This is a genomic window from Streptomyces sp. F63 (assembly GCF_018070345.1).
In the GTDB taxonomy this organism is placed as follows: domain Bacteria; phylum Actinomycetota; class Actinomycetes; order Streptomycetales; family Streptomycetaceae; genus Streptomyces.
Genome location: NZ_JAGPXX010000014.1, coordinates 1 through 57,671 on the forward strand (window position 1 = coordinate 1; position 57,671 = coordinate 57,671).

45 protein-coding genes, 1 pseudogene and 1 riboswitch (1 of these 47 running past the window's edge) are annotated in these 57,671 nt (G+C 73.8%); of the genes and pseudogenes, 25 read left to right on the top strand and 21 right to left on the bottom strand.

The window, feature by feature from the left end:
• Positions 1–1,026: 1,026 nt before the first annotated feature.
• The 5 genes from KBZ10_RS16185 (at position 1,027) to KBZ10_RS16205 (ending at position 10,297) form a co-directional block, all read left to right on the top strand.
• Complete coding sequence (locus KBZ10_RS16185; RefSeq protein ID WP_210988359.1) at positions 1,027–2,460, top strand: serine/threonine protein kinase; 1,434 nt, start codon at positions 1,027–1,029, stop codon at positions 2,458–2,460.
• A gap of 146 nt (positions 2,461–2,606) precedes the next feature.
• A complete protein-coding gene (locus KBZ10_RS16190; RefSeq protein WP_210988360.1) occupies positions 2,607–4,214 on the top strand; it encodes a serine/threonine-protein kinase in 1,608 nt (535 codons plus the stop codon).
• A 219-nt stretch (positions 4,215–4,433) separates the two neighbouring features.
• Positions 4,434–6,248: a serine/threonine-protein kinase gene (locus KBZ10_RS16195; RefSeq protein ID WP_210988361.1), complete on the top strand. Its 1,815-nt coding sequence runs from the start codon at positions 4,434–4,436 to the stop codon at positions 6,246–6,248.
• A 244-nt stretch (positions 6,249–6,492) separates the two neighbouring features.
• Entirely contained in the window at positions 6,493–8,172 is a 1,680-nt protein-coding gene (locus KBZ10_RS16200) for a succinic semialdehyde dehydrogenase (protein WP_210988362.1), read from the top strand.
• 217 nt (positions 8,173–8,389) lie between these two features.
• A complete protein-coding gene (locus KBZ10_RS16205) occupies positions 8,390–10,297 on the top strand; it encodes a GMC oxidoreductase (protein ID WP_210988363.1) in 1,908 nt (635 codons plus the stop codon).
• 156 nt (positions 10,298–10,453) lie between these two features.
• On the opposite strand, the gene KBZ10_RS16210 is transcribed toward KBZ10_RS16205, so the two are convergent.
• Positions 10,454–11,617, bottom strand: a complete 1,164-nt coding sequence (locus KBZ10_RS16210; RefSeq protein WP_210988364.1) for an LAETG motif-containing sortase-dependent surface protein — start codon at positions 11,615–11,617, stop codon at positions 10,454–10,456.
• Positions 11,618–12,479: 862 nt separating this feature from the next.
• On the opposite strand from KBZ10_RS16210, the gene KBZ10_RS16215 reads away from it, so the two are divergent.
• On the top strand, positions 12,480–13,517 hold the full coding sequence (locus tag KBZ10_RS16215; protein ID WP_210988365.1) for an ATP-binding cassette domain-containing protein: 1,038 nt from the start codon (positions 12,480–12,482) through the stop codon (positions 13,515–13,517).
• Positions 13,514–14,377, top strand: coding sequence for an ABC transporter permease (locus KBZ10_RS16220; protein ID WP_210988366.1), 864 nt, complete (start codon positions 13,514–13,516; stop codon positions 14,375–14,377). The genes KBZ10_RS16215 and KBZ10_RS16220 overlap by 4 nt, the downstream gene beginning before the upstream one ends.
• Positions 14,378–14,495: 118 nt before the next feature.
• Here KBZ10_RS16220 and KBZ10_RS16225 read toward each other — a convergent pair whose 3' ends face one another.
• Positions 14,496–14,909: a chorismate mutase gene (locus tag KBZ10_RS16225; protein WP_210988367.1), complete on the bottom strand. Its 414-nt coding sequence runs from the start codon at positions 14,907–14,909 to the stop codon at positions 14,496–14,498.
• A gap of 316 nt (positions 14,910–15,225) precedes the next feature.
• Here KBZ10_RS16225 and guaA point away from each other — a divergent pair, with 316 nt between their 5' ends.
• From guaA to KBZ10_RS16240, 3 genes are all read left to right on the top strand, one after another.
• Positions 15,226–16,830, top strand: a complete 1,605-nt coding sequence (gene guaA / locus KBZ10_RS16230; RefSeq protein ID WP_210988368.1) for a glutamine-hydrolyzing GMP synthase — start codon at positions 15,226–15,228, stop codon at positions 16,828–16,830.
• Between the two features lie 134 nt (positions 16,831–16,964).
• Positions 16,965–17,549 (top strand): Uma2 family endonuclease, encoded by a 585-nt coding sequence (locus KBZ10_RS16235; protein WP_210988369.1) that lies wholly within the window; start codon positions 16,965–16,967, stop codon positions 17,547–17,549.
• 201 nt (positions 17,550–17,750) lie between these two features.
• On the top strand, positions 17,751–18,272 hold the full coding sequence (locus tag KBZ10_RS16240) for a DoxX family protein (RefSeq protein ID WP_210988370.1): 522 nt from the start codon (positions 17,751–17,753) through the stop codon (positions 18,270–18,272).
• 127 nt (positions 18,273–18,399) lie between these two features.
• Here the strand turns inward: KBZ10_RS16240 and KBZ10_RS16245 are convergent, their stop codons facing one another.
• Both KBZ10_RS16245 and KBZ10_RS16250 read right to left on the bottom strand, forming a co-directional pair.
• Positions 18,400–18,681, bottom strand: a complete 282-nt coding sequence (locus tag KBZ10_RS16245) for a hypothetical protein (RefSeq protein ID WP_210988371.1) — start codon at positions 18,679–18,681, stop codon at positions 18,400–18,402.
• The gene (locus KBZ10_RS16250) at positions 18,668–20,155 is read right to left on the bottom strand and encodes a PspC domain-containing protein (protein ID WP_210988372.1); all 1,488 of its coding nucleotides are present in this window, start codon (positions 20,153–20,155) and stop codon (positions 18,668–18,670) included. Before KBZ10_RS16250 ends, KBZ10_RS16245 begins: the two co-directional genes overlap by 14 nt.
• Before the next feature lie 369 nt (positions 20,156–20,524).
• Between KBZ10_RS16250 and KBZ10_RS16255 the strand changes: the two genes are divergently transcribed.
• The 4 genes from KBZ10_RS16255 (at position 20,525) to KBZ10_RS16270 (ending at position 24,734) form a co-directional block, all read left to right on the top strand.
• A complete protein-coding gene (locus KBZ10_RS16255; protein ID WP_210988373.1) occupies positions 20,525–21,898 on the top strand; it encodes an ATP-binding protein in 1,374 nt (457 codons plus the stop codon).
• Between the two features lie 358 nt (positions 21,899–22,256).
• Positions 22,257–23,099, top strand: a complete 843-nt coding sequence (locus KBZ10_RS16260) for a response regulator transcription factor (RefSeq protein ID WP_210988374.1) — start codon at positions 22,257–22,259, stop codon at positions 23,097–23,099.
• 122 nt (positions 23,100–23,221) lie between these two features.
• A complete protein-coding gene (locus tag KBZ10_RS16265; protein ID WP_210988375.1) occupies positions 23,222–24,496 on the top strand; it encodes an ATP/GTP-binding protein in 1,275 nt (424 codons plus the stop codon).
• 85 nt (positions 24,497–24,581) lie between these two features.
• The gene (locus KBZ10_RS16270; RefSeq protein WP_210988376.1) at positions 24,582–24,734 is read left to right on the top strand and encodes a hypothetical protein; all 153 of its coding nucleotides are present in this window, start codon (positions 24,582–24,584) and stop codon (positions 24,732–24,734) included.
• A gap of 48 nt (positions 24,735–24,782) precedes the next feature.
• Here KBZ10_RS16270 and KBZ10_RS16275 read toward each other — a convergent pair whose 3' ends face one another.
• The 3 genes from KBZ10_RS16275 to KBZ10_RS29505 are packed head-to-tail and all read right to left on the bottom strand — an operon-like array spanning position 24,783 to position 25,854.
• Positions 24,783–24,989 (bottom strand): DUF397 domain-containing protein, encoded by a 207-nt coding sequence (locus KBZ10_RS16275; RefSeq protein WP_210988377.1) that lies wholly within the window; start codon positions 24,987–24,989, stop codon positions 24,783–24,785.
• A 52-nt stretch (positions 24,990–25,041) separates the two neighbouring features.
• Positions 25,042–25,500: a DUF5753 domain-containing protein gene (locus KBZ10_RS29500; RefSeq protein WP_307847484.1), complete on the bottom strand. Its 459-nt coding sequence runs from the start codon at positions 25,498–25,500 to the stop codon at positions 25,042–25,044.
• Between the two features lie 6 nt (positions 25,501–25,506).
• Entirely contained in the window at positions 25,507–25,854 is a 348-nt protein-coding gene (locus tag KBZ10_RS29505; protein ID WP_247702479.1) for a helix-turn-helix transcriptional regulator, read from the bottom strand.
• Positions 25,855–26,041: 187 nt separating this feature from the next.
• Here KBZ10_RS29505 and KBZ10_RS16285 point away from each other — a divergent pair, with 187 nt between their 5' ends.
• Together KBZ10_RS16285 and KBZ10_RS16290 are read left to right on the top strand one after the other, a co-directional pair.
• Entirely contained in the window at positions 26,042–26,464 is a 423-nt protein-coding gene (locus tag KBZ10_RS16285) for an ATP-binding protein (RefSeq protein ID WP_210988378.1), read from the top strand.
• A complete protein-coding gene (locus KBZ10_RS16290; protein ID WP_210988379.1) occupies positions 26,458–26,934 on the top strand; it encodes a hypothetical protein in 477 nt (158 codons plus the stop codon). Before KBZ10_RS16285 ends, KBZ10_RS16290 begins: the two co-directional genes overlap by 7 nt.
• Positions 26,935–27,044: 110 nt before the next feature.
• Here the strand turns inward: KBZ10_RS16290 and KBZ10_RS16295 are convergent, their stop codons facing one another.
• Positions 27,045–29,564, bottom strand: coding sequence for a hypothetical protein (locus KBZ10_RS16295; RefSeq protein WP_210988380.1), 2,520 nt, complete (start codon positions 29,562–29,564; stop codon positions 27,045–27,047).
• Positions 29,565–30,041: 477 nt separating this feature from the next.
• Here KBZ10_RS16295 and KBZ10_RS30595 point away from each other — a divergent pair.
• Positions 30,042–30,374 (top strand): annotated as a pseudogene (locus KBZ10_RS30595) (YgjP-like metallopeptidase domain-containing protein); the annotation flags it as partial.
• 293 nt (positions 30,375–30,667) lie between these two features.
• Here KBZ10_RS30595 and KBZ10_RS16305 read toward each other — a convergent pair.
• The 4 genes from KBZ10_RS16305 to KBZ10_RS16320 form a co-directional block, all read right to left on the bottom strand.
• Positions 30,668–31,129: a tetratricopeptide repeat protein gene (locus KBZ10_RS16305; RefSeq protein WP_247702480.1), complete on the bottom strand. Its 462-nt coding sequence runs from the start codon at positions 31,127–31,129 to the stop codon at positions 30,668–30,670.
• Between the two features lie 101 nt (positions 31,130–31,230).
• The gene (locus tag KBZ10_RS16310) at positions 31,231–33,357 is read right to left on the bottom strand and encodes a permease (RefSeq protein ID WP_210988383.1); all 2,127 of its coding nucleotides are present in this window, start codon (positions 33,355–33,357) and stop codon (positions 31,231–31,233) included.
• 77 nt (positions 33,358–33,434) lie between these two features.
• A complete protein-coding gene (locus tag KBZ10_RS16315; RefSeq protein WP_210988384.1) occupies positions 33,435–34,133 on the bottom strand; it encodes an ABC transporter ATP-binding protein in 699 nt (232 codons plus the stop codon).
• Between the two features lie 120 nt (positions 34,134–34,253).
• On the bottom strand, positions 34,254–34,598 hold the full coding sequence (locus KBZ10_RS16320) for a hypothetical protein (RefSeq protein ID WP_247702481.1): 345 nt from the start codon (positions 34,596–34,598) through the stop codon (positions 34,254–34,256).
• Positions 34,599–35,284: 686 nt separating this feature from the next.
• On the opposite strand from KBZ10_RS16320, the gene KBZ10_RS16325 reads away from it, so the two are divergent.
• A complete protein-coding gene (locus KBZ10_RS16325; RefSeq protein ID WP_210988385.1) occupies positions 35,285–35,638 on the top strand; it encodes a hypothetical protein in 354 nt (117 codons plus the stop codon).
• An 80-nt stretch (positions 35,639–35,718) separates the two neighbouring features.
• Here the strand turns inward: KBZ10_RS16325 and KBZ10_RS16330 are convergent, their stop codons facing one another.
• The 4 genes from KBZ10_RS16330 to KBZ10_RS16345 form a co-directional block, all read right to left on the bottom strand.
• Positions 35,719–36,075 (bottom strand): DsrE/DsrF/TusD sulfur relay family protein, encoded by a 357-nt coding sequence (locus KBZ10_RS16330; RefSeq protein WP_210988386.1) that lies wholly within the window; start codon positions 36,073–36,075, stop codon positions 35,719–35,721.
• 82 nt (positions 36,076–36,157) lie between these two features.
• Complete coding sequence (locus tag KBZ10_RS16335; RefSeq protein WP_210988387.1) at positions 36,158–37,312, bottom strand: cysteine desulfurase family protein; 1,155 nt, start codon at positions 37,310–37,312, stop codon at positions 36,158–36,160.
• Positions 37,309–37,662, bottom strand: coding sequence for a sulfurtransferase TusA family protein (locus KBZ10_RS16340; protein ID WP_210988388.1), 354 nt, complete (start codon positions 37,660–37,662; stop codon positions 37,309–37,311). Before KBZ10_RS16340 ends, KBZ10_RS16335 begins: the two co-directional genes overlap by 4 nt.
• The gene (locus KBZ10_RS16345) at positions 37,659–38,324 is read right to left on the bottom strand and encodes a metalloregulator ArsR/SmtB family transcription factor (RefSeq protein WP_210988389.1); all 666 of its coding nucleotides are present in this window, start codon (positions 38,322–38,324) and stop codon (positions 37,659–37,661) included. The genes KBZ10_RS16340 and KBZ10_RS16345 overlap by 4 nt, the downstream gene beginning before the upstream one ends.
• A 214-nt stretch (positions 38,325–38,538) precedes the next feature.
• Here KBZ10_RS16345 and KBZ10_RS16350 point away from each other — a divergent pair, with 214 nt between their 5' ends.
• Complete coding sequence (locus KBZ10_RS16350) at positions 38,539–39,831, top strand: MFS transporter (RefSeq protein ID WP_210988390.1); 1,293 nt, start codon at positions 38,539–38,541, stop codon at positions 39,829–39,831.
• A 223-nt stretch (positions 39,832–40,054) separates the two neighbouring features.
• Here the strand turns inward: KBZ10_RS16350 and KBZ10_RS16355 are convergent, their stop codons facing one another.
• Complete coding sequence (locus KBZ10_RS16355) at positions 40,055–41,233, bottom strand: C40 family peptidase (RefSeq protein ID WP_210988391.1); 1,179 nt, start codon at positions 41,231–41,233, stop codon at positions 40,055–40,057.
• A 6-nt stretch (positions 41,234–41,239) separates the two neighbouring features.
• A riboswitch (cyclic di-AMP (ydaO/yuaA leader) is annotated at positions 41,240–41,421 on the bottom strand.
• Positions 41,422–41,880: 459 nt separating this feature from the next.
• Here KBZ10_RS16355 and pcrA point away from each other — a divergent pair.
• Positions 41,881–44,409 carry a DNA helicase PcrA gene (gene pcrA, locus KBZ10_RS16360; RefSeq protein ID WP_210988392.1) on the top strand — a complete coding sequence of 843 codons (2,529 nt, stop codon included), beginning with the start codon at positions 41,881–41,883 and terminating at the stop codon, positions 44,407–44,409.
• A 242-nt stretch (positions 44,410–44,651) separates the two neighbouring features.
• Here the strand turns inward: pcrA and KBZ10_RS16365 are convergent, their stop codons facing one another.
• Together KBZ10_RS16365 and KBZ10_RS16370 are read right to left on the bottom strand one after the other, a co-directional pair.
• Positions 44,652–46,427 carry a peptidoglycan DD-metalloendopeptidase family protein gene (locus tag KBZ10_RS16365; RefSeq protein WP_210988393.1) on the bottom strand — a complete coding sequence of 592 codons (1,776 nt, stop codon included), beginning with the start codon at positions 46,425–46,427 and terminating at the stop codon, positions 44,652–44,654.
• A 195-nt stretch (positions 46,428–46,622) separates the two neighbouring features.
• On the bottom strand, positions 46,623–47,579 hold the full coding sequence (locus KBZ10_RS16370) for a triacylglycerol lipase (RefSeq protein WP_210988394.1): 957 nt from the start codon (positions 47,577–47,579) through the stop codon (positions 46,623–46,625).
• Positions 47,580–47,943: 364 nt separating this feature from the next.
• Here KBZ10_RS16370 and KBZ10_RS16375 point away from each other — a divergent pair, with 364 nt between their 5' ends.
• Entirely contained in the window at positions 47,944–48,354 is a 411-nt protein-coding gene (locus KBZ10_RS16375; protein ID WP_210988395.1) for a cobalamin B12-binding domain-containing protein, read from the top strand.
• A 200-nt stretch (positions 48,355–48,554) separates the two neighbouring features.
• On the opposite strand, the gene KBZ10_RS16380 is transcribed toward KBZ10_RS16375, so the two are convergent.
• Together KBZ10_RS16380 and KBZ10_RS16385 are read right to left on the bottom strand one after the other, a co-directional pair.
• Positions 48,555–50,450, bottom strand: coding sequence for a DUF5691 domain-containing protein (locus tag KBZ10_RS16380; RefSeq protein ID WP_247702483.1), 1,896 nt, complete (start codon positions 50,448–50,450; stop codon positions 48,555–48,557).
• A 279-nt stretch (positions 50,451–50,729) separates the two neighbouring features.
• Positions 50,730–52,163, bottom strand: coding sequence for an SWIM zinc finger family protein (locus KBZ10_RS16385; RefSeq protein WP_210988396.1), 1,434 nt, complete (start codon positions 52,161–52,163; stop codon positions 50,730–50,732).
• A gap of 157 nt (positions 52,164–52,320) precedes the next feature.
• Between KBZ10_RS16385 and KBZ10_RS16390 the strand changes: the two genes are divergently transcribed.
• The 4 genes from KBZ10_RS16390 to KBZ10_RS16405 all read left to right on the top strand — a co-directional run.
• Complete coding sequence (locus KBZ10_RS16390; protein ID WP_210988397.1) at positions 52,321–52,767, top strand: hypothetical protein; 447 nt, start codon at positions 52,321–52,323, stop codon at positions 52,765–52,767.
• A 116-nt stretch (positions 52,768–52,883) separates the two neighbouring features.
• Positions 52,884–54,011: an AAA family ATPase gene (locus tag KBZ10_RS16395; protein WP_210988398.1), complete on the top strand. Its 1,128-nt coding sequence runs from the start codon at positions 52,884–52,886 to the stop codon at positions 54,009–54,011.
• 63 nt (positions 54,012–54,074) lie between these two features.
• On the top strand, positions 54,075–56,570 hold the full coding sequence (locus KBZ10_RS16400; RefSeq protein ID WP_210988399.1) for a DUF5682 family protein: 2,496 nt from the start codon (positions 54,075–54,077) through the stop codon (positions 56,568–56,570).
• 5 nt (positions 56,571–56,575) lie between these two features.
• Positions 56,576–57,671, top strand: the 5' portion of a protein-coding gene (locus KBZ10_RS16405; RefSeq protein ID WP_374223364.1) for a VWA domain-containing protein. It continues 110 nt past the right edge of the window; 1,096 of the gene's 1,206 nt are visible here — the first part of the coding sequence; its start codon is at positions 56,576–56,578; its stop codon lies off the right edge, out of view.

Sequence of the window (57,671 nt, forward strand, 5' to 3'; positions counted from 1 at the left end):
ACCGCGGACGGCAGGCAGCCCCGCTCCCGCGCGATCGCGGCCTACTCGGCGGGAGCCCGCGCCGCCGCCCGCGCCCAGATCCAGCCCCGGCCCGGAAGCCGGCCCCAGCCCCGGGCCCAGCCCCAGCCCCAGGCCCAGCCCGGGAGCCGGCCCCGGCCCGAGACCCGGGTCCGTCCGCTGTCCGCCCTGCCGGACCCGAACGGAAGCGCGACCGATGGCTCCGGACGGCGGGGCCCGTCCGGGGACCCGGCCCGTCCCGGTGCGCCCGGTACCGCCGTGCCGGGTGGTACGAGCGGTACGTCCCCGGGCCTGCCCGGGCCCGCGCTTCCGGGCGGTGCCCTGGGCCCCGCCGTGCCCGGCCGGGTCCTCCCGGAAGGCGATGTGCCCGGCGCGGCCGTGCCGGGCGGTGTCCTGCCGGGCCCCCGGCCGGGGCCTGCCGATCAGAGCGGCACCGCGCCCGGCCCGGCCGTTCCGGGCGGTGCCGTACCCGGTGGCGGAGGGGCCGGCTCCGGTGAGCCCCGGTGGCCGGGTGCGGGACCCGTCCCGGGGCCCGGCGGGCCGGCCGCGCCGCACCGGGGCGGGCTGCCCGAGGCTCCCGTCCCGGCGGAGTCCCGCTGGCACGGCAGTACGGGACGGCCCGGACGCCCGGGTATGCCCCCCGGCTCTCCGGGCGGTGCGCCGCACGGCGGCGGGCCGCACGGCGGCGGGCCGCACGGCGGCGGGCCGGCCCCGTCCGCCGGACGCGGACCGGGAGCCGGCGGTGATCCGGAGCAGCTGCCGGAGGGCACGGACCGTCCGGACCGGGTGTCCGGCCGCGCGGACGGTCCGGACCGGAACCCGGCCTCCCTGCCGCCCGCCGAACGGCACGTCGGCAGCCGTGCGCTGCCCCCCGGAGCGCCCCCCGGAGCGCCCCCCGGAGCGCGCCCCGGCCCGCAGGACCGTCCCGAAGCCGCCGGCCGGCCGCCGTACCACTCCGGTGCCGTCGAGCAGGCCCGGCCACCGGGTCCCGTGGAGCCGGCCCGCCGGGTGAGCGGGGAGCGGCCCGGCTCCGCGGGCCCGGACGGCACCGCGGCCGCCCCGGCGAGCCCGTACGCCGCCCCGTCCGCCGGCGGCTGGGGCGGGACGCCCGGGACCGGCCCGGGCACCGGGCGTCACCAGCGCGGACCCACCACCCCGCTGGCCGCCGAGCGGGCCCGCCAGGCCCGCATCCTGGTCGTCGGCGCCGTCACCGAGCGCTGGGCGCCCGAGCAGGCCGGCCCCGTGCACGCCAACTGGCAGCTCGCACCGCCCATCGGTCCCGCCACCGACCTGTGGGCCGTCGGCGCGCTCCTCTTCCGTGCGGTGCAGGGCCATGCGCCGTACCCGGAGGAGAACGCGGCCGAGCTGGTGCAGCTCGTCTGCACCGAGGCGCCCGCGTTCGCCGAGGAGTGCGGCGCGCTGCGGCCCGTGGTCGAGTCGCTGCTGCGCCAGGACCCCACCGAGCGCCCGGAGTTCGAGGAGCTGCGCGGCTGGCTGCGCTCGATCGTCCGGACGGCCCCGGAGCCGGACGTCGGCGTGCGCACGGTCACCGTCCCCTCCCTCGGCTCGGGTGCGGACACCGACCCGCGGCGGCTTCCGGTGGTACGCCGCCGTGGCGAACTGGTGCGCCGGCGCCGGGGTGGCGGGGCGGTGGTGCACGGCCGGCACAAGCGGGTGAAGGAGCACCGGCACAGCCCGCGCCGCCTGGGACGGCTGCTGCTTCTGCTGATCCTGCTGGCGCTGGCCGGGGCCGTCGCCTACGCGATGCTCTTCATGCCCCGTGCCGGTGACACGGCCGGTGGCGGTACCGGCCGCGCCGGCACGGCCGGAGCGGTGAGCCCGGCTCCGTCCGCCGGCGCCTCCTCCGGTGCGGAGCCGGGCGACCGGGGGACGGCGGGCGGCGGGGAGCGCGGGAACGAAGAGGGGGAACAGAAGGGCGAGCAGGGGGAGAAGGAGGAGAAGGACGAACCCGGTGACAGCGCCGGCCTCGCCGAGGGCTTCGAACTCCGCACCGACCCGGAGGGTTTCCGGATCGCCGTGCACGAGGGCTGGGAGCGGCGCGGCGCGAACTCCCTCGGCCAGGTCCGCTACGGACGGGGCGCCTTCGAACTGACCGTTGTCCCGGGGCGGGACACCGTCGAGGAGTTCGGCAGCGACCCGATGGCCTATCAGCAGGACGCCGAGCGGGAACTCGCCCCGTTCCGGGAGTCGCAGTGGTCCTCGGCCTCCGGGCTGCGGCGGATCGAGGTCGGGCAGACCTCGATGGCCGAGGGGGTGTTCACCTGGCGGGACGACGCCGACCGGCAGATTCACACCCGCAATCTGGCGATGATCATTGACGGCCGCTACCACCTGGTGCTGGTCTCCGGACCGGTCGCGGACAAACAGGAAGTGGCCCGCTTCTTCGAGCAGGCGACCGCCACCTACCGGCTCACGGGCTGAGCGGTGGGCCGCGGCCGGAAGGCCGCAGGGGTGCCGGACGCCGGGGCCGGGGTCTGGCCGAAAGACGTTCCCGGCCGGGAAGTTTAAACGGAACCGGCAGGCGCAGGCCCTCGGATCGCCCGAAAACCTGGGGCACCATGGGCACCATGGGGAGCTTCGGGGCGGAGAGCCCACTCATCGCCGGCCGCTACCGCCTGGACTTCCGGCTCGGCCGGGGCGGCATGGGCACCGTGTGGCGCGCCACCGACGAACTGCTCCGGCGGCACGTCGCCGTCAAGGAGGTCCATGTCGGCGAGGGTCTCCCGGGGAGCGACGTGCGGTCGCAGCGCGAGCGCACGCTGCGCGAGGCCCGTACGGTCGCGCAGCTGCGGCATCCCAGTGTGGTCGTCGTCCACGACGTGGTCGAGGAGGACGAACGCCCCTGGATCGTCATGGAGCTGATCGTCGGTCAGACGCTGGCCGACCGCATCGCCGCCGAGGGCTCCGTACCGCCGCGGGAGGCCGCCCGGATCGGGCTCGCTCTGCTGGGCGCGCTCCGCGAGGCGCACCGGCACGGGGTGCTGCACCGGGACCTCAAACCCGCCAATGTCCTGCTGGAGGCCCCGGCGGGGCGCGTGGTGCTGACGGATTTCGGTGTCGCCCGGATGGACGGCGGCTCGACGATCACCGAGAGCGGCACTTTCGTCGGCTCCCCCGAATACACCGCCCCGGAGCGGATGGCGGGCACCGGAGCCGGACCGGAGTCCGACCTGTGGTCGCTGGGGGTGCTGCTGTGCGCGGCGCTCAGCGGTCGCACCCCGTTCCACCAGGACTCGCTGGGCGGGGTGCTGCACGCCGTCATGGCGGGCGACATCAGGCCGCCGGAGGCCGCACGCCCGCTGCTCCCCGCCATCCTGGGGCTGCTGGAGCGCGATCCGGCGCGCCGGATGGGAGGGGCCGAGGCGGAGGAGCTGCTGACGGAGTACCTGCGCACCGGCCGGATGCCGGAGGTGCCGCGGTTCGCGCGGGCCGAGGGCGGACGGGCCGGCACGGGCGGGGGCGCCGGTGCGGACGCCGCCGGGCGGGCCGGGTACGCGGGGCCGCCGCCGGACGCCGTCCGCCCGGGGGACGGCCACCCGGTCGGGCCGCCGCCCGGTCCGCTGCTGCCGCCGCGCGGGAGCCGGCACCGGGGGCGCACGGCGCTGGCCGCGGCGCTGATGGTCGCCGCGGCGGGCGGTACGGGGGTGGCCGCCGTGGCGATGCTGGTGAACGGCGACACCCCACTGGACGAGCGGCCGACCTCGACCTCCCGCCCGGACGGGACGACGGACGATGACGGCGACGGAGGAGGCGGCGGCGGAGGCGGCAGCCGGGGGCCCACGCGCCCGACGGCGACGCCCAGTGCGTCCCGCTCCTCCGCGCGCCCGGGTCCCTCCGGCAGCGGACCGTCGACCTCCGGATCGCTGCCGCCGGGCCCGTCCGGAACGGGGAGGGCCGGGCGCAGCGCCCCGCCCTCCGCGGTGTCCCGCGCGCCGGACCGCCTCTCCGGACCGCCCGGGGCGCCTGAGCCGGCCCCGGCCGCGGGTGCGCCCGCGGCGGAGGCCCCGCTCCCGTCCGTCCCGGAGGTGACCGTGCCACCGCTCACCGGCCGCCTTCCGGCCGCCTCCGGGGCCGGCGAGGCGGGCACGGGCGGCGACGGGGCGCCGGAGCGCCTGCGGGCGGACGAGGAGGCGGCGGCGGGCTGTGAACGCGAACACCCGCGCGCGCCCTGGTAGCCGGCCGGTGCCGCGGGCGGCGCTGCGCCGGCGGCGGCCGTGCGCCGCTCCGTCCGCCGTGCCGGCGGATGGAGCGGGTGCTCGTCCCGGGGCCGTACCGCGCCCTGTTCCCGGGGCCGTACCGGCCCCGCCCCGCCCCGGGGCCCGCTGTGTCACGGTGCTGCACCGCCGCGGCTGACCGACTGGAACCGGGCGCGGGCGGACGGCCATGATGGGGACATGAAGAACGACGGGGGACGGGCCGACGAGCCCACCAGCTATCTGATCCCGCCACCGGGCACACCCGCCGCGACACCGGCCCCGGCCGCGGGTCCGGCGGCGGGTCCGGCCGCGGACCCCGCCGGGGCTTCCGCTCCGGGACACGCCCAGGCGCCCGCGGCCCCGGTGCCCGGCGCCACGCCCCACCCGCCGCCCGCGCAGCCGCCCGCCCGGGCGTCCGCGCCCCATCCGGCACCCGGACCTGCGGCCCCGGCGCCCGGGCCCGCAGAGGCGGCCGCCACCCCGCCGCCCCCGTCCTCGCCCGGGGCCGGCGCGGGTACCGCCGGCCCCGCGCCCGGCCGGACGATCGGCGGCCGTTACCGCCTCCTGTCCCGGCTCGGGCACGGCGGCATGGGCACCGTGTGGCGGGCGCGGGACGAGGTCGTCGACCGGGACGTGGCGGTCAAGGAGCCCCGGGTGCCCGACCAGTTGAGCGAGCAGGAGCGGCAGACCGTCCACCAGCGGATGCGGCGCGAGGCCCGCTCCGCGGCGGCCATCGACCATCCGTCCGTCGTCACCGTGCACGACGTGGTGGTGGAGGACGGGCGCCCGTGGATCGTCATGGAACTCGTCCGCGGGCAGTCGCTGGGGGACCGGCTCGGCGAGGGCACCCTCGACCCGCGGGAGGCCGCCCGGGTCGGCCTGGCCGTGCTGGGCGCGCTGACCGCCGCGCACGAGGCGGGGGTGCTGCACCGGGACGTCAAGCCGGACAACGTCCTGCTGGGCCGGCACGACCGGGTGGTGCTCACGGACTTCGGCATCGCGCAGGTCGAGGGGGAGCAGCGGCTCACCGAGACCGGCGCGTTCGTCGGCTCCCCGGAGTTCATCGCGCCCGAACGGGTGCTCGGCCGGCTCCCCGGGCCGGAGTCCGACCTCTGGTCGCTGGGTGTGCTGCTGTACGCGGCGGTCGAGGGCATGTCACCGTACCGGCGTTCCAACACCCCGGCGACGCTGCAGGCCGTGCTCTCCGCCGAACCGCCCACGCCGGCGCGGGGCGCGGGGGCGCTCGGCCATCTCGTCATGCAGCTGCTGCGGAAGGACCCGGCGGCGCGCCCCGCACCGGCCGAGATCCGGCAGGTCCTGGAGAGCGTCGCCCGCCCGCCGCAGCCGCTCCCCGTCGTGCCGCGGACCCGCGCCATGACGGGGGGCGGCCCGGGCGGTCCGCGCGGCCTGCTCCGCACCACGCGCGGCCGGTTCGGGCTGGGGGGCGGGCTGCTGGCCGCGGTGCTCGCCCTGGTGCTGGTCATCGCCGATCCGTTCGGCGAGGACGGGCCTCCGGAGAACTGGCGGGTCCGGGAGGAGGGCGAGATCGTCAAGGCCTCCCTGTTCCTGCCGCCCGATTACGAGCGCACCGACTCCGAGGAGGGGTACGTCACCTTCGCCGACCCCAGCGGTGTCTACGGCGTCGAGCTCTGGCGGGATCAGGACACCGGGGAGCCGGACGACTCCCCGAACCCGGACACGGCGGAGAAGGCGGCCGAGGAACTGGTGACGTACTACGGGTCCGGAGCCGAGAACTCCATGGAGGAGGCCCGCAGCACCACGCGCCGGGCGACCCAGCAGGAACGCGAGGCGGTCCAGGTCTTCACCACCTACCGGGACTACGGCGCGCGCGAGGACGACATCACCCGGCACTTCCGGGAGCACGTCTACGTCAACGGGGAGAGCGTCGTCTGGCGGCTCCGGGTGCGGATGCCGGCCGAGGGCCACGCGCGCCCGGAGGGCGAGAAGCTGTTCGACGAGATCGTGCGCCATCTGGAGATCCGGGAACTCTGAACGCGGCGGCGCCGGCCGCCGGCGTCCCGGCGTCCCGGCCGCCGGTGGCGGCCCTCCGGGGCGCCGGGCCACCGCCAAGATCTTTCCCGGGCACACAACCCTCACTGGTCGGCCATGAAAACTCCCTGACCAGGGCCCTTTTGCCAGTAATCACTGGCGTGGTCCCGCCTTTTCGTTCCACCGCGGTGAAATCGGTGTTACTGCCGGGTACACAAACGAGGCGCCCCGGCATACCCTCACCCGCATGACGGAGACGCAGGCGCAGAACTTCCCGCAGGACACCGCAGCACCCGCCTCGGCCGGCGGCGCCCCGGTCCCGCCCGCCCGGGCGGACGTGACCGGCGGCAACCCGGTCTTCACCGCCCCGGCGGGCACCCGCACCGCCGCCGAGGTGGTGACCCCGGAACTCGTCGCCCAGCTCACCGCCGGCCTCACCGGCACCGGCCGGACCGCCAACCACACGCCGTTCACCGGCGAGCGGCTGGCCGAGCTGCCCGAGTCCACCCCCGAGGACGTGGCCGCCGCGTTCGAACGGGCCCGTGAGGCCCAGCGGGCCTGGGCCGCCGTCCCCGCGCGCAAGCGGGCCGCGGTGCTGCTCCGCTTCCACGACCTGGTGCTGGCCCGGCAGGACGAGGTCCTGGACCTCATCCAGCTGGAGACCGGCAAGGCCCGGATGCACGCCCACGAGGAGGTGCAGGCCGTCGCCATGGCCGCCCGCCACTACGGCCGCCGCGGCCCGGCGTATCTGCGGCCCAAGCGGCACACCGGCGCCGTCCCCGTCCTCACCAAGGTCACCGAACTGCGCCAGCCACGCGGCGTCGTCGGCCAGATCGCCCCCTGGAACTACCCGCTGGAGCTCTCCGTCGGCGACGCGCTGCCCGCCTTCGCCGCCGGAAACGCCGTCGTGATGAAGCCCGACACGGAGACCGCGCTCACCGCGCTCTGGGCCCGGCGGCGGCTGATCGAGGCCGGGCTGCCCGAGCAGCTGTGGCAGGTCGTCATCGGCGAGGGCCCGGTGGTCGGCCCGGCCGTCGTGGAGCACGCCGACTACGTGTCCTTCACCGGCTCCACCCGCACCGGCCGCACCGTCGCCCAGAGCGCGGCCGCCCGGCTCATCGGCTGCTCGCTCGAACTGGGCGGCAAGAACGCCATGCTGGTGCTCGACGACGCCGACCTGGACAAGGCCGCCGAGGGAGCCGTCCGCGCCTGCTTCTCCTCCAGTGGCCAGCTCTGCATCTCCATCGAACGTCTCTTCGTCCACGAGTCCGTCGCCGACGCGTTCCTGGAGCGCTTCGCCGCCCGGACGAAAGCCATGAAGCTCGGCACCGCCCTGGCCTACGGCGCCGACATGGGGTCCCTCGTCTCCGAGCGCCAGCTGGAGACGGTCAGCCGCCATGTCGACGACGCCGTGGCGCGCGGCGCCAAGGTCGTCGCCGGCGGCCGCGCCCGCCCCGACGTCGGCCCGCTGTTCTACGAGCCGACCATCCTCGACGGCGTCGCGGACCCGATGGCCGTCTGCGGCGAGGAGACCTTCGGCCCCGTCGTCTCCCTCTACCGTTTCACCGACGAGGACGAGGCGATCGAACGCGCCAACGCCACCGCGTACGGGCTCAACTCCAGCGTCTGGACCAGGAACGGCCGCCGCGGCCACGCCGTCGCCGCCCGGCTGCGCACGGGCACCGTCAACGTCAACGAGGGCTACGCCGCCGGCTACGGCAGCGTCCAGGCGCCGATGGGTGGCATGGGCGACTCCGGGCTCGGCCGCCGGCACGGCTCCGAGGGCATCCTCAAGTACACCGAGGCGCAGACCGTGGCCCACCAGCGGCTGATGCCCCTCGCGCCGTCCTTCGGGCTGACGGACGAGAAGTACGCGGCGCTGATGTCGGTGAGCCTGCGCGCCATGAAGGCGTTCCGGCTCCGCTGAACGCCGGCCGGGCCGCCGGGCGTTCCGGCCCGGACCCCGGCCCCCGGACCCCACCCCCGATCCCCCGGATCTCCCGATCCCCGACCCCCTGGCGCCGCCGGCACCGCGAGCACCCCGCGGACCGGCGCCGCCGGGCGCACGACCCCACACCGCACCCGCCCGACGGCACCACGGGCGCGGCCGGAACAGAACCACACAGCATGGGAGGGCCGACACCGTGGCCGAAGGCAAGTACGACTACGACGTGATCGTCGTGGGCTCCGGCTTCGGCGGATCCGTATCCGCCCTGCGGCTGACCGAGAAGGGCTACCGCGTCGGCGTCCTCGAAGCCGGCCGCCGCTTCACCCGCGACAGCCTCCCCAAGACCTCCTGGGACCTCAGGAACTTCCTGTGGGCCCCCGCGCTCGGCCTCTACGGTCTGCAGCGCATCCATCTCCTCAACAACGTGATGATCCTGGCCGGTGCCGGGGTCGGCGGCGGCTCGCTCAACTACGCCAACACCCTGTACGTACCGCCGCGCCCGTTCTTCGAGGACCGCCAGTGGGGCCACATCACCGACTGGCAGGAGGAGCTGAAGCCCTACTACGAGCAGGCCCAGCGCATGCTCGGGGTCCGGCTCAACCCGACCACCACCCCCTCCGACGTCCATCTCAAGGCCGCCGCCGAGAAGATGGGCGTGGGGGACACCTTCCACCTTGCGCCGGTCGGCGTCTTCTTCGGCGACGGCAAGGACGCGGACGGGAAGACCCTGGCCGAGCCGGGCGCCGAGGTCCCCGACCCGTACTTCGGCGGCGCCGGGCCCGCGCGCAAGGCGTGCACCGAGTGCGGCGAGTGCATGACGGGCTGCCGCCACGGTGCCAAGAACACCCTCAACGAGAACTACCTCTACCTCGCCGAGCAGGCCGGCGCCGTCGTCCACCCGATGACCTCGGTCACCGCCGTCACCGAGGACGGGGAGGGCGGTTATGCCGTCTCCACCGTCCCGACGAACAAGCGCCGCCGCCTCCGCAGGAAGCCGAAGGTGCTGCGCGCCCGGCAGGTCGTCATCGCCGCCGGCACCTACGGCACCCAGACCCTGCTGCACACCATGCGCGACCAGGGCCTGCTGCCGCGCGTCTCGGACCGGCTCGGCGCGCTCACCCGCACCAACTCCGAGGCCCTGGTCGGCTCCATGACCTCACCGGCCCGCTACCACAAGAAGTACGGCGAGGAGCCGGACTTCACCAAGGGCGTCGCGATCACCTCCTCGATCCACCCGGACGAGAACACCCACATCGAGCCCGTCCGCTACGGCAAGGGCTCCAACGCGATGGGCCTGATGACCACCCTCCAGGTGCCCCACGGCTCCCGGATGCCGACCGCGCTCGCCCACGCCCTGCACTGCCTGCGCCACCCCGTGCTGCTGCTCCGCTCGCTCTCCAACTACCGCTGGTCGGAGCGGACCATCATCGGCCTCGTCATGCAGTCGCTGGACAACTCCCTGACGACGTACCGCAAGCCCAAGGGCCTGGGCAAGGGCCTGCTCACCGCGCGCCAGGGCCACGGCGCGCCCAACCCGGTCTTCCTGCCGGAGGGTGCCGAGGCCGCCCGGCACATCGCCGACGACATCAACGGCTTCGCCGGCACCAACATCGGCGAGGTGATGGGGACGCCCCTCACCGCCCACTTCCTCGGCGGCTGCCCGATCGGGGAGGACGCGGACCACGGCGTCATCGACCCGTACCACCGGCTCTACGGCCACCCGGGCATCCATGTCGTGGACGGCGCCGCGGTCTCGGCGAACCTGGGCGTCAACCCGTCGCTGACGATCACGGCGCAGGCCGAACGCGCCATGTCCCTCTGGCCGAACAAGGGCGACGCCGACTCCCGCCCGGCCCAGGGCGAGGAGTACGTGCGGCTGCCCGCGGTGGAGCCGCGCTCCCCGGCCGTCCCGGACGGGGCCTTCGCGGAACTGCGGCTGCCGGTGATGCTGCCCGTGCCGCCCGTGCCGCCGAAGGCGAAGGCGAAGGTGCCGGAGCCCAGGGCGGAGGAGGCGGCGCCCGCCGCACCCGTGGCCCCGGCGGCGGCCGACGGGGCCGCGGCGGCACCGGAGCCGTCACCGAACGGCCCCTCCGCCGGCGCGTGACCGCCGGGGCGTGACCGCCGGGGGACGCGGCCCGGCCGCGCCCCACGGCAGCCCGGCCTCACGGCCCCCGCGGAACGCGGGAAGGAGCCGCACTCCCCTCCTGGGTGCGGCCCCTTCCTGCCGTGGTGCCGGGGCGACCGCCCCGGCGTGTGCGCCCTACGCGGTGGCGCCCATGTCCCCGGTCCGGCGGCGCCGGACGACGAACACCGCGCCCGCGCCGGCCGCCATGGCGACTCCGCCGATCAGGGCGATCGTGGGCAGCGCGGAGGACGAACCGGTCTCGGCGAGGTTGCCGGTCACCGGCTGCTTCTCGATGCCGCCCTGCGGCTTCGGGCCGGTACCGGTGCCCGGCTTGCTCTCGTCGCCGGGCTTCGGCTTGGCCTCGCCCGGGTCCGGGACCTTCGTGCCCGGCTTGACGACGGTGAACTCGTAGTCGTCCCAGCCCTCGGCGATGCATTCCTGGCCCTCGACGTTGTCGAGGAAGGCGCCGGAGCCGAAGGTGTAGCCGTGACCGGCCGGAGCGTTCTTGTTGATGTTGACGCGGAGGTCGATGGCGACGTAGTCCTTCGCCTTCATCTCCTCGACACCCCAGAAGTAGGCCCCGGCCCACTCCTTGTCGCCGATGGCCATCCACTCGTTCGTGCCCGGCACCCGGAACTGGAGCTGGACGAAGCGGCTGAGGTACTTGTCCTCGTCCATCTGGTAGTTCTCGATCTCGGCGTAGAAGGCGACCTCCTTGAGGCTCTTCTCCGAGGTGTTCGTGACGGTCAGCTTGAAGCCGTGCCAGCCGCTGCCGGCCACGACCTTGCCCGGCAGCCCGCTCAGCTCGGCCGTGACCGCCTGGGTGTAGTTCTCGTCGACCTCTTCGCAGAACAGCGGGAACTCGGGCTCTTCCTCACCCTCGCCCGGCTCGGTGGCGGGGTCCTCGCCCGACTCGGGGGTCTCGCCCTCTTCCTCCCCGGGCTTCTCGCCGTCTTCCTCCCCGGGCTTCTCGCCGTCGCCCGCGGTCTCGCCCTCCGCTGCGTTCCCGCCCTCGGCGGGGGCCGTGCCGGAGTCGGCGTTCTCCCCCTCGGTGCTCTCGTCCTCCGCGGGCTTCTCGTCCTCCGCGGGAGCCTGGTCGTCCCCGGCCTCCTGCACCGGGTCCCCGGGCTCGTCTCCGGCCGCGGGCTCCGTCGTCTCCGTGTTCCCGGGGGACGGGCTGTCCGCGGTGGTGACCGTGGTGTCGTGTTCGTTCGCGTACGCGGCCGGGGCCGCCATCAGCGCTGCCGGGGCGATGACAGCCGTCGCGGCGGCGGTCGCCAGAACGCGGCGAATTCTCATGCAGACCTCTTCGGTCAGCGGTGCCGTCGCATCGCGGCACCGGAAAGAAAGTGTGGAGCCCTGCCGTCGCGGTGGGGGACGCGTCATGGCGGAGCGATCGCCATAAGTGACCGGTAAAGATCGCTGATGGTTGTATGCGACCGCAGAGGTGAATGGTGTGACTCACGCCACAGAAATATGCCGAAGGGCCTCACGGGGCGGTGGCGCGGGGCGGCCATGAGGCCCTTCGGCGGCCGGCGCCGGCGTCGGAAACGCGGGGCCGGAGAGGGCGGGCGCCGGGGGAACGCCTGCCCGGGGAGGGAAGAAGAGCGGGACCCGGCACGGCGGCCGGCTCCGGGCGTCCCCGGAGCCGGCCGCTTCGCAGTGACCGGGCTGCTGTCCCCTGCTGTCCGGTCACGCACTGAAGCGCGGTCCCACGACGTGCGCCGCTTGTCCCCAAGCCACTCGGCACGCCACACGCTTCAGTGAGATCGGCCCCCGTGCCGCGCCGGGCTCCCGGAGGACCGGGCCGAAGCCACATGTCCTCGTCTTCGGGCCGCCTGGCCGGCACGGACAACCGGCTCAACGACGGACGGGGGCAACGGTCACGGCCTGCCCGGTGGCCGGCCGTCCGGCGGAGCCGCCACATCCCTCCCGGAAAAGGAGATGAGTTCTGCCCGCCGGAGGAGTCTCATCGGACAGGGCGGTGTGACCGGCGGCCGGGCCGCGGCGGCCACGGGCCCGCCCGGGGGCTGCGGACACCGCACCGCAGCGCACGGCGGAAGACCGCGGCAGAAGACGCAAGACGCAAGACGCAAGACGCAAGACGCAAGACGCAAGACGCAAGACGGAAGGCGGAAGACGGAGATGGGGACGACCGATCATGAGTGACAGCGGTACCGGCCTGGCGATCGAGACGTCGGGGCTGGTCAAGGTATTCGGGGAGACCCGCGCCGTGGACGGCGTCGACCTCGCCGTCCCCGCGGGCACGGTCTACGGGGTCCTCGGCCCCAACGGCGCCGGGAAGACCACCACGGTCAAGGTTCTCGCCACGCTGCTGCGCCCCGACGGCGGCGAAGCCCGCGTCTTCGGCCGCGACGTGCTGCGGGAAGCGGACGCCGTCCGCGCCCGGGTGAGCCTGACCGGGCAGTACGCCTCCGTGGACGAGGACCTCACCGGCATGGAGAATCTCGTCCTCCTCGGCAGGCTGCTGGGCCACGGCAAGCGCCCGGCCCGGGAGCGGGCCGGGCAGCTCCTGGAGGCGTTCGGGCTGACGGAGGCGGCCGGCAGGCAGGTCAAGAACTACTCGGGCGGCATGCGGCGCCGTATCGACATCGCGGCGAGCATCCTCAACACCCCCGACCTCCTCTTCCTCGACGAGCCGACGACCGGCCTGGACCCGCGCAGCCGGAATCAGGTCTGGGACATCGTGCGGGCCGTCGTCGCCCAGGGCACCACGGTGCTGCTGACCACCCAGTACCTGGACGAGGCCGACCAGCTCGCCTCCCGGATCGCCGTCATCGACCACGGGAAGGTCATCGCGGAGGGCACCAAAGGGGAGCTGAAGGCGTCCGTGGGCGCCGGCACGGTGCACGTACGGCTGCGGGAGGCGGCTCAGCGGCCCGGGGCCGAGCGGCTGCTCACCGAGGCGATGGGCGCTCGGATCCAGCTCGACCACGATCCGGTGGCCCTGACCGCCCGCGTCGGCACCGGCGGCGACGGCAAGGGCGCGGCGGAACAGGCCGCCCACGCCCTCGCGGAGCTCGCCCGCGCCGGCATTGTCGTCGACAACTTCTCACTGGGCCAGCCCAGTCTGGACGAGGTCTTCCTCGCCCTCACCGACCGCAACACCACCGGCGGAACGTCCGCCCCGGGGAACCCGGTCGACCCGGGCAGCAAGAAGGAAGGGATAGCGGCATGAGCACCGCGACCAGCACCGCGAACACCGGAGCGCGGGCCGGGGAACCGGCCCCCGTCGCCACCGAGAGCCTGGCCGAACTGCTCGTCTCCGGGCAGCGGCCGCCGCGGCCCAGCGCCTGGTCCGCGTCCCTCACCTTCGGCTGGCGGGCCGTGCTGAAGATCAAGCATGTGCCGGAGCAGCTCTTCGACGTCACGGCGTTCCCCGTGATGATGGTGCTGATGTACACGTACCTCTTCGGAGGCGCGCTCGCCGGATCGACCACCGAGTACCTGCAGTTCCTGCTGCCGGGCATCCTGGTCATGAACGTCGTGATGATCACGATGTACACCGGGGTGTCGGTCAACACCGATATCGAGAAGGGTGTCTTCGACCGGTTCCGCACCCTGCCGATCTGGCGCCCCGCGGCGATGGTCGGCTATCTCCTCGGCGACATGCTGCGCTACGCCATCGCCTCGGTGGTCATGCTCACCCTCGGCCTGGTCATGGGCTTCCGGCCGGACGGCGGCGTGGCCGGTGTGCTCGCCGGGGTGGCGCTGCTGGTGGTCTTCTCGTTCGCCTTCTCCTGGACGTGGACGATGTTCGGCCTGATGCTGCGCAGCGAGAAGTCGGTGATGGGCGTCAGCATGATGGTGATCTTCCCCCTGACCTTCCTCAGCAACATCTTCGTCGACCCGCGGACGATGCCGGGCTGGCTGCAGGCTTTCGTGAACAACAGCCCGATCACCCATCTGTCCTCCGCGGTACGGGGGCTGATGGCGGGGGAGTGGCCCGCCGACGAGATCGCCTGGTCCCTGGGGTGGGCCGGGCTGTTCGTGCTGGTCTTCGGGACGGTCACGATGCGGCTGTACAACCGCAAGTGACGCCGGCGGCGGAGTGCCGCGCCCCGGGGCGGCGGGTGGTGCCCGGGGCGCGGCGCGCGTGGTGGGCCGTGCGGGGACGGGCCGTGCTGGGATGGCCGTGCGGGGACGGGCGTGCGGGTCAGACCTGTCCGCGGCAGAGCTCCAGGATCGTCATCGCCAGGGCCGTGCCCGGCTTGCCGAGCCGATCGCGGTAGTGGGTGAGGATCTCCATCTCGCGGGAGAGGTTCACCCGGCGGCCGCCGGAGGTGATCCGGGCCTCCTGGATGGCGGCCGAGACGGCCATCCGCTCCCGCACCAGCCCGATGATCCGGGCGTCCAGATCGTCGATCCGCTCGCGGGCCCCGGCGATGAGTGCCGCGGCCTCGTCGGTGCGGGCGCCCGTGTCGGGGGCGGCGGTGCGGGCGGGCACCCGGGGGCCTGCAGCGGTGCCGGTGCCGACGCCGGTGCCGGGCGTCGTGGGATCCTCGCCCGTGCCCGTGCCCGTGCCCGTGCCCGTGCCGGTGGCCGTGTTCGTGCCCAGGGGGGTGTTCATGTCGGTGTCTCCTCGGTGCCGTGGACCCCGGTACCGCCGCCGCCCGGACCGAACGCGGAGCGCCCCGGGCCTTGACCGGCCCGGGGCGCCTGGAATGTCGCGTGTCAGTGGTTCACGCAGCACGACCATGGCAGCCGGACGGGCCGGTGCCATAGGTAAAGCGGAAGGCGAGCTGCGCAAACATGCCGGCAGTATGGCCCGGCCGGCGCGGGCGGTGCCAGGGCGGGCCGGATGCTGAGACGGACGGGGGCGCCGCCCCGCGCCGTTAGAATCGGGATCCAGCCACCTCCACCGTCCACGCCGGAAGGCCGCCGCAGTGCCCTCAGCGACCCCCGCTTCCGCTCCCGACGCCGACCACTCCCCGGACACGGTCCTCGTCGTCGATTTCGGCGCGCAGTACGCCCAGCTCATCGCCCGTCGCGTCCGCGAGGCCCGGGTCTACAGCGAGATCGTCCCGCACACCACACCGGTGTCCGAGATCCTCGCCCGCAACCCCAAGGCGATCATCCTCTCCGGCGGTCCCTCCTCGGTCTACGCCGAGGACGCCCCGCACGTCGGCCCCGAACTGTTCGAGGCCGGTGTCCCCGTCTTCGGCATCTGCTACGGCTTCCAGGCGATGGCCAAGGCCCTCGGCGGCACGGTGGCCCGCACCGGCACCCGGGAGTACGGCGGCACGGAGCTGACCGTCTCCCGCCCCGCCTCCACCCTCTTCGAGGGCACCCCCGCCGAGCAGTCGGTGTGGATGTCGCACGGCGACTCGGTCGCCGAGGCCCCCGAGGGCTTCACCGTCACCGCCTCCACGCCGGGCACTCCCGTCGCCGCCTTCGAGAGCGACGAGAAGAAGCTCTACGGTGTGCAGCACCACCCCGAGGTGATGCACTCCACCCACGGCCAGCTCGTCCTGGAGCACTTCCTCTACCGGGGCGCCGGCCTCAGCCCGGACTGGACGATGGCCAACGTCGTCGAGGAGTCCGTGGCCGCCATCCGCGAGCGCATCGGCGACAAGCGCGCCATCTGCGGCCTCTCCGGCGGCGTCGACTCCGCGGTCGCCGCGGCCCTGGTGCAGAAGGCCATCGGTGACAGGCTCACCTGCGTCTACGTCGACCACGGCCTGATGCGCAAGGGGGAGTCGGAGCAGGTCGAGAAGGACTTCGTGGCGGCGACCGGCGTCAAGCTGAAGGTCGTGGACGCCGAGGAGCGCTTCCTCTCGGCACTGGCCGGCGTCTCCGACCCCGAGCAGAAGCGGAAGATCATCGGCCGGGAGTTCATCCGGGTCTTCGAGCAGGCCGCGTCCGAGATCGTCGCCGAGGCGGGCGAGCACGGGGAGTCCGTGGAGTTCCTGGTGCAGGGCACGCTCTACCCGGACGTCGTCGAGTCCGGCGGCGGCACCGGCACCGCCAACATCAAGTCCCACCACAACGTGGGCGGCCTCCCCGAGGACCTCCAGTTCCAGCTCGTGGAGCCGCTGCGCCGGCTCTTCAAGGACGAGGTCCGGATGGTCGGCCAGGAGCTGGGCCTCCCCGAGGAGATCGTCCAGCGCCAGCCCTTCCCCGGTCCGGGCCTGGCGATCCGCATCGTCGGCGACATCACCCGGGAGCGGCTGGACCTGCTCCGTGAGGCCGACGCCATCGCCCGGCAGGAGCTGACCGCCGCCGGCCTGGACCGCGAGATCTGGCAGTGCCCGGTCGTGCTGCTGGCGGACGTGCGCTCGGTCGGAGTCCAGGGCGACGGCCGGACGTACGGCCACCCGGTCGTACTCCGCCCGGTCTCGTCCGAGGACGCCATGACGGCGGACTGGACCCGGCTGCCCTACGACGTGCTCGCGCGGATCTCCACCCGGATCACCAACGAGGTCGACGAGGTCAACCGCGTGGTCCTCGACGTGACCAGCAAGCCCCCGGGCACCATCGAGTGGGAGTGACCCCTCCGGGTCCCGCTCCTGCCTCCGCCGCACGTCAACCCCGGCGCCGCCACTCACACGGATGAGTGGCGGCGCCGGGGTTCGCGGTGGGTAGGCTGATCGGATCGGCGACGATGCGTCTCATGGGAGCACTGATGAGTGTCGAACCACAGCGCCAGCACCACTGGCCGCAGCCGCCGCCGGGTGGCTACACCGCCGACGACCTGGACCGGCTCCCCGACCTGCCTCCGCACACGGAGCTGATCGACGGGAGCCTCGTCTTCATGAGTCCGCAGACGGTTTTTCACACGCGCACCATGCGTCTGCTGGAGAACGGAATCCTGCGCACGGCGCCGGAGGATCTGGAGACGATGCGGGAGGTGACCGTCGTCCTGGGAGAGCGGCAGCGGCCCGAGCCGGACCTGATCGTCATCCCGGCGCGTGCGGTCGCGAAGCCCGACCAGACGGCTTTCCGTCCCGAGGACGTGATCCTCGCCGTCGAGGTCGTCTCCGACGACTCCAAGGCGCGGGACCGGGAGACCAAGCCGCTGAAGTACGCCAAGGCGGGCATCCCGCACTTCTGGCGGGTGGAGAGCGACAACGGGCGTCCCGTGGTCTACGTCTACGAGCGCGACCCGGCCACCGGCGCCTATGTGGCGACCGGCATCCACCACAACCGGCTGAAGCTGTCCGTTCCGTTCACCATCGACATCGACCTGACCGGGGCCACCCGCCCCTGAGCGGCCCGTCCCCCTTCGGTCCCCCTTCGGTCCCCCTTCGGTCCGCCGCAGGAGCCCGCCGCCCGGGGCCCGTGCCGGGAGGGCCTGCTCGAAGATGATCGGATCTGCTCAGTTCATTTGATTGTTGATGTACTTCGTCTCCCCTAATCGGTCCGGATCGTGGAGAATTCTGCCCCCGGCAGCGATCGAGAGGCGGACCTCATGGCGCACGGGCTCCACCGGGCACAGACGCCGGAGCCGGCGGGAGCACGGGCCACCGCTGCCCGGTACGCCCTGCTCCCGCTGCGCATCTTCCTCGGCGTCACCTTCGTCTACGCGGGCATCGACAAGCTCACCGATCCGGCCTTCATCGCCGACTCCGGAGCCGGATCGATCGGCCGGCTGATGGACTCCGTGCGGGACAACTCCGCGGTCCCGGCCCTGGTGGACCTCGGGCTCCGCGATCCCTCGCTGATGGGCTACGCCATCGCGGGCGGCGAGATCGCGGTCGGCCTCGGCACGCTGTTCGGACTCCTCGCCCGGCTCGCGGCGTTCGGCGGCGCCCTGATCTCGCTGAGCCTCTGGCTGACGGTGAGCTGGCCGTCGGACCCCTACTACTACGGCAACGACCTGGCCTATCTGATGGCCTGGCTGCCGCTGGTGCTGGCGGGCGCCCCGTATCTCTCCCTGGACGCGGTCCTGGCCAGGCGCCGCGCCCGCCACGGGCAGCCACTGTACGGCTGAGGCGGGGCCCCCGACCGTCAGCACGGGGTGCGGGCCGGTCCGGAAGCGCGCCGGGCACACCACCGGTCCCGCGCGTCCGGCGCACCAGCGGCACCCCGCGTCACCGCGAACCGCCGCGCCGGCCGCGTCACCCCCGGGCGTCCCGCGGCCTCCCGTCATCCGCGAGCCCCCGGCGTGCCCCGTGCCGCGCGCGCCGCCGGCGTACGCCGTGGGAGACCGCCCCCACGACCCCCGCCGCGCCCAGGCCGAGGAGGACGGCGGGCAGCAGCCGCGGGCCCGGCCCGGGCTCCACGGCACCGGCCGCGTCCAGCAGGGCCACGACGCCCGCGGCGAGCAGGACCAGCCCGGCGACGAGCTTCGCCGGTTCGAACGCGTGACGGCCGCGGCCGCCGTGCTCACGGGGCGGCACGTTCCACCTCCACCCGGCCCAGGCCGGCTTCGAGTTCGAGGACGAGCGTGCCGGCCGGGGTGCGCCCGCCCTCCGGCCGCAGGGTCACGGACCGTGTGGTGCCGGGCTCGACGTCGATGTCGTCCGGCGGGTCGCCGGGCAGCCGGCTGTCGCCGAGGCCGATGTCCACGGTCAGCTCCAGGACGGCGTCCGGCGGGACGAGGACCAGGAGTTCGCCCGCGCCGACGCTCGCGCGGGTGGCGACCGTCTCGTCCTTCCCCAGGTCGAGTGCGCTGAGGTCCAGCTCGGCCCGTCCCGTGCCGTGCCCGTACACGGGGCGTACGTCGGCCACCGAGGCCGGGCGCCAGGCGGTCTGCCGCCAGTGCGTGGTCACGCTCTCCGGGAGGCTGCCCGCGCCCACCAGCAGCCCGCAGGTCAGCACCGCGGCGACGACCGTGCCGCCGCCGGCCCGGCCGTACCAGGCGGCCACCGCCAGCCCGAGCCCGAACACCGCGAGGGCGGCGGCGAGCCCGGTCTGCAGGCTGCTGGTGAGCGGCTCCGACTCCCAGGTCAGCAGGGTGCCGGTGACGGCGGCGAGCACCGCGGCCAGGAACGTCCAGCCACCGGTCCAGGGGCCGCCGAGGCCGCGCCGTCCACCGCACGACGCCCCGGCGGCCGCCGCCCGCGGGCCGTACGGACCGGCGTCCGGCCCGTCGTCCGGGCCCCAGAGATAACCGGTGCAGCCGGTGCCCGGCAGGCCCGTGGTGCCGTCCTTGACGATCGGGTCGCGCCACCAGGACGGGCCGCCGGGGGAGGGCGGGGCCGTTGTCTCGGGGGGCGCGTCCGCAACGGCCTGCGCCGCCGCCGCGTCCACCACGGCGCCCGCCCGCTCCACGCGCCGCTTCCGCAGCGACCACGAGCAGACGCCGGCCAGCGCGGACGACAGCAGGACGGCGAAGAAGAGCACCGGCCCGTTGTTGAGCATGGACAGCAGCAGACCGGAACCGACCAGCGCGAAGAGCAGAGCGGTCAGCGCCGTCCCCTCGACGCGGCCGGAGAGCAGCCGCCGCAGCTCGTTCTCGTCCTCGCCGTCGAGCGGGATCAGCAGCCAGGCGAAGCCGTACGCGATGAGGCCGATGCCCCCGGCCAGGGCGAGCACGGTGAGGACGATCCGGAAGATCACCGGGTCCAGGTCGAACTGCCGGCCGAGGCCGCCGCAGACCCCGGCGATGGTCTTCGTCCGGCGGCTGCGCCGCAGCCGGGGCAGCACGGGCGGGACACCGGAGGCGGGGTCGGCGGTGCTGCCCGCGGCGGCGCCGGACGGGGCACCGGCACCGGGCCCGGCGGGGGCCGGGCCACCGGGGCCCGCGGGGCCGTCCGGCTCCGCCGGGCCCGGACGCGCGGACTCGCCCCGGTCGTTGGCGCCGCCGGAGTCCACCGGGGCGCCTCCGGGTGCGCCGGCCGCCGGGCCCCGGGTCGGCTGCTGATCGGTCATGTGTCCATGGTGACGGCCCGGCGGCCCCGGCAGCACCCGTGACGACCCTGGCGGAACCCTGACCTTTCCCCGAGGCGGCCCGGCGCGGCCCCGCGCACCCGCCCCGGGGGCGGCCCGGGCCGGTGACGCCCGGCGCGATGCCCCGGCCCCACGGCCCCGGGCTTCAAGCCCCCGGGGCCCCGAACCTCCCGGAACGGCAGGGGCCCGCGCTCGCTCCGGGGCTCCGGCGCGCCCGGGGAACCCGCGTACGGAGCCCACGCCGCCCGGGCCCCGTCCCCCCGCGGCGCATCCCGGACTCCCGGAACCCCCGGGACGGTTCAGGGGCCGACCCTGATGCCCGGCCGGCCGCTCCCGTGTGACCATCGGTTCATGACCGCCGCCGCCCCCCGCGCCGGGACTCCCCGCGCGGGCAGTCCCCCCGCCCCCGGTCCCGAGGTCCCCGAGGAGCCACCGGTCCGCAAGCTCTACCGGAGCGCCGAGGGCCGCATGCTGGGCGGCGTGGCCCGTGGCCTCGCCGGGCATCTGGGGCTGCCGGTGTCCTGGGTGCGGATCTTCTTCGTGGCGCTCTTCATGGTGGAAGGGCTCGGCGCGCTGCTGTACGCGGCCTTCTGGTTCGTGGTGCCGCTCGGCGTCGGCGGCGTGGAGGCACCGCGCGGCGCGGGCGGGGGCCCGGCGGTGGCCAGGGGCGGGGCCACCGCTGCGACCGGGACGGGCACCGAGGCCGGCACCGGTCCGGACGGCCGGCGCAGGCTCCTCGTCCGCAAGCCGGACCGGGGGCAGATCATCGCGCTGCTCGCCATGGTCGTCGGCGTGGCCGTGTTCGTGGACAACCTCCAGCTCGGCCGCCGGGCCAACGCCTACCTCTGGCCGACGCTGCTGATCGGCGCGGGCGTCGTCCTGGTCTGGCGGCAGGCCGACAACGCGCGCCGCGCCCACTGGGCCGCCGTGACCCGCCGCAAGCGGGTGCTGCCGCTGGTGCGCGGGGCGGCCGGGGTGCTGCTCGTGGGCGTGGGCGTGAGCGCCATCGTCGTGATGCAGGGCTCGGCGCGGCATCTGGGCGCGGTGTTGCAGGCGTCCCTCGCGGTGCTGGTCGGCATCGCCCTGCTCGCGGGCCCGTATCTGATCCGCATGGCGCAGGACCTGTCGGAGGAGCGGCTGATGCGCATCCGCGCCCAGGAGCGCGCGGAAGTCGCGGCCCACGTGCACGACTCGGTGCTGCACACCCTGACGCTGATCCAGCGCAACGCCGAGAACTCCCGCGAGGTCGCCCGTCTCGCGCGCGCCCAGGAACGGGAGTTGCGGGCCTGGCTCTACAAGCCGGAGGGCCGCGGCAAGGACGAGGAGGAGGAACCGGACACCCTGGCCGAGGCCGTGAAGGCCACGGCGGCGGAGGTGGAGGACGACCACGGGGTGCCGGTCGAGGTCGTCTGCGTCGGCGACTGCCCGGTGGACGAAGGGCTGGGCGCCCAGCTCCAGGCCGCACGGGAGGCGATGGTCAACGCGGCCAAGTACGGTGGCGAGGGCGGGGCGGTGCAGGTCTACGCGGAGGTCGAGGGGACGACGGTGTTCATCTCCGTACGCGACCGGGGCCCGGGCTTCGACCTGGACGCCGTCCCGGCGGACCGGATGGGCGTCCGGGAGTCGATCATCGGCAGGATGCAGCGCAACGGCGGTACGGCGAGGCTCCGTTCGGCACCGGACGGCGGCACCGAGGTGGAACTCGAAATGGAACGCTCGGCATGACGGGTGCGGGGCACGGCATCGGCCCGGGCGGCACGTCAGGCGCCACCGCCACGGCCGGCGCGGGCGGTGCCGCGGTCACGGGCGGCGGGCCGCACGCGGGCCGGGCGGCCAAGGGACACCGCACGGTTCGGGTTTGCCCGGCCCGGTCCCGCGCGCACTGGGCTTGCACGGGCCGGTCCGGCACCGACCGGGCTCACAGGCGCCGTGCCGGCGTCGGCCGGGACGGGCGCGGGGCGAGCCCGATGACCCCCGTCCGCCGACGCACCCACGCGCTTAGGCTGGAGCAGTACAGGGGCCGGGACGACGAGGACACGACCGCGGCCGCGGCCGGGCAGTACGGACGAGGGACGGACGGGCGATGAACGACGGAACGCGGAACACGGGCGGCGGCACGAGCGGCACGAGCGGCACGAGCGGCACCGGCGGCGCGCCGGGAGCCCCGGGAGCCGGCGCGGAAACGGGCGGCGCCGGGGCCGCCGGCGCTCCCGCGGGCAGCGGCCCGTACGCCGCCGACGCCGCCAACGGCCCGGAGACCGCCGGCCGCCACGCACGGGTCGTCCTGGTCGACGACCACCGGATGTTCCGCACCGGCGTCCAGGCGGAGATCGGGCAGACGGAGACCACCGGGGTGGAGGTCGTCGGCGAGGCGGCGGACGTCGACCAGGCGGTCACCGTCATCACCGCGACCCGGCCCGAGGTCGTCCTGCTGGACGTCCACCTCCCGGGCGGCGGCGGCGTCGAGGTGCTGCGCCGGTGCTCCGCCCTGATGGCGGACCAGGAGCGGCCGGTGCGTTTCCTCGCCCTCTCCGTCTCGGACGCGGCCGAGGACGTCATCGGCGTGATCCGCGGCGGCGCCCGCGGCTACGTCACCAAGACCATCACCGGAACCGACCTGATCAACGCGGTCTTCCGGGTCAAGGAGGGCGACGCCGTCTTCTCCCCGCGCCTCGCGGGCTTCGTCCTGGACGCCTTCGCCTCCACGGACGCCCCGCCGGTGGACGAGGACCTGGACCGCCTCACCCAGCGCGAGCGCGAGGTGCTGCGGCTGATCGCGCGCGGCTACGCGTACAAGGAGATCGCCAAGCAGCTCTTCATCTCCGTCAAGACGGTCGAGTCCCACGTCTCGGCGGTCCTCCGCAAACTCCAGCTCAGCAACCGCCACGAATTGACCCGCTGGGCCACGGCCCGCCGGCTGGTGTGAGCCCGGGGTGTGACGCACCAGCCCCGAACCGGACCGGCCGGGTCCTGCCACTGCCACTGCCTGCCACTGGAGAGGCGTACATGTGATCACCCCGCTACTCTGTGCGCGGTGAGGAGGGTGGCGTGCTGCTGAGATTCCGTGTGGCGAACTTCCGGTCCCTGCGCGAGGAGCAGGAACTGTCGTTCGTCGCGCCCGGGGACGAGGAGGACGCCGCCCGCACGCTGCCGCTCTCCGACGGGAAGAGCCTCCGGACCTACCCGGTGCTCGGCGTCTTCGGCGCCAACGCGTCCGGCAAGTCCAATGTGATCACGGCCATGAAGAAGATGCGCGAGGCCGTTCTCAACTCCTACGCGCAGTGGACCTCCTACCGTGGAATCCCCCGGGAGCCCTTCGCCCTCGATGCCAAGACGGCCGCGGAGAGCACCTTCTACGAAGCCGACTTCGTCATGGAGGACGGCGTTCGCTGGACCTACGGCTTCGAGCTGGGCGACCTCCGCGTCGAGTCGGAATGGCTGCACTCCTACCCCAAGGGCCGGCGCCAGGTCTGGCTCGACCGCGACGCGACGCGCACGAACCCCTTCGAATTCCCCGGCGACCGCATCCACGACCGCGCCCGGCTGGCCCGCACCACACGGCCCAACGCGCTCCTCCTCTCGCGCGCGGCCACCGACAACCACCCGCAACTCACGCCCATTTACCGGTGGTTCGAGGGAAACCTCTGGGACATCGACCCGGAGACCGAACGTTCCCAGCGGGAGACCTACACCGCCGAGCGTCTCCTCGACGACGCCTTCCGGAAACGGGCCGAAGAGCTGCTGCGCGTGGCCGACCTGGGCATCGGCGGTCTCGACATCGAACAGAAGCCGGGCGAGCCCCCGGCCGTGCGGCTGCGCCACACCGGCTGCGGCGAACACCCCGTGCCCCTGGACTGGAGCCGGGAGTCCTTCGGCACCCGCTCCTGGTTCGCCCTGCTCGGCCCGCTGCTGCTGGCCCTGGACGAGGGCGCCGTCCTCCTCATCGACGAACTGGACGCCAGCCTCCACCCGCGTATGGCCGCCGAAGTGGTCCGCCTCTTCCAGGCCCCCTGGGTCAACCCGCGTGGCGCGCAACTGGTGTTCACCTCGCACGACCCCTCCCTGCTCCGCGCGCCCGGCGGTGGCCGGCTGCTCGACCCGGGCCAGGTCTGGCTGACGGAGAAGGACGAGCGCGGCGGCACCGAGGTCTATCCGCTCACCGACGCGGAGCCGACCGACGAGGAGGACCTCACGAAGTCGTACCTGGCGGGAGCCTTCGGAGCCGTGCCACGGGTGTCCGAGGGCCAGATCGGCCGCAGGCTGCTGATGCGGCGGACCCCGTCCTGCGCGGGGTCGAACGCGACGCCAAGAAGGCCGGACTGAAGAAGGACGACTGGAACTGGCCGCAGGTTATCCCAGGCAAGCATCAACCAGACAGATGTCTTGAAGACGCCTTTTCATGCGTTGAGTGTCGCTGACCAGCAAGGGCCTCGATCGACTGGGTGCTATCGATTCCTGTGTGCAAGGGGAAATGGAAGAGCTGACCAAGCGGCGCGCCATGAAGCTGGGGTTGAAAGGCGATGCATTGACCTGCCGGGTGGCGGTTGGATTTTTTGCTTAGTGTGGAGGGAGGGTTCTGCGCTGCGCGGTACCCGCGTTGCGCGCTGGATTAGTTTCCAAATCTGCCGGTCTTGATGCCGGATATAAACAAATCCCATTCTTCGGCTGCGTAGAATTGTGTGCCCATGTCGGGATTTTTGCTGTCCCTGACTGCCCGTCCGCCGTCGGCTGTCAATGCCACCTCAACGCATTCTTGCTGGCCGCCCTGTGAGGCGCGGGCCTTTCTGAAAGCTGTCACAATCTCCTGATTCTTCATTCCGTGCCCTTTTCGTTGTCTGGGATTGTCCCTATGGTCCTCCGGAGGAAGGTCAGGCTTTCCTCCGGAGTGAGCGCCGCAGAGCGAAGCGCCTCAAAGATCTGGGCATGCCTGGCCATTCTTCGAGGATGACGGTACTGGTGGTGCTGTCGAAGGCGACAGCCTCCGGGGCAGGCTCCGGCCCGAAGCTGTACATGACGAAGTGGGATGTCATGTGTGCAGCGCGCCACTCAGACATGGGCAGCACCTGGATGCTGACGTTCTGTCGTTGTGCCACGAACAGAATGTGGGACAGTTGCTCGCGGTGGGCTTCCCGGGATGGCATGGGGGCTGTCAGGGCCGGCTCGTAGATGACTGCGGCGAATCGGGCGCCATCTTCGTCGATGACCCGCTTCCGGGCTTCGCGGATGGCGGCCATTTCCTCGACGGCATCGGTCGAATACACGGTCAGGCTTGCGTCAAGGAGGGCTCGGAGGTATGCCGGAGTCTGCAGGAGCCCGGGAATGAACAGCGGTTGTCACGTGCGGATGTAGGTGGCGTCGCTCTCCAGAGTGATGACGTCGGCGTATTCCTGCTTCGCGGCCCAAGGATAGTCGAGCCACCAGCCCCGCTTGTTGGAGTCCCGCGCCAGTTGTTCAAGCCGTAGATGAGTTTCGCGGTCTGTGACTCCGTAGAGTTCCAGCAGCAACCGAACGTCGCCGGGCCGGGCGGACACCTGCCCGCTCTCCAAGCGGCTGATTTTGGTGATCGAGCCTGCGATGTGCTCTGCGGCGCTCTGCTGCTCAAGCTTCGCGGCCTCGCGGTACCGCCGGAGAGCTGCTCCGAGTCGCCTGCTGCGCACGGTAGGGCGTCCGCCTGCGGGCATCGCCGCTCCTCAACAGTCTGTGACGGGTCCGTACGGCAACGAACGCTACACGCTCAGGAGTCGAGGCCGGGGTTTGCGCGCGAATTTGCGTCCGGGCCGGTGGCCTACCTTGAACACCGTTACTCAGTGTGTCTACGTAGATGCGCTGAGTACCTCCATTCCGCCTGCCCAAAGCCTTGGGGGCCGTATGTCCGGGCGTACACACACCAAGCGGTTCCGCATCCGTCGGCACTCCGTTCGTGAGGCGCGTCTCCACGTCGAGACGGTGCTCACCGAGTGGAAGCTCGGATGCCTGACCGACACCGCTTCACTCGTCGCCAGCGAGCTGGCGACGAACGTCGTCAACCACGCCAAGGGCGTGGGCGAGTTCTTCGACCTGTCGCTGCGTCGCAGACCGGCCGTGTTGGTACTCGAAGTCGCCGACTCCTTCCAGTGGAAGATGCCGGAGCAGCAGAAGCCGGGCCCGGACGACACGTCCGGGCGCGGACTGCTGATCGTCGACGCGCTGTCCGAATCCTGGGGAGTCCGCCCTCGTGAAGTGGGCAAGACCGTCTGGGTGCACCTGCCCATCCAGCGCATCAACAGGCTGCGGGACGACGGCACATGGTGACAGCGGGTGCGCCGTACGACCGGGCCGCCGTCGGAGTGGCGTTGCCGCTGACCCACTGGTGTGAGGCAGCCGCCGTTACCCCGGATCAACGGGTTCACGGTCTCGGCGCGTCCGCGGCCGCCGCACCGCACCACGCCCTCGCCTGGCTGCGGGCCCGTGTGCGGGACGTGGCGGACCAGTTGGACCCGTCCTCCGCCCGCCCGGCCCGCTACTGGCTCACGGACCGCCATGAGCAGGACCGCGCTCTGCGACTCCTCTCGTGGGCCCGGACCTACTCGTTCCTCCTCTTCGAGGAAGGCGTGCGCTACGTGGTCACCGCACGGGCCATCGGCACCGCGCCCTCGGCGCCCGGGAAGGGCCTGCTCCCTGCGGCCCGGGCCGGGGAACCGCCCAAGGCCGGGGAGCCGTGTCCCGTCTCACCGAACTTCGACTGCCTCGGTCGGGTCTGCCCGCTCTCGGCATGTGACTGAACCGGCCGCATGACCGCCCGGTCACGCGGCCAGTGAGAACAGGAGGCGGGCTCATCAACTGCCTTGAGGAGCCCGCCAGCACGTGCTGGTCTCAGGTTCCACCGCGTCGGTCAGACCTGAAGGATCAGCGCTTCCACCTGTTCGAGCGTCGTCACGCTGGCCTGGGCCGCGGCCCGGACCTTCGTCAGCTTCTCCATCCACTCGATCCGCTGCTCGGCCGGGAGCGCGTCCTCTCCGAGCTGGACTCGCAGGCGGTGCGCCTCTTCGAAATCCGTCATCAGGGTGTGGGCGGAGTCCACGGCCTGCTGGTAGCCGCTCTCGACGAGTTCCACACGGGCGGGCAGCTCCCGGCGAAGCGTGGCCAACTGGTCTTGCGGGTCGGCTGGCGGAGCGCCGTTCACCGTGGCAGTGGGGTCCGTGCTGGTCCCGGCCGTGGGGGACGTGGTGGTGCTTCCGGGGCTGCCCGGGGCTGGGCGGCCGAGCTCCACGGGGAACGTCTCGTCGAACCAAGCCTTGTCCGCGACGTAGCGGGTGGGGCGGCCCTCGGTGTCAGGAGCGATTACCATCCCCGCGGTGATCGGCGTCCGGCCTTCCACCCAGTGCCGCTCCCCATAGCAGACCAAGGGCTCACCGGCTTCCGCCTCGGGCGGCTGTGTCGCGTCAGGGTGCTCCAGCACGGCCTTCGCGAACGCGATGAGGAGTGCCCGGCTGACGTTCGGAGTGCCGGTTGCCGTGTACGCCAGGGTGAGGGCGGCGAGGGCGCTCTTGGGGGTGCGCCGCACACCCTTGCGTCCTTCGCCGGCCTCGCTGCCCTGGCCGGCGGTGATGAACGGCTGTGGGGCGTGGATCAGCGCTGGTGCCATGCGTTGGACGAGGGTGGTCCAGGCGGTCGCGTCACCGGCCTCTGCCCTGAGGAGGAGCACCTTGAGTGACCGCGGGTCCTGCCCGGCGCCCTTGGCGGTCTCCGGGACGCCGAACAGACCGAGGGCGGAAAGGATGTTGCCCCGGTGCAGGAAAAGTTGGGCGATGGCGGCGGACCACAGGCGGGTGCGTGCCTCTGCTGTCTTCGCCCTGGTCTGACTCCACGCCGGCTCCTGCAGTGTCCCTCTGACGATCGGCCAGAAGCGTCCCGTGTCACGGACGGTGCGTGCGGTCGACCGTTTTGGGGTCTCGGGCGGGATTCCGGGGAACACGAGCACGGTGATGGCGCGCACCGCGATGTCGCGGAGCACGGTGGGGGAGACGTCGTCGCCCGCGGGCACGAGCGGCTCGAGCGGGTCGAGCGGTCCGTTGGCGGTCAGCGCGTCGCGCACCCCGACCAGGTCGAGGAGGTCCGCGCCGCGCGCGTCGGGGAACGCCTCGGCGAGCGCGTCCGCGAGGAGCGATTCCCTGGCGTAGGCGTCGACGAGCGTTGCGAACAGGGCGATCAGGCGTGCGTCCTCATCGTAGGGCTGGATGCCGCGCAGGTGGTCGTTGACGTTCAGCGCCCGCAGGACGTGTTCCAGCGCCGCCGGCTTGGTGCAGCCGATCACGATCTCCGCGGAGACCGTGGCGATCTTCTGGGCCCGGACCGACGGGTCGGTCGCCTCCGGCTCCGGCTTGGCAGCGGCCTCATTGAGCCGGTCGGAGAGGCGGTTCAGGATCTCCCGCTGGTTCAGCAGCAGCAGTTCGTGATCGGCCTTTTTGCCCTTCGGCATGGGCAGGAGGGACTGAGGCATCCCCGTGACCAGGTGTTCCGGACGTACACGGAAGATGTTGAGGCGGGCCAGTGCACGGTTGTTCCCGGTCACGGCGGCCAGCCGCCACAGCTTCAACACCGCGCCGTCGGGGCGGGTGATCTGCCACTGCTGCAGGACGTTCATGCCCTTGGAGAGCTGGCCCGCGTCCACGAGGGACTCGGCCAGGTCGTAGCCGCGGGTCTTGCCAGCACGCTCCAGGTTCTCGGCAGCGTACCGCTGTATGTGGACGGCCACCTCGTACGGCTGCTCGGCGAGAGCAAGCGCCGCCTTCGGTTCCCCGTCCTCCTCCGCGGCCCGGACCACAGGACGCGGCCGCCGGCCGCCGAGGGCGGTGAGGAGGGCCTGGTGCTCGCCTTCGAGTTCCATCACGCGGCGCTCGGCGTCCTCGTGTTTCTGCGTAGCCGCCGCCAGGGCCTGCGCGGCGTATGTGTCGTCGCCAGCCGCGCGGCGGCAGCTCTCCCGCTCCTTCTCTGCGGTCTTCTCGGCCTTCTTGGCCCCGTGCAGCGCCAGCTCGGCGGCGATGAGGTCCTTGACGCGCTGGCTGGCCTCAGCGACGGGCGGCGACCAGCAGTTGACGGTGCGGTCGTTGAGGTCCCACGGGACTACCGCAGCGCCATGGACGTCACACATCAGCAGGAGTACCTGCTCGTCCCCGGCCTGCACGAGGCGGAAGGCCGAGGGCTTGAGCACCTTCTTGTTGTTCCGGCTGGCGATCAGGCGCTTGATCTCGGTGTCCGGGAGAGCGGTGGCCAGCCCCTCGGTGATCGCCTGCCGAGGAGGGGGCACGACCCCGAGTTCCGCGCAGGTGTTCTCGATGGCATCCGCGAGGCGGCCACCGTAGGTGTCGGTGCCGATGCGCGGAAAAATGCCGTCAGGTCGTTTCGCGACCATGGTGTTTGTCCTTCCACCCGGGCGTGCCGGGCGAACACAGAAGCTCCCGTCTCTCGGGAGCGTGTCACGCGCCCGAGCGCCGAAGCCTCGTGCCGACGAGGAACAGGCAGACGCCCCTTGCAGAAGGGTGTGCGGCGGTCCTCGCCTCGTACGGCCCATCTGCCAACGTCCGAAGAACGATCAGCCCCAACATCGCCTCGGTGGCGCCTGGGCATCTCGCAGCTTGCTCCTGCTCCGCCGACGGCGGCATGAGGCGGACGCCGGTGATGAGCCACCGACGTGCACCACGGAATTTGCCACCCGTGCCCGCGCAATGCCGAACTGGACCGGCAGAGTTCAGTAAATCAGGTGAATAGATAAGCAACCGGGACGCCCACAGGCTGATCTGAGGTATAAGGCGCGGTTGTGGTGGAGAGCTGTGCACTGAGAGATCGGCTGCAACCACTGCATACGCCCTGTGCTCTGGTCGATGGCGAGGTGTTCCGCTACCTCGGATGCGCGCATCGGCTCCTCCTCGTCGACGATCCCGGGGACTGGGGCGTCCGCGTGGTGGCAGGCCGACTTGCTCTGGACCGTGGGGCGGCGGCCGATCCGGCGCGGGGGCGCCGGGAACTGATCGCCTGGTACAGCCGGGCGGGACTCGGCTGGGCGCGGGGCCGGCTGCAGCCCTGGGCGGCGCGGCTCGACGTACCCGATCCGGCAGTGGAGGTGCGGGACCTCGGTCTGCGCTGGGGTTCCTACACGCCGGGGAATGCACAAGGAGCGGGCAGCATCGCGCTCAACTGGGCGGTTTTCCAACTCCCCATGAGGCTCGTCGATTACGTGATCGCCCACGAACTGGCGCACATCCGGATCGCCGGGCACGCCCCGACTACTGGCGGCTGTTGCGCCGCGCGATCCCGGAGTGCGAGGTGCGCAAGGCGGAACTGGACGACCTGGGGCGCAGGGTCTGGACGGGCGAGGTGGCGGAGCGACGGGAACAGCCCTTCCGGTGATCAGGGATGTCCGGCACGTCCGCATCGGCCCGGTGGCGGAAACAGCCGGTTCTCATGCCGGACGAGGAACGCGGCAGGTGCGGCCCCGCCCGGCCTCCGGCACCCGGGTCAGCCCGTGCTGTCGAGATCCTCGGCATAGAGGGCGATGGCGCGGCGGTACTTCCGTACGGAGGGGTCCTGGCTCGTGGTGGCCAGCAGATCCAGCAGGAGGCTCATCGCCTCGTGGTGTTCGCCCGTGTTGTACAGGGCCATGGCGAGGAACGTCCGGAGACCGCCGTCGTCCGGGTACTCCGCGACGCCCCGGCGGAGGGTTTCCACGGCACGGTCGTACCGGCCGAGTACCCGGTAGGTGCTGCCCAGTCCGAGGAAGGCGCCGCGGCGGTCCTCGTCCGGGAGGCCCGTCCCGGCCAGGCAGCGTTCGTAGAACGGGACCGCCTCGGCCTCCAGGCCCAAGCGGTCGTGGACGCAGGCCGCGCGGTACGCCACGCAGGCATCGTCCGGGAACCGTGCGGCGAGGTCCAGCAGTTGCTCCCGGCTCTCGTCGGGACGGTCGTCCTCCGGTGCGTTCATGTGGCCCATCGTGGCAGCGCGGACGGCCTCCCGTCAGGGCCCGGACCCTGAGGTGGGCGGGAAGGCGACCGGCCTTGACCGTCCGGTCCCTCCCGCCTCCGTCAGTCGGCTGCCGGGCGCCACTGCTGAGCGGCGTGGATCGCCGTCCGGCCGCCCAGGACGCCGACCACGGCGGCCAGAAGCGCGCATCCGCCTGTCGCTGCCGCGAGCATGCCCCAGGAGAAGCTTCCTTCCTGCACCACGGCGATGAAGAAGACGGAGTGCCAGGCGGAGACGGTGGCGGCGACGGCCGCCGACACCAGCAGTGGGACGGTCAGATGCCACCAGGCCACCGACCGGTGAATGGCGTGGCTGCCGGTGAGGACGGCCAGCGGCGCGAGGACGTGCCGCACCCGGGTGAACTCGGCGGCCGCGCTGAGGCTGCCCGCCAGCAGCAGAAGGCCGAGCCCCAGGGAGCCGAAGAGCAGCAGCCAGTTGTTCAGCCGGGCCTTTCCCGCGGCGCCGACCAGCCAGGTCTCCACGGGGGTTTCCACATTGACGGCCGGCACCAGCGCGTAGGCCGCCCGCTCGACCTCGGCGCGCCGGCCCGGGCCCTCGCTGGTCACGATCAGAGAGCTGTGCAGTCGGTCGAGACGGAGTGCGGACGGGGCGACCTGGGCGCGCAGAGCGGGCCCGTGCCACAGGCGGATCTCCGTCACGCGCGGATCGTCGCCGCCCGCCTGCTCGGGTGCGGCCGGACAACCCAGGCCCAGTGACCTCAGCGCGCGGCAGGACCCCTGGAGCAGCGCACCGCGCTGGTCGGCGTCCGTCGTGAGCACGAGCACGTGGGAGCCGACCGGGAGGGCGTGGGAGAGCTCGTCGACCACCGTGGGTGTGATGTCGCGGCTGCGGACGCTGAGAACGGTGTCCCCGACGCGGGCCTCGGAGGCGCGTGCCGCGGCCGCCTTCTCGCCGAGACGGCTGTTCCACACCTGGAGTTGGCAGACGAGACCGATCCCGATGACCATGGCGAGGGCCAGCCGCACCACGACACCGGGGTGCGCGACCGTCCACCGGCCGCCGATCAACTGCCCCGGGCGCCCGGTGCGGAACCCCCGCTCCGCGAGGGCGCCCCCCAGCCGACGGGCGGCGACGGCGGCGACCGACGGCAGCAGCGCCCACATGGCGACCGTGCCGGTGATGAACGCGACGAGGCCCGGCGTGCCGCGGAGGTACTGGCTGAGTGCCACGACAACGGCGCCCGCGCCGCAACCGGCCAGTCGCCATCGCGGGATCCGGGAGGAGAAGGACCGGGGCCGGGTGGCGGTGCCGTCCCGTTCGACGCGGTGCAGCAGCACCACCACGCCCAGGGTGACCGCGAAGGACAGCAGCAGCGCGGCGAGGGCCATCGGCCAGGCGGCCCGCAGATCGCCGCTGTCGAGCAGGTAACCGGTGGGCGGGATCCTGACGTCGGCCGGCAGGATCGCGAGCATCGGGAGGACCGCCGAGACGGTCCCGGCCGCGGCGGGCAGGGCGGCCTCCCCGAGGTTGACCAGTGCCCGGTGCCGCCAGGTCCCCCCGAGCGCTTGCAGCAGGCTGCTGCGGCGGTCGCGCGTGCGGGAGCCGACGCGGGCGGCGACGACCAGCAGCGCCAGCGCGGGCACCCCCGTCAGCGCTCCGAGGGTGAGCAGCACATGGCTGAGAGGGCGCTCATGGAGGACCTCACCCATCGGATAGGCCTGGCCGAACCCGCGCACCTGCCTCCAGTCCTCCCGCTCACCCGCGCCCGGCGCACGGGCGGGCGCGACGTACGCCAGGCGTTCGGAGGGAGAGACGAGCCCCGCCGCGCCGATCGTGCCCGCGTGGCGCCCGTACCGGCCGGCGATGCCCTCCTGCTCGCCCTCCCTGAGCAGCTCCGGAGAAAGCATCACCTCTCCGGGAGCCGGCCAGCGGGACAGGCCCGGCGGAGGCTCGGCGCCGGGGCTGAGGGGGTGGAGGTAGACGACGGTGTGAGGGACCTCACCGACCGCGTCGAACGCCTCCCGCCACAGCGCGACAGCTTCCTGCGGCCGCTCTGTGATCAGTGGCCCCCGCGCCTGGTTGCGTGCCTCCCGCCCGTCGTAGGTGGCGGCTGCGGTGACGGCCGCCAGGGCCACGACGGCGAGTGCCGCCGCGGCGGCGAACAGCGCCCAGAAGCGCAACCGGTCCCCGGGACCGCCCCGTCCGGCCGCGAACCCGATACGGATCAACTGCCGCCACAGAGACCCGCTGTGCCGTCCTGTCCCGGCGGAGGGGGCCGGGCGCGATGCCCTCGGGGTGACCGGGCTCACGCGCCCACCCCGTTCCGGGCGTCCATGAGCGTCCCGGCCTCCAGCCGCAGGGTCCGCCCGGCCCGGGCGGCCACCGACGGGTCGTGCGTGACGACCAGCAGGGCACAGCCCCGTTCCCGGGAGACCGTGTAGAGCAGGTCGGCCACGGCCTCCCGCGCCTGCGGATCGAGCGCACCGGTCGGCTCGTCGGCGAGCAGGACCCCGGGGTCCGTGATCAGAGCGCGGGCCACGGCGGCGCGCTGGCGCTCACCACCGGACAGCATTCCGGTCGGCGTCCCGCCCTGTGGCACGCCCAGTTCGGTCAGTAGTTCCGCCGCGCGCCGGTAGGCGTCCCGGTGTTCTCCGCCGCCGAGCAGGACGGGCAGAGCCACGTTCTCCACCGGTGTGAGTTCGGGCAGCAGTTCGCCGAACTGGAACACCACACCCATGTGCTGCCGACGCACCTGCGCCAACTGCCGCGCGGGTAACCCGGTCAGCTCCCGGCCGCCCACCCATACCGCGCCGCGGTCCGGCTTGATCAGGCCGAGGACGCACATCAGCAGCGTCGACTTGCCGGAGCCGCTCGGCCCGGTGACCGCCACCGACTCACCCGGCCCGATATCGAGGTCCACACCGTCCAGGAGTACGCGTTCGCCGAGCCTGTGGCGGATGCCCTCCACCCGCAGCCCGGCCGGCTCTCCGGCTGTCACGCTCATGCGCCCCTCATCCCTGCCCCCGTCGCGCCGGGGCTCGCGTGAAACAACAGTTCTCGGAGAAAAAAGCCCGCCGGGCCGGCCGTCGAGCGGCCGACCCGGCGAGGACGCCGACGCCTGGTGTCAGGGAGCGACCCAGCCGGAGCAGTCGTCCGGAGCCCAGTCGTTCTCGTCACACGCCTTGAACTTGATGATCCTGGATCCGTCACCTGAGTACACGGTCGTGCCGGGACCGCTGTGGTTCCACAGGGTCCTCTTGGTGCCCGCGCTCGCGGAGCGGTAGTACTCCGCTTTACCGGGGTCACCGTCCTTGCTGCCGTCCTTCACCGCGATGATGCCGGAATCGTTCTTCGCCGGAGACCAAGCTTTCACGCCCCCACCGGTCACGCTGATCGCGACTGCGCTGCTGGTCGGGAGCGCGATACCGACAACCAGAGCCGCTATGGCGGCGGACTTGAGTCTTGTCATTCTGTTTCCCCCATTTGGTCATGTGGCTTATCGCAGCCCGAAACTGACAGGCTTGATCCTTTATCAAGCAGCCTCATGAATCAAGGAATTAAATTTGGCCACCACCGCAGAAAAACGGACAATAAGTGGAAGCGTGACCAGCTGAATTCACCTCTCTGGTATGGGGCCTTTGGCGCCGGCTTGCCGGGGGCGGACTCCACGGATCCGGAGCCGAGCCGGCATCGCCCCCACCCCTTGCGGAGGGTGACGGCGGGGGTGGGAAGCGGGTGTGCCTGGGTGCGGAGCGCGTCGGCGAGAGGGCTGCGTTCTGTCGGCCAAGGGACCATGGCGCGTGTTGCGGGAGACCCGGGCGCCGCTCTCCCGTTCGTACACACCGCGTTTGTACGTGCTCACGGGCTGCGACCCGGGGTTCCGGCGGGCCATGATGGTGGGGCCGTGAGCGGTTCGGCCCCCCCTGCCGCCCCCGCTCGCGGAGCCCCGTACCGGGCGGTGCGTCGCTCCCGCCCACCTCCGGCCGCCCGGAACGGGGCGCACCCCGAACTGCCGCACCGGGGCCGGATCTGCCGGCCGGGCCGGGGGCCGGGAGGCGGGGCGACCGGAGCCGGGGGCACGGCGCGGTCACGGTCCGGGAAGCATCGGGACACCTGGCTGCCAGGCGTGAGCGGGGCGCGCATAGGCTCGCGGGCATGGACGTACTCATCGATGTCTTCGTCGGCCTGCACATCATCGGTATCGCCTCGCTGCTGGGCGGCTTCCTCGTCCAGATGAAGGCGATGAGCGCCGGCACCGCGCGCATGGTGCCCGCCATGCTGCACGGGGCGCTGACCATGCTCGTCACCGGTGTGCTGCTCGTCGGGTTCAACGAGATGAACGACGCGATGGTCAACAACGTCAAGATCGGCGTGAAGCTGGTGGTGCTGGTCGCCATCCTCGGGCTCGTCTACGTCAAGCGGGACGAGGAGCGGGTGTCGAAGGGCGTCTTCGGTGCCGTCGGACTGCTGACCGTCCTCAACATCTTCATCGCCGTCCTCTGGCACTGACCGCGGCGACCGGAACACCGGAGCCCGCCCGTCCCCGGCACCTCTTGCCTGGGCGGGCGGGCTCCGCGCTGCTCGGAAGCTCAGAACGTGATGACCTGGTCCGCCCAGAGGGTCCAGTCGGCCAGTTCCTCCAGGGTGGAGCGGCGGGCCTCGCCCGTGAGGAGGTCCTCGCCGAGGCCGCGGGCGTCCATGCACGTCCCGCAGCAGCCCACTTCGGCGCCGTGGCGGAGGCAGGACTCGACCATCCGGTCCAGGTGGTAGTAGCCGTTGGGGACCTGCTGGCCGGCGATCGCGCAGCCGACCGCGTCCCCCATGAGGAAGACCCGGATCTCTGTTTCCGGCCGCTTGGCGAGGGCGCCGGCCAGGCGCAGGCCGTTGTAGGAGCGCTCGGTGCCGTAGGGCGGGTCGTTGAGGATGAAGAGGATCCTGCGGCTCATGGTGGCCTCCGGTGGTGGGAGTGGTGACGGCTTCCGGGAGGCCCCGGGTCCGGAGCGGGCGGCGGGGCGTACCCGTGCTTCCTCAGGGCCGGACGGGTGCGGTGGCGGCGGAGACGAGCAGCTCCGCGGCGGTGGTGATGTCGTCGCCGGTCGTGTGGCGGCCGATGCCGAGGCGGACGGTGCGGGCCGCCTCGTCCGGGGTGAGGCCGATGGCGGTCAGCACCGGGGAGGGTGCGGTGGCGACGCTGTGGCAGGCGCTCCCGGCCGAGAACGCCAGTCCGGGCGTGGCGGTCATGAGCCGGTCGGCGGTGTGGCCGGGGAAGGTGAGGCTCAGGTTGCCGGGCAGCCTGTGGCGGGAGGAGCCGTTGAGCCGCAGGCCGGGCACGGCCGTGGTGAGCGCGCCGAGCAGCCGGTCGCGGTGGGCGCCGATGCGTGCGGCGTCGGTGCCGTGCTCGGCCCGGGCGATCTCCGCGGCGGCGCCGAGGGCGACGATGCCGGGCACGTTCTCGGTGGCGGCCCGCAGGCCGTGCTCCTGGCCGCCGCCGACGAGCTGGGGCCGGAGGGCGGGTGTTCCACGGCGGATGTAGAGCGCGCCGACGCCCTTGGGTGCGTACATCTTGTGTCCCACGAGCGTCAGGAGGTCCACACCGAGGGCATCGACGTCGACCGCGACGGTGGCCGGGCTCTGGGCCGCGTCGGTGTGCAGCAGGATGCCGCGCTCCTGGGTGACGGCGGCGAGTTCGGCGAGCGGCTGGAGCGTGCCGATCTCGTTGTTGGCGTGCATCACCGACACCAGGACGGTCCCCGGCTCGACGGCCCGGACGAGGCCGGCGGGGTCCAGACGCCCGTCGGTGCCGACCGGCAGGCGGGTGACGCGGAAGCCCTCGCCGGCGAGCCGGTCGCAGGTGGCCCGGGTCGCCGGGTGCTCGATCGCGGTGGTGACGATGTGGTCTCCGCGGCCGGCGGCGCGCAGCGCGTGGGCGGCTCCGGTGAGCGCGAGGTGGTTGCTCTCGGTGCCGGAGGAGGTGAAGACGATTTCGTCGGGACCGGCGGCGCCGATCAGCGCGGCCACCCGGGTGCGGGCCGCCGCGACCGCCGCCGCCGCGGCGCGGCCGTAGGCGTGGGAGCTGGAGGGGTTGCCGAACTCGCTGGTCAGGTACGGCAGCATCGCCTCCACGACGCGGGGGTCGACGGGGGTGGTGGCCTGGTGGTCGAGGTAGACCGGCCGGTCGTTCATGCGGGATCTCCGGCGTTCGGCGGGCGGGGGCCGTCCTCGGCGGGCGGCGCGGAGGGGGTCAGTGGGTGCCACGGTGCGTCGCCCCGGGTGCGGCGGGCGCCGGGGCTCACCCGCAGGGCGTAGGCCGGCCGGGGCGTACCGGGGACCGGGCCGAGGTAGGTGTGGCCGGTGAGGTGGCACCAGGCCGGGAGGTCCAGCGGGGCGGCCGGATCGGTGGCGATCAGGTGGACGACCGTGCCGGGCTCGGTCCGGCCGACCCGGCGGCTCAGTTCGAGGATCAGCTCGGCGCACAGCCGGTCGCCGCCGTCGATGACGAGCGGGGCCGGGGAGCCGGGGCGCTCGGTCGTCACGCGGCGGCCGTCTCGACGGGCAGCCCGTCCAGCCGCCACTCCAGCATTCCGTCGGTGAGCCGGACCGCCTCCCGGCCCCGCTCGCGCAGCAGGCGCACGGCGTCGTAGGCGAGGACGCAGTAGGCGCCGCGGCAGTACGCCACCACGTCGGTGTCCGGCGGCAGCTCGGCGATCCGGTCGGCGAGTTCCCCGACCGGGATGGACACGGCGCCGGGGATGTGTCCCGCGGCGTACTCCTCGGCCGGGCGCACATCGAGGACGACGACCTCACCGGCCGCCGCCCGGGCGAGCAGCTCCTCCCGGCCGACCTCTTTCCCGGTGTCCGCGCCCAGGTAGGCGGTGCGGGCCGGCTCGACCGCGGGCTGGTGGTTCCGGGCGACCTGGCGCAGCAGCGCGTAGAGGGCGGCGACGTCCTCCCCCGCCAGCCGGTAGTGGACGCGGACGCCCTCGCGGCGGGTGGCGACCAGACCGGCCTGCTTGAGGGTCTGCAGATGGGCCGAGGCGGTGGTGAGGTTCAGCCCGGCCGCCTTGGCGAGGGCCTCGACCGGGCGTTCGCCCTGGGCCAGCAGATCCAGTAGTTCCAGGCGCTTTCCGCTGCTCAGGGCCTTGCCGGTACGGGCGAAGGCGTCGTACAGCGCACTCTTGCGCGTGGCGTCGGCCATGCCTTCCTCCCTTTCTCCATGGATCTATGGAATATTGTAGCCTGAGGGAGGGCTGGGAGGTGCGGAAACGGCCCGCCTCCCCGGCAGTACCGAGAGGGCCCGGCGGGCGGCCGCCCCGGCCCTACGGTCCCACGGATCCACGGACCCCGCCGTGCCCGGCGGCAGCCCCGGCGACCCTTCCGCCGCCACCGGACACCCCTGCGAGGAGAAGCGCGTGAGCACCCCCCCTACCACCCCGGCCCCCCACGGCATACGGCTGGGGCTGCGCGCCAACCTCGCCCAGTTCAGCCTGCTCGTCCTTGTCAACGCGCTGGTCGGCGGCATGCTCGGGCAGGAACGCACCGTCCTGCCGCTGCTCGCGGAGGACGTCTTCCACCTCTCCGCCTACACCTCCGCCCTCACCTACATCCTCGCCTTCGGCGCGACCAAGGCCGTCACCAACTTCTTCGCCGGCACCTGGTCCGACCGCTTCGGCCGCAAGCCGGTCCTGATCGCGGGATGGCTGATCGCCCTGCCCGTGCCCGCGATGCTCGCCTGGGGGCCGAGCTGGGGCTGGATCATCGCGGCCAATGTGCTCCTCGGTATCAACCAGGGCCTGACCTGGTCCACGACCGTCATCATGAAGATCGACCTGGTCGGCCCCGGACGCCGTGGCCTGGCCATGGGCTTCAACGAGGCCGCCGGGTATGTCGCCGTCGCCGTCACCGCCATGGCCACCGGCGCCATCGCCGACCGGGCGGGGCTGCGGCCCGAGCCGTTCCTGCTCGGCGCCGCCTACGTCGTCCTGGCCCTGGGGCTGTCCACCCTCGCCGTCCGCGAGACCCGCGGACACGCCCGGTTCGAAGCCGCCCGTCACACCACCCCGGCGGGCAGCGAGCACCACGGAGAGCTGACCACCGGGCAGGTGGCGCGCCTCACCAGCTTGAGCGACAGGGCCCTGTCCGCCGCCAGCCAGGCCGGCATGGTCAACAACCTCAACGACGCACTCGCCTGGGGCATCTTCCCGCTGATCTTCGCCGCCCAGGGCCTGTCCATCGCGCAGATCGGCGTCCTCGCCGCCCTCTACCCGGCCATCTGGGGTGCGGGCCAGATGCTCACCGGCTGGTGGTCCGACCACATCGGCCGCAAGCGCCTCATCACCACCGGGATGCTGCTCCAGGCCGCCGCCATCGGCCTCGTCGCCCTCGGCTCCACCTTCGGCGTCTGGGCCGCCGCCCAGATCCTGCTCGGCGTCGGCACCGCACTCGTCTACCCGACGCTCCTCGCCGTCATCGGCGATGTCGCCCACCCGGCCTGGCGCGCCCGCGCCGTCGGTGTCTACCGCCTGTGGCGCGACGGCGGCTTCGCGGTCGGGGCGCTGCTGGCGGGCGTCCTCGCCGACCTCTACGGCCTGAGCACCGCCCTCTGGGCCGTCGCCGCCCTCACCGCCGCCTCCGGGCTGGTGGTGGCGGTACGGATGTACGAGACCCGGCCGCCGCGCGCCGTGACGGCGGAAGACCACACCTGACCCCGCAGCACGCGGAGAGCCTCCGGCGGACGGTCTCCGGTGGACGGCCGGACACGGCGACGGGCGGTACCCGGCCTCCCCCCGAGGCCGGGTACCGCCCGTCACGTCGTGTTCCGGGCCGCCCGTCCACCGCCCGTCCACCGCCCGTCGACCGCCCCTCGACCGCTCGCCCACTGCCCGCCCACCGAGCGCGGCCTCCGGCGGATCGCCCGGCCCGGCCGGGCTACGCGGGGCGCGTGGCCGCGTAGAAGGGCATGGTGTCGATCGACTCGATGCGCACGTTCGTGCCCGGCTTCGGGGCGTGGATCATCTGGCCGTCGCCGATGTACAGGCCGACGTGGCTGATGTCGCCGTAGAAGAAGATCAGGTCACCGGGCTGCATGGCGGACTTGGCGACGCGGGTGCCGGTGTTCACCTGGTCGTAGGTGGTACGGGGCAGCGTGACCCCGGCGGCCTTCCAGGCGGCGCCGGTGAGGCCCGAGCAGTCGTACGAGTTGGGGCCGGTCGCCCCCCAGACGTACGGCTTGCCGATCTGGGCGCGGGCGAACTCGATCGCCTGCTGCGCCTTGGTGCCGGTGGTCTCCGTGGCGCCGGTGCCGGCCGAGGTGTCCGTACCCGCGGAGGTGCCGGCGTCCGCGCCGGCCGCGGCCTCCGCCTCCGCCTGCTGCCGCGCCTCCTCGGCGAGCCGCTGCCGCTCCGCCTCCTGCTGCCGCGCCAGCTCCTCCGCCTTGCGCTGGGCCTCCGCCTCCTTCCGGCGCTCGATCTCCGCCAGCCGGGCCCGCTCCTCCGCGGTCAGCCGGTTGAGCAACTCGCGCGCCTCGGCCAGCTTGGCCTGCACGGTCCGCTTGCTCTCCCGCAGCTTCTCCTGCGCGTCGGTGAGCGTGGCGAGACTCTTGCCCGCCTCCTCGCGCTTCTCCGTGGTCGCGACCTGCTGCTCGCGGAACTCCTCGACGGCCTGCTCCTGCTGGTCCGTCATCCGGGCCATCACGCGCGTCTGGTCGAAGTAGTCCTGCGGGTCGGAGGCGAGCAGCATGGTGGCGGTGGGGCTCATGCCGCCGTTGCGGTACTGCGCGGTCGCGAAGCTGCCGAGGCTCCTTCGTGCCTCGTTGAGCTTCTCGGTGCGCTTGGCGACGGCGTCCAGCAGGCCGTCGACCTTGGAACGCTGCTCCTCCGTGCGCTCCTTGGCCTGGTTGTACTGCTGGGTGGCGCTCCCCGCCTGGCGGTAGAGCTCGTCGACCTTCTTCTGCACTTCCTCGATGGACTGCTTCGGTTCGCCGTCGCCCGGCGCGGCCTGCGCGCTCTGGAGGAGGGTGACGGAGGCGAGGGCCGCCGTACCGAGTCCGACGGCGGTGCGACGCGAAGCCGGGGTACCGAGGGGCCGGGTTTTGCGGTGCGACGCCAAGATCGGCGCTCCTTCCGTGGACCGCCTACCGGGTTAGCTGTCGGGTTCGGGCGTAATCGGAAGGCTGCCCTACGGTCCGGGCGAGACGCCGTGTGCGCCGCGCGGAAGACCGATTCACCCCGGTGCCGCGTGTGGGTCCCCGGTTCCGGACTCCCTGGGGAAAGGGCCGGATTCGGCGGTGGCTGCCCGTGCCGACGCGGTCGCCGGCGGGGAGTGCGGGCCGCCTGATCGAGCACCGTAGCCATATGTGCGGCTCGTGTGAAGGCCGTTGTTCGATATGCCCGAAACCATTCCGTTATATTTTTCGAGCAGGGCGGAATTGTTCCCTCCGGGTGGCTGGCCGGGCACGGTTAGTAACACATAAAGACCGGGAGGGACAGGGGAGTTCGGGCTTCCCGGGTCTCCGGCGGCGGTGCGCCCGGCGACGCGTGGGGAACCGGCGTCCGGGCGGGCGGGCCGGGTGCGAGCAAGGCGTCCGCGGACCGGAAACCGGGCCTCTCCGGGCGCGAACCGGGCTTCTCCGGGCGGAAACCGGCGGCCCCTGACCGGCGAACCGGGTGGCCCCGGGACCGGCGAGCGGCCCCCGCGACGGCGTCAGCGGCAACCCGGTGCCGCCCGTCGGCGGGTCCGCCTAGACTCGGGTGGCGATGAGCAGCCTCTTTGACGACAGCTTCCTGGCAGACCTCGGCCCCGCGGACGAGGAGCCCCCGCCGCCCGAGCACGACGCCCCCGGTGAGGAGATCCCCGCCGATCTCTTCGGCGGCGCGTTCGACGGCGCGCCCCGGGAGGCGTACTACCGCGACGGCGCGCCGCGGCCCGTCACCGACCCCGCCGCGCTGCTGCACGGTCTCAACGACCAGCAGCGCGCCGCCGTGCTGCACACCGGTTCGCCGCTGCTCATCGTGGCCGGTGCCGGCTCCGGCAAGACCCGGGTCCTCACCCACCGCATCGCGTATCTGCTCGCCGCCCGCGGCGCGCACCCCGGCTCGATCCTCGCGATCACCTTCACCAACAAGGCCGCGGGCGAGATGAAGGAGCGCGTGGAGGAGCTGGTCGGCCCGCGGGCGAACGCCATGTGGGTCTCCACCTTCCACAGCGCCTGCGTCCGCATCCTCCGCCGCGAGAGCAAGAAGCTGGGCTTCACCTCCAGCTTCTCGATCTACGACGCCGCCGACTCCAAACGGCTGATGGCCCTGGTCTGCCGCGATCTGGACCTGGACCCCAAACGCTTCCCGCCGAAGTCCCTCACGGCCAAGGTCTCCAACCTCAAGAACGAGCTGATCGACGAGGAGGACTTCGCCGCCCAGGCCGCCGCCGAGTCCTCCCCGAGCAGCTTCGACAAGACGCTCGCCGAGGCGTACACGCTGTACCAGCAGCGGCTGCGCGAGGCCAACGCCCTCGACTTCGACGACATCATCATGACCACCGTCCATCTCCTCCAGGCGTTCCCGGACGTCGCCGAGCACTACCGGCGCCGCTTCCGGCACGTCCTCGTCGACGAGTACCAGGACACCAACCACGCGCAGTACACGCTCATCCGCGAACTCGTCGGCACGGCCGGCGGGGCGGAGCGGGGCGGGGCGGAGGGCGAGCAGGGACAGCCGGCCGTGGAACCGGCCGAGCTGTGCGTCGTCGGTGACGCGGACCAGTCGATCTACGCCTTCCGCGGCGCGACGATCCGCAACATCCTCCAGTTCGAGGAGGACTACCCCGACGCCACCACCATCCTGCTGGAGCAGAACTACCGCTCCACCCAGACCATCCTGAGCGCCGCCAACGCCGTCATCGAGCGCAACGAGAACCGCCGCCCCAAGAACCTCTGGACGGACGCCGGCGCGGGCTCCGCGATCACCGGCTACGTCGCCGACACCGAGCACGACGAGGCCCAGTTCATCGCCGACGAGATCGACCGGCTGACCGACGCCGGCCAGGCCAAGGCCGGTGACGTGGCGGTCTTCTACCGCACCAACGCCCAGTCCCGGGTGTTCGAGGAGATCTTCATCCGGGTGGGGCTGCCGTACAAGGTCGTCGGCGGGGTGCGCTTCTACGAGCGCAAGGAGGTCCGGGACGTCCTGGCGTATCTGCGGGTGCTGGCCAACCCGGAGGACGCCGTCCCGCTGCGGCGCATCCTCAACGTCCCCAAGCGCGGCATCGGCGAGCGCGCCGAGGCGATGATCGACGCCCTCGCCTCCCGGGAGAAGACCAGCTTCGCGCAGGCGCTGCGCCGCGTCGACGAGGCGTACGGCATGGCCGCGCGCTCGGCCAACGCCGTCAAGCGGTTCAACACGCTGATGGAGGAGCTGCGGACGATCGCCGAATCCGGCGCCGGCCCGGCCACCGTCCTGGAGGCCGTGCTCGAACGCACCGGCTATCTCGCCGAACTCCAGGCCTCCACCGACCCGCAGGACGAGACCCGGATCGAGAACCTCCAGGAACTCGCGGCCGTGGCCCTGGAGTTCGAGCAGGAGCGCGGAGCCGGCGCGGCCGCCGGCGGCACCGCCGGTGCGGAGGCCCCGGCCGGCGGAGCGGGCCCGGGCACGCTCGCCGACTTCCTGGAGAGCGTCGCCCTGGTCGCCGACTCCGACCAGATCCCCGACGAGGACGCGGACGGCGGCGGCGTCATCACACTCATGACGCTGCACACCGCCAAGGGCCTGGAGTTCCCGGTGGTCTTCCTCACCGGCCTGGAGGACGGCGTCTTTCCGCACATGCGCGCCCTCGGCCAGACCAAGGAGCTGGAGGAGGAGCGGCGCCTGGCCTACGTGGGCATCACCCGCGCCCGCGAGCGGCTCTACCTCACCCGCTCCGTCCTGCGCAGCGCGTGGGGCCAGCCCTCCTACAACCCGCCCTCCCGCTTCCTGGAGGAGATCCCCGAGACCTATGTGGAGTGGCGGCGCACCGGTCCGTCCACGCCCTCCGCGGCGGCCGGGGCGAGCGTGGCCTCGTCGCTGTCGTCGGCGCGGGCCAAGGGCCCGAGCGGCTTCGCCACCCGGCGGACCACGGACCGGCCGGTGATCGCGCTCGCCGCCGGGGACCGCGTCACCCACGACCAGTTCGGGCTCGGCACGGTGCTGTCGGTGGCCGGCAGCGGACACGACGCGAAGGCCACCATCGACTTCGGCGACGCCAAACCGAAGGTGCTGCTGCTGCGCTACGCCCCGGTCGAGAAGCTGTAGCACCGCCGGGCCGGCGGCCGCCGCTCCGGGGGAGGACGTGCCCGTGGCGCGGCCCGGCGGAATTCCCGTGTGCCCGTACGGACTTACCGAGGTCCACGGGGCCCCGGGACGGGCGTCGCGCGTCCCCGGGCCCGCGTCCGTCGCCGTATCCGGGCCCGGCGTATCGGTGCCCGTCGTCTCCGTGCCCGTCGTCTCCGTGCCCGGCGTCTCCGTGCCGTCCGCCGGCCGTACGTCCGCGCCCGCTACTGCGGGTCGAGGCCGTGGCTCTGGAACCAGCCCAGTGGGTCGATCGCCGAACCACCGCCGGGGCGCACCTCGAAGTGCAGGTGCGGACCGGTGGAGTTGCCGGAGTTGCCCGCGTACGCGATGGTGTCGCCCGCCTTGACGGTGCCGGACCGGATCTTGGTGCTGCTGAGGTGGCAGTACCAGGTCTCGGTGCCGTCGGGGGCCGTCACGATGGCCATGTTGCCGTAGGCCAGGTTGTACTGGGTGCGGACCGTGCCGTCGGTGGCCGCCATCACGGGGGTGCCGTAGGCGACGGGGAAGTCGATGCCGCTGTGCACGGACATCCAGTTGATGCCCGCCTGGCCGTAGTAGGCGCTCAGTCCCCGCTGCGCCACGGGGAGGGCGAACTTGGGGCGCAGGGCCTCCTTGCGCGCCGCCTCGGCCTCCTTGCGCCGCTTCTCCTCGGCCTGGCGTTCCCGGAGGTCGATGCGCTCCTGGGTGCGGCTGGCGCGGTCGGCGAAGTCGTCGGCGTCGGCGGTGAGCGTGGCGAGCTGGGTGTCCAGCTTGTTGTTGGCCAGAGCCGGCTTCACCGCGTCCTGGTCGGGGGCGGCCTGGGTGGTCTTGGAGTCGTCCGTGGCTCCGCCGACGGAGGCGGCGGCGATCCCGGCCACGCCCATCACGGCGACGGAGGGGACGGCGACGGTGAGCAGCGCGGACCGCTTGGCGGGAGCCCGGCGGCGGCTGCGGTTCCCGGAGCCGCCGCGGCGCGGGGCAGGGCCGGTGTGGGGGGCGGGGGAGGCGGCGGTGCCGAGGACGGCGATCTCCTCGGCGTCCGGAAGACCTGGCTCGTCACGGCCGTCGGTGTCGTACGGCTCGCTGTCGTACGGCCCGGAATCGTACGGCTCGGTGTCGTAGGCCTCGGCGTCGTACGTGTCGGTTCCGTGCGGCTCCGCCGGGCCGTGGACCTCGTCGGTGGTCTCGTCGGGGTGGGCGTGGCCGGGTTCGCCGTAGCCGGCGTAACCGTCATAGCCGTCGTAACGGTCGTAACCGTCGTGGCCCGGGTCGTGTTCGGCGGAGGCGGCCGTCTCGGCCGGCGGCTCGAAGACGGCCGTGCGTTCGTGCTCCGCCTCGGGGGCGGCGTTGTGGGCCCCGTCGGCGGGCGCCGAACCGCCGGTCTGCCACGCGGTGGCGTCCCACTGGCCGGAGCCGTCGAAGCCGGCGGAGGTGCCGAAGGCCGCGGCGGTCTCGTAGGAGCCGGTGTCGTGGCCACCGGTGGCGTACTGGCCCGTGTCGTACGCCCCGGAGACGTCGTAGCCCTGCGCTTCCGCCGCGTACGGGGAGGCCGTCGGGTACGAGCCGGTGGTGGTGTCCTGGCCGTGAACCTGCGCGCTCTCCCAGGCGCCGGAGTCCCACTGGCCGGTGGCCGGGCCGCCGGGTGCCCAGTGCGCGCCCGTGTCCCAGCCGCCGGTCTCGGGGCCGACGGCGGGGTACGCGCCGGTCCCGCCGGTGCCGTAGGCGTCGTAGGGCTGCTCGGGCGCGGCCGGCATGCCGGGGGCGCCGGTGTCCCACGGCGCGGCGAACTGCTGGTCACCGCCCGGGGCCGCGCCGAAGAGCGGGTCGCCGTCCCCGTAGGAGGAAGCGTCGTGACGGCCGGGCGCGCCCGGGGCGTAGTCGCTGTAGCCGGCGTAACCGATCTGGGTGTCCTGCTGCTCGTAAGGGGTGTAATACCCGTACGAGGCATCAGGAGCGTGGGCCGTCTGGAGGGGGGTACCAGACGGGTGACGATCGTTCACCACCAACTTCTCTTTCGCCTCGACAGCAGGAGAATTAGCGGCGACTGTACCCGGCGGTACGCGACGGCCACAATCTTCCCCGGGTTTCCGGCCGCCCCGCGACGGGCATTTGGATACCTTTCGGTGAACTGTCGGCCGCAGTGTGGCCCTGCGTTCGAATTGTGTTCGATGAATAACCGGTTGCGCTCGCGGCTGTCAGGCGACCGAACCGGCCTCTCCGGTGCCCGCATTGGCCTCCGGCGGCAGGTCCAGTACCCGCCGGATCTCCGCGGCCACGGCACCGTGCACCGGCAGCGCGAGATGTCCGATACCGCTGACTCTGATATTCACGGCGGCCAGATCCGGATGCTCGATGCGGGCGGTCGCGGGTGGCAGTACCACCTGGTCCAACTCGCTCCAGAAGCAGACGAAACGCGTCGCGCATTCCGGTGCGGGAGCGGACAATTCCCTGATGACGGGGGAGTCCGGACGCATCTGCCGGATGAGGGGATGCGCGCTCAGCCAGGGCGCGGCGGTGGTGCCGGAATGCGGCGTGCCCAGTGTGACGAGCGTGCGGACCCGGCTGTCACCGCCCAGTCGCTGCACGTAGTAGCGGGCGATGAGCCCGCCCAGGCTGTGGCCCACCACGTCGATCCGGGAGTGCCCGGTGTGCTCGCAGATCTCCTCCACCCGCTCCGCGAGCGCCACCGCCGCCGAGCGGATGTCACAGGTCAGCGGTGAGTAGTTGAGCGCTTCCACCCGGCGGTGCCCGTGCCGCCGCAGGGAGCGCCGGAGCAGGACGAAGACGGAGCGGTTGTCGATGAAGCCGTGCAGCAGCAGCACGGGCGGCCGGTCCGGTCCGCTCGCGGGGACGGGCAGCCGCAGCCGGGAAGGTGCCCGGGCCGCGGACGCGTCCGTGCCGGCCGGATCCGGGTGCGGTGCCGCCCCCGGAGGTCCGGGGGCGGCGCAGCGTTCCTGGGTGAGGCCCGTCGGATAGAGCAGGGTGTGGCCCGCGAGGACCAGCAGTTCCAGGACGGACGCCCGGACCATCGCCCCGGAGGGCGGCCGCGGCAGCGGCGGGAGAGGCAGCGCGGAAAGAGAGGGCAGGACGGGCAGGGACGGCAGGGGAGACCGCGACAGGGCCCCGAGTGCTCTGCGGGTGAGCGCCTTCATCGGCAGACCTCCGGATCGCACACGGCGGCGGTGTCCGCGGGGACCGCGGCCCCGTGCGCTCTGAGGGGGTGGCCGGGGGGGATCACCCGGCGTCGCGGAACGGGCACGCCGCTCCCCGCTGCCGCGATGGCGGCGGGGGTTCGCCGCGGCGGGCCCCGCTCCGGCCGCCCCGGCGGCCGGCCGGCGGCCGGAACAGCCGGGACCGCGCGCGAAGCGCATATGTCCCACGTGTGATTTCCCCCTCCCTGGTGGCCGGGAAACTGCCGGGCGCGCGATGCTGGGGATAACGTTCGTTCACTACCCTGCCGCGGGCGGCGGGGGAGCACCACAGGGCCGGTGACGGCATACGTACAGGAGGCAGATGATGGGTGTGTCGGGTCCGATCCGCGTGGTGGTGGCCAAGCCGGGGCTCGACGGCCACGACCGCGGGGCCAAGGTCATCGCGCGGGCGCTGCGGGACGCCGGTATGGAGGTCATCTACACCGGCCTGCACCAGACGCCGGAGCAGATCGTGGACACGGCGATCCAGGAGGACGCGGACGCCATCGGCCTCTCCATTCTCTCCGGTGCGCACAACACCCTTTTCGCGAAGGTCCTGGAGTTGCTGCAGGAGCGTGACGCGGCGGACATCAAGGTCTTCGGCGGCGGCATCATCCCCGAGGGTGACATTCCGCCGCTCAAGGAACTGGGCGTCGCGGAGATCTTCACTCCGGGCACGCCGACCGGCGACGTCGTCACCTGGGTGCGGTCCAACCTCCGCGAACTCGCGGCCTGACCGGCCCGGCCCCGCGGGGCCCGGGCGGCCTCCGGCCGTCCGAGGGCGGCCCGGTGTGCGGTCGGCGGCGCCCCGGCCCGGGGCGGGTTCCCCGTCGTGACGCGTTCCGCCGGACGTCCCGGCAGGTCGGTGGCGTACGGTCCCGGGGCCTGCCGGACGGTACGGGCCGGAGCGGTGCGCGTACGCGGGATCACGCGGCGTCATGGGGGGCGCGGCGTCGTCGGCGCGGGGGCCGGGGACGCAGAGGCGGCCTTGGCGGCGGAGCCGGGGCGGCAGGGGTCTCCGGGGTCCCCGGGGACGGTGGGGCCTTCGAGGGTCCCGGCCGGGGTGCCTCCGGCGAGTTCGCTGAGCATCGCCCGGCGCAGCCGGAGGGTGCGGACCAGGCGCTGGAAGGCCTCCGACCAGTAGCTCCCGGCACCCGGAGAGGAGCCCTCCGGTTCGTCGGTGGCGGCCGTCAGCAGCTCCAGCCGGTCCGCCTCCTCCGGATCCAGGCACCGCTCGGCCAAGCCCATCACACCGCTGAAACTCCAGGGATAACTGCCCGCCTCCCGCGCGATGTCGAGGGCGTCGACCACGGCCCGGCCGAGCGGGGCGGCCCAGGGCACCGCGCAGACCCCCAGCAGCTGGAAGGCCTCCGACAGGCCGTGGGCCGCGATGAACCCGGCCACCCAGCGGGCGCGTTCCCCCGCGGGCAGTGTGAACAGCAGCCGGGTCCGCTCACCGGGCGAGGCCGTGCCGGGATCCTCCGCCGGGACCGCCGCGGGGGAGCCGAGCAGCGCCCGCGACCACTCCGCGTTCCGCTGCCGCACCGCCGCCCGGCACCAGGCCGCGTACAGTTCGGGCCGCCAGCCGTCGGCCACCGGCAGCGCCGTGATCTCCGCGGCCGAACGCCCGCCGAAGCGCTCCGTCCAGTGGCCCAGCGGTGCGGCCTCCACCAACTGCCCCAGCCACCAGGCGCGTTCGCCGCGCCCGTGCGGCGGCTTCGGTATGACACCGTCGCGCTGCATCGCGGCGTCACAGGTCCGCGGGGCCACGACCGTGATGAGCGGGACGGGCGCGGCCGGATCCAGCAGCACACAGGACGCGGCGCGCGCGGCCATCCGGGCGGCGAACGCCGAACCGGGCAGGGCGGACAGCAACTCGGCGGCCGTCGCCCGCACAGTGCGGCTGCGGTCCGCCAATGCCCTCTCCAGGAAGGGCTCGTCGGCCCCGGACAGGCCGGTCCGCAGGGAATCGAGGAACATCAGCCGGTCCTCGGCGCGCTCGGTCCGCCAGGTGGTGTCGAGCAGGGCGAGCGCCGCGGCCGGTTCACGGCGGCGCAGGGTCTCCAGCAGCGCGACGCGTTCCGCGAACAGCCCCTCCTCCCAGAGGCGGCGGACCGCCGCGCTCCGCCCGCCCGCCGCGGCCTCCGGTCCGGCCGGACCGGCCGGGCCCTGGGGCCGGGCCGGGGCGTCCGGATAGGACGCCTCCGGCACGGCCGCGGGCACCGAGCCGCGCAGGGCGAACCTCCAGTCCGGGTTGGCGCGGGCCAGCCACAGGGCGCGGGGACCGGCCAGGGTGAGAGCCGCCGACCGCAGATCGGTCCGGGCCCGTGCCGCGTCCAGCAGCTCGGGCAGCAGGGCGGCGGGCGCCCGGTAGCCGTGCCGGTTCGCGGCGGACAGCCACTGCGGCAGCAGTTCCGTGAGATCCGGGGCGGTGCCCCGGCGCCCCCCGCTGCTCCCCGGCCCGAGGCGGTCGGCGAGCAGCAGGGCCAGCCGCCGCCGGGCGGCCGCCGGCAGCGGTGGCCGGGGATCCGCCGGGGCGGGCGCCGGCCGGGGCCGGGCCGCGGCGGGCCGCAGCCCGGCCCGCCGCCGGAGCGTGGCGACCGCCGCCGCGTCCAGCAGCGCGGCCGCCGGCTCGGCGCCCGGTGCCGCACCGGGCGGGGTGCGCCGCTCCGTGCCCAGCAGGGCGGCCGCCACGAGATCGTCCCAGTGGACGGTCGCGTGGTTGTCGTTCGACGTCGTGCGGTATGCGGCCGGGTGGGAGCCGGCGGCCCCGGTGACGTGGTCGCCGGAGACGCTGTGGGTGGTCGTCATGTGATCGTCGGCCGTCGTCATCAATCCCCCTGTATGCGGATCATCCGGACCTCTGTGGGCCGTCCTGTTCCGCTGTTCCCGTTGTGCTGGCCGTTGGTGAATGGCTGTGAGGCCGGGGCTTCTCGTGGTCGGAATCGGAATCGGACTCGGAATCGGAATGGGAATCGGAATGGGAATCGGGGCCGGGCCCGGTCTGCGGGCGGGCTGCCCGGGGCCGCCGCGCACGGTCCTCCGGCCGTTTCGCCTTCTCACCGGTGATGAGGGAAGACGCTCCGGAACCACCCCTGGTTCAGGGGCGGTTCACAGCGCTGTCGCCTCGCCCGTCTCCGGCGACCAGACGGTGTACGGCAGGAAGCCGCGGTGGCCGCATTCGCCGAAGACGGTGACCGGGTCGCCGCCGGAGACCGCGAGCAGCCGCCACAGGCCCGGCCGTTCCGCGGCACGCGGGTCCACGGGGAGGGCGGCACCGCCGGCCGCGTCGGCCAACTGCCAGCCCCCGCCGGGGCCGTGGACTCCCCGGCCGCCCGCCCCGTCGCGGACGGGGCCGTCGCCCGGCACGGGGACCACCCCGGCCAGGACCGCCGGCCAGGCCTCCAGCCACGGGTCCTCGCACAGGGCGCGGCCGTAGGCGGCGAGGGCCGCGCCGGTGTCCGACCCCGGCGGGCGGCCGCCCGGCCGGGGCGGGGCGAACCGTGTGCCGAGCGCGGCCCGCAGCGGCGGTGACCCGGGATACGGGGCGAGCTCCGCGTCCAGCGAGCAGCCGGCCGGCAGATCGACCTCCGGGGCGCGCCCCGGGGATGCGAAGCCCAGCAACAGCGCCGTCCGGCCCGTCCGCGCCCCGCGCAGCCAGGTGCGCCGGGTGGTCAGGGAGCCGTCCGTGCCGTCCCGTTGGGCCAGGACCAGCCAGTCGTCGCGGACGGCCGCGCCCTCGGCGGCCAGCACCTCGGCGGCCCGCACCGGAACCCCGGCCCGGGCCCGCACCGTCGCGGCCGGCGGACCGGGCAGCGCGGAGACACCGAGCAGGGCCCGGTTCAGCAGATGGAGCAGCGCGCACTCCTCCAGCAGCCGCCCCGGCCGGCCCGAGCCCGCGGCGGCCGCCACTTCCCGCACCCTCGCCGCCAGGCCCGGAGCCTGGGCGTCGACCATACGGGCCGCGGTCTCCTCCCATGCCCCGTAGCCCGCGCGGTCGGCCCCGGCCAGCCCGCCACGGAGCAGATCCAGCAGCCTGCGCTCCAGTTCCGAGGCGCCGGCGGCCATCCGCTCCGCCCGCTGCCCGGCCCGCCGCCGGGCCGCCTCGGCGTCCTTCGGGCCCCCAGCCGCCGGACCCGGGCCGGCGCGCCGGTGCTCCGCCCGCCGCTCGCCCTCCGCCAGCCGGCGCCGGGCCCAGTCCGGCGGCTTCCCGGCCGGCACGGACCCCGCACCGGCCGGTCCCCCGCCGTCGGACGCCCACAGCAGCAGCAGTCCGAGTGCGTGCTTGCAGGGAACCTTGCGGCTCGGGCAGGTGCAGTGGAAGCCCGGCGCCGCCCCCGGCCGCTCGGCGCCGCGCAGCGCCACGACCGTGCGGTACGGGGCACCACCGCTGCCCTCGCACAGCCCCCACACCGCCTGCTCTCCCGCGCCCGTCCCCGACCACGGGGCGGGCGTGCCGAGCCGGCCGCCCGCCTTCCGCGACGGGGCGTCAGGTGCCAGTGCCAGCACCTGCTCAACCGTCCAGCGCACCCCCTGCTGAGTCATGTCCCCGACCGTACGGGCGGGGACTGACAATGCCCTGCGGAGGCGGCCGGGACCGGGCCCGCCACCGGCTCCGCTCCCGCCCGGAGGCCGTTTGCCGCCGGAGCGGAACTGCGGTTTGATCTGCCTTCCCCCGCCACGGAACCGGAAGGCTTTCGACGTGAAGCGCGCAGCCCGCACCGTCCTTCCCGCGCTCGCCGCGGCCCTGTCCGCGCTCACCGCGTCCGGCTGTTCCGGCGAGGCGCCGGCCACGGCCGGGGACCGGGCGGCGGACAGGCTCACCGACGGCGTGGACCGGGCTCTGGAGGAGAAGTTCGAGGTCACCTACGAGGTGTCCGGCGAAGGCCTGGAGGCGATCGAGTTCAACGCGGGCCGGGGGACGGCCACCAGGCCCGAACTGGAGGCCGTGGAGAAGCCCGGGACCCCGTGGCGGAAGACCGTCGTGCTCGAGGGCGTCGCCACGCCGACGGTTCTGGCCGTCCCCGGTCCCGAGGGGTCCGAAGTGACCTGCACGATCACCCATAAGGGGGAAGTCATCGAGGAGCAGACGAGCGAGGGTGCCGCGGCCCCGGCCTCCTGCGTCGCCCTCTCGCCCGTCGCCGGGTAGCGGAGCGGGGGGCCGCGCCCCGGGCCGGTGTCAGTGCCCTCGTGCAGGGTGGGGACGACGCAAACGGCCCGCGGTCTCCGGCGGCGGGCCGTCCGTTTCCGCGCGGAGGGGGAGCCATGACCACGGACGCCACCACGACCACGGACGCCACCACGGCCGGCCCGGGGGAAGCACTGAGGCCGCACGCCGAGGACGCCTTCGCCGCGGAGCTGCGGGCCCTCGCGGCCGCCGACGACCGGCCCCGGCCGGAGCGCTGGCGGCTGTCGCCCCGGGCCGTCGCCACCTATCTGCTGGGCGGCACGCTGCCGGACGGCACCGTCGTCACGCCCAAGTACGTCGGCCCGCGCCGGATCGTCGAGGTCGCCGTCACCACGCTCGCCACCGACCGGGCGCTGCTGCTGCTCGGCGTGCCCGGCACCGCCAAGACCTGGGTCTCCGAGCATCTGGCCGCAGCCGTCAGCGGCGACTCCACCCTGCTGGTCCAGGGCACGGCCGGGACCCCGGAGGAGGCCATCCGCTACGGCTGGAACTACGCCCGGCTGCTCGCTCACGGGCCGAGCCGGGAGGCGCTGGTGCCCAGCCCCGTGATGCGCGCGATGGCCGAGGGGACGACCGCGCGGGTCGAGGAACTGACCCGTATCCCCGCCGACGTCCAGGACACGCTCATCACGGTGCTGTCCGAGAAGACCCTGCCCATTCCCGAGCTGGGTCAGGAGGTTCAGGCCGTCCGCGGCTTCAACCTCATCGCGACCGCCAACGACCGCGACCGCGGCGTCAACGAGCTGTCCAGCGCCCTGCGCCGCCGTTTCAACACGGTGGTGCTGCCGCTGCCGGCCACCGCCGAGGCGGAGGTCGAGATCGTCTCCCGCCGTGTCGACCAGATCGGCGGCTCGCTCGATCTGCCGCCGGCCGGCGGCGGTCTCGCCGAGATACGGCGTGTGGTCACGGTCTTCCGCGAACTGCGCGACGGGGTCACGGCGGACGGCCGCACCAAGCTCAAGTCGCCCTCGGGCACCCTGTCCACGGCCGAGGCCATCTCCGTCGTCACCGGAGGGCTGGCCCTGGCCGCCCATTTCGGGGACGGGGTGCTGCGCCCGTCCGACGTGGCGGCCGGCCTGCTGGGGGCGGTGGTGCGCGACCCGTCCGCCGACCGGGTGGTCTGGCAGGAGTATCTGGAAGCGGTGGTCCGGGAGCGCGAGGGCTGGAAGGACTTCTACCGCGCCTGCCGGGAGGTGGCCGCCTGATGGCCGCGCGGCGGCCGCGCGGAGCGGGCGGACTCCGCTGCAGCGTCCGGGGGGTGGGGCGCGATGGCACGGCCGGATGAGCCGCTGCTGCTGGGCGTGCGGCACCACGGGCCCGGCTCGGCGCGGGCGGTCCGCGCGGTACTGGACGCGTACGCGCCGCCCGCCGTGCTGATCGAGGGCCCGCCCGAGGCGGACGGGCTCGCCCCGCTCGTGTGCGAGGAGGGCATGCGGCCGCCCGTCGCCCTGCTCGCCCATGTGGCGGGGGAGCCGGCGCGCTCCGCCTTCTGGCCGCTGGCGGAGTTCTCCCCGGAGTGGGTGGCGCTCCGCTGGGCGGTGGAGCGCGGGGTCCCGGTCCGGTTCGTCGACCTCCCGGCGGCCCACGTGCTGGCCTGGGAGGAGGCCGGCGGCGATGCCCCGGCGGACGAGGCGCGGACCGACCCGCTCGCCCTCCTCGCCGGGGCCGCCGGGTACGACGACCCGGAGCGCTGGTGGGAGGACGTCGTTGAGCACCGGTCCGCCGCCCCCCGGGCGGGGGCGGGGCCCGCGACAGACCGGTCCGGCGCGGGAGCGGACGATCCCGGCCCGGCCGGAGCCGCCCCGGGCGGGCCCGCCCCGGCGCCGGGCGATCCGGGGGCCGCGGCGGCGGGGCGCGGTACGGCGTCCGCCGCGGCGCCGGGCGGTGCGGAGGCCGCGCTGGCACCGTTCACCGTGCTCGCGGAGGCGATGGGCGTGCTGCGGGAGGCCCAGGGATCCGGCGGGCACCCCCGCGACCTGGTGCGCGAGGCCCATATGCGGCTCCGGCTGCGGGAGGCCCGGCGGGAGTTCGGGGGCCGGGTGGCCGTGGTGTGCGGAGCCTGGCACGTCCCCGCGCTCGCCGCGCGGACGGCCGTGGCCGCGGACCGGCGGCTGCTCCGCGGACTGCCCCGGGTCAGAGCGGAGATCACCTGGGTGCCCTGGACCCATCGGCGGCTCTCCCGGCACAGCGGCTACGGTGCCGGGATCTCCTCCCCGGGCTGGTACGGGCATCTCTTCCGGTCCCCCGACCGCCCCGTGGAGCGGTGGATGACCAAGGTGGCCCGGCTGCTGCGGGATGAGGACCACCCCGTGTCGTCCGCCGACGTCATCGAGGCGGTGCGGCTCGCCCGCGGCCTCGCGGCGCTCCGCGGCCGGCCGCTCGCGGGGCTCGCCGAGGCGACCGACGCCGTCCGCGCGGTGATGTGCGAGGGCTCCGATGTGCCGCTGGAGCTCGTCGCGCGGCGCCTCGTGGTGGGGGACGCGCTGGGAGCAGTGCCCCGGGCCGCCCCGGCCGTGCCCCTGCAGCGCGATCTCGGCGCGGAGCAGCGCCGGCTGCGGCTCAAGCCGGAGGCGGCGGACCGCGAACTCGGCCTCGATCTGCGCGGGGAGACCGACGCCGGGCGGAGCAGGCTGCTGCATCGGCTGCGGCTCCTCGGCATCGACTGGGGCGAGCCGGTGCGCGGACGCGGCGGCCTGGGGACCTTCCGGGAGACCTGGCGGCTGCGCTGGGAGCCGGAGTTGTCCGTCCGGGTCTCCGAGGCGGGGGTGTGGGGCACCACCGTCCTCTCCGCGGCCACGGCCCGTGCGGAGTCGGCGGCGGTGTCGGCCGCCGCGCTGCCGGAGGTCACGGCCCTGGCCGAGCGGTGCCTGCTGGCCGGGTTGTCCGGCGCGCTGCCGGCCGTCATGCGGGCGCTCGCCGACCGCGCCGCTCTGGACACGGACGTCGGCCGTCTCGCGGAGGCCCTGCCGGCCCTGGCGCGGTCCGTGCGCTACGGGGATGTGCGCGCCACGGACGCCTCGGCGCTGACGGAAGTCGCGGCCGGCCTGGCCGACCGGGTGTTCGTCGGCCTGCCCCCGGCCTGTTCGGGGCTCGACGCGGACGGTGCCGCGGTGATGCGCGGTCATGTGGACGCGGTGCACGCGGCGGTGAGCCTGCTCGCGGGCGCCCCGGCGGGGAGCGGTGGGCCCGGGCGGCCTCCCGGCGCCGCGGCTCCCGCCCCCGGCGCGGGCCTACGGGACCGGTGGGCGGGTGTGCTGCGGAGTCTCGCCGGGCGGGAGACCGCGGCGCCCGGCGTCCGCGGCCGGGCGGTGCGGCTGCTGCTGGACGACGGGCGGCTGGCGGAGGGGGAGGCGGCCCGGCTGATGGGCCTCGCCCTGTCGCCCGGCACTCCGCCCGCGGCCGGTGCCGCCTGGATCGAGGGGTTCGTCGGCGGGGAGTCCGGTGGTCTGCTGCTGGTGCACGACGCGCGGCTGCTCGCCCTCGTCGACGGCTGGCTGACCGGGGTGCCGGACGCCGCGTTCACGCAGGTCCTGCCGCTGCTGCGGCGCACGTTCGCGGCCTATGAGCCCGGGGTGCGGCGCACCCTGGGGGAACTGGTCCGCCGCGGCCCGGCCGCCGGGCGCGGCGGCGCGGAGGGGCCGGCGGCCCCGGGGGCGCCCGGTTTCGGGCCCGGTCTGGACGAGGAGCGGGCCGCGGCGGTCCTCCCGGTCCTGCGGCTGCTGCTCGGTCGCGATCACAACGACCCGATGGAGGTGGCCCGTTGAGCGGGGTGGACGAGGGAACCGCGGGGGCGGCGGCGGCCGTTCCGGTGGGCGGCGAGGAGCGGCTGCGGCGGTGGCGGCTGGCCCTCGGCGGGGACGGAGCCGACGGCACGGGCCACGAACCGGCCGGCCGGGACGCCGCGATGGACCGCGCCCTGTCCGCCCTCTACGGTGGCGGGGGCGCCGGCCCGGACAACGGCGTGGAAGGCGGCGGCCGGGAGGGCGGGCTCGGCGGCTCCGCACCGCGGGCGGCGCGCTGGCTCGGGGACATCCGCACCTACTTCCCCAGCTCCGTCGTGCAGGTGATGCAGCGGGACGCGATCGACCGGCTCGGGCTGTCCGCGCTGCTGCTGGAGCCGGAGATGCTGGAGGCCGTCGAGGCGGACGTCCATCTCGTGGGCACGCTGCTGTCGCTGCACCGGGCCATGCCGGAGACGACGCGGACCACCGCGCGGGCCGTCGTCCGCACGGTGGCCGGCCGGCTGGAGCGGCGGCTGGCCGCGCGGACCCGGTCCGCGGTCACCGGCGCGCTCGACCGGTCCGCCCGCACCAGCCGCCCGCGCCACCGCGACATCGACTGGGACCGCACCGTCCGGGCCAATCTGCGGAACTACCTGCCCGAGTACCGCACCGTCGTACCGGAGCGGCTGGTCGGCCACGGGCGCGCGGCGCACGGGGTGACGAAGGACATCGTGCTGTGCGTGGACCAGTCCGGGTCGATGGCGTCCTCCGTGGTCCACGCCGCCGTCTTCGGCGCCGTACTGGCCTCGCTGCGCTCGGTCTCCACCCGGCTCGTCGTCTTCGACACCTCGGTCGTGGATCTCACCGAGCAGCTGGACGATCCGGTGGACGTGCTGTTCGGCACCCGGCTCGGCGGCGGCACGGACATCAACCGGGCGCTGGCGTACTGCCAGTCCCGCATCACCCGGCCCGCGGAGACCGTCGTCGTGCTCATCAGCGACCTCTACGAGGGCGGGATACGCGGCGAGATGCTGGGGCGGGTGGCCGCGATGAAGAAGTCCGGGGTGCAGTTCGTGGCGCTGCTGGCGCTGTCCGACGAGGGCGCCCCGGCCTACGACCGCGAGCACGCCGCCGCGCTGGCCG

Bases quoted from the DNA above. Each gene is read 5' to 3' on its own strand.
- KBZ10_RS16190 (WP_210988360.1), top strand. From the start codon at position 2,607: ATGGGGAGCTTCGGGGCGGAGAGCCCACTCATCGCCGGCCGCTACCGC.
- KBZ10_RS16195 (WP_210988361.1), top strand. From the start codon at position 4,434: ATGAAGAACGACGGGGGACGGGCCGACGAGCCCACCAGCTATCTGATC.
- KBZ10_RS16200 (WP_210988362.1), top strand. From the start codon at position 6,493: ATGACGGAGACGCAGGCGCAGAACTTCCCGCAGGACACCGCAGCACCC.
- KBZ10_RS16210 (WP_210988364.1), bottom strand. From the start codon at position 11,617: ATGAGAATTCGCCGCGTTCTGGCGACCGCCGCCGCGACGGCTGTCATC.
- KBZ10_RS16215 (WP_210988365.1), top strand. From the start codon at position 12,480: ATGAGTGACAGCGGTACCGGCCTGGCGATCGAGACGTCGGGGCTGGTC.
- KBZ10_RS16220 (WP_210988366.1), top strand. From the start codon at position 13,514: ATGAGCACCGCGACCAGCACCGCGAACACCGGAGCGCGGGCCGGGGAA.
- KBZ10_RS16225 (WP_210988367.1), bottom strand. From the start codon at position 14,909: ATGAACACCCCCCTGGGCACGAACACGGCCACCGGCACGGGCACGGGC.
- KBZ10_RS16235 (WP_210988369.1), top strand. From the start codon at position 16,965: ATGAGTGTCGAACCACAGCGCCAGCACCACTGGCCGCAGCCGCCGCCG.
- KBZ10_RS16240 (WP_210988370.1), top strand. From the start codon at position 17,751: ATGGCGCACGGGCTCCACCGGGCACAGACGCCGGAGCCGGCGGGAGCA.
- KBZ10_RS16250 (WP_210988372.1), bottom strand. From the start codon at position 20,155: ATGACCGATCAGCAGCCGACCCGGGGCCCGGCGGCCGGCGCACCCGGA.
- KBZ10_RS16255 (WP_210988373.1), top strand. From the start codon at position 20,525: ATGACCGCCGCCGCCCCCCGCGCCGGGACTCCCCGCGCGGGCAGTCCC.
- KBZ10_RS16260 (WP_210988374.1), top strand. From the start codon at position 22,257: ATGAACGACGGAACGCGGAACACGGGCGGCGGCACGAGCGGCACGAGC.
- KBZ10_RS16275 (WP_210988377.1), bottom strand. From the start codon at position 24,989: ATGAAGAATCAGGAGATTGTGACAGCTTTCAGAAAGGCCCGCGCCTCA.
- KBZ10_RS29505 (WP_247702479.1), bottom strand. From the start codon at position 25,854: ATGCCCGCAGGCGGACGCCCTACCGTGCGCAGCAGGCGACTCGGAGCA.
- KBZ10_RS16285 (WP_210988378.1), top strand. From the start codon at position 26,042: ATGTCCGGGCGTACACACACCAAGCGGTTCCGCATCCGTCGGCACTCC.
- KBZ10_RS16290 (WP_210988379.1), top strand. From the start codon at position 26,458: ATGGTGACAGCGGGTGCGCCGTACGACCGGGCCGCCGTCGGAGTGGCG.
- KBZ10_RS16295 (WP_210988380.1), bottom strand. From the start codon at position 29,564: ATGGTCGCGAAACGACCTGACGGCATTTTTCCGCGCATCGGCACCGAC.
- KBZ10_RS16305 (WP_247702480.1), bottom strand. From the start codon at position 31,129: ATGAACGCACCGGAGGACGACCGTCCCGACGAGAGCCGGGAGCAACTG.
- KBZ10_RS16315 (WP_210988384.1), bottom strand. From the start codon at position 34,133: ATGAGCGTGACAGCCGGAGAGCCGGCCGGGCTGCGGGTGGAGGGCATC.
- KBZ10_RS16320 (WP_247702481.1), bottom strand. From the start codon at position 34,598: ATGACAAGACTCAAGTCCGCCGCCATAGCGGCTCTGGTTGTCGGTATC.
- KBZ10_RS16325 (WP_210988385.1), top strand. From the start codon at position 35,285: ATGGACGTACTCATCGATGTCTTCGTCGGCCTGCACATCATCGGTATC.
- KBZ10_RS16330 (WP_210988386.1), bottom strand. From the start codon at position 36,075: ATGAGCCGCAGGATCCTCTTCATCCTCAACGACCCGCCCTACGGCACC.
- KBZ10_RS16335 (WP_210988387.1), bottom strand. From the start codon at position 37,312: ATGAACGACCGGCCGGTCTACCTCGACCACCAGGCCACCACCCCCGTC.
- KBZ10_RS16345 (WP_210988389.1), bottom strand. From the start codon at position 38,324: ATGGCCGACGCCACGCGCAAGAGTGCGCTGTACGACGCCTTCGCCCGT.
- pcrA (WP_210988392.1), top strand. From the start codon at position 41,881: ATGAGCAGCCTCTTTGACGACAGCTTCCTGGCAGACCTCGGCCCCGCG.
- KBZ10_RS16370 (WP_210988394.1), bottom strand. From the start codon at position 47,579: ATGAAGGCGCTCACCCGCAGAGCACTCGGGGCCCTGTCGCGGTCTCCC.
- KBZ10_RS16375 (WP_210988395.1), top strand. From the start codon at position 47,944: ATGGGTGTGTCGGGTCCGATCCGCGTGGTGGTGGCCAAGCCGGGGCTC.
- KBZ10_RS16380 (WP_247702483.1), bottom strand. From the start codon at position 50,450: ATGACGACGGCCGACGATCACATGACGACCACCCACAGCGTCTCCGGC.
- KBZ10_RS16385 (WP_210988396.1), bottom strand. From the start codon at position 52,163: ATGACTCAGCAGGGGGTGCGCTGGACGGTTGAGCAGGTGCTGGCACTG.
- KBZ10_RS16395 (WP_210988398.1), top strand. From the start codon at position 52,884: ATGACCACGGACGCCACCACGACCACGGACGCCACCACGGCCGGCCCG.
- KBZ10_RS16400 (WP_210988399.1), top strand. From the start codon at position 54,075: ATGGCACGGCCGGATGAGCCGCTGCTGCTGGGCGTGCGGCACCACGGG.